The 56,702-nt window shown below is 69.7% G+C and carries 51 protein-coding genes and 2 pseudogenes (1 of these 53 running past the window's edge); 22 read left to right on the top strand and 31 right to left on the bottom strand.

Annotated elements, in window-relative coordinates; translation table 11 throughout:
* Window positions 1–259: 259 nt before the first annotated feature.
* A complete protein-coding gene (locus AB0M95_RS26980) occupies window positions 260–847 on the top strand; it encodes a hypothetical protein (RefSeq protein WP_363770080.1) in 588 nt (195 codons plus the stop codon).
* A 265-nt stretch (window positions 848–1,112) separates the two neighbouring features.
* On the opposite strand, the gene AB0M95_RS26985 is transcribed toward AB0M95_RS26980, so the two are convergent.
* The 12 genes and pseudogenes from AB0M95_RS26985 to AB0M95_RS27040 form a co-directional block, all read right to left on the bottom strand.
* Window positions 1,113–2,429, bottom strand: coding sequence for a transposase (locus tag AB0M95_RS26985; protein WP_363770083.1), 1,317 nt, complete (start codon window positions 2,427–2,429; stop codon window positions 1,113–1,115).
* Window positions 2,430–2,849: 420 nt separating this feature from the next.
* On the bottom strand, window positions 2,850–3,962 hold the full coding sequence (locus tag AB0M95_RS26990; protein WP_363770086.1) for a hypothetical protein: 1,113 nt from the start codon (window positions 3,960–3,962) through the stop codon (window positions 2,850–2,852).
* 133 nt (window positions 3,963–4,095) lie between these two features.
* A complete protein-coding gene (locus AB0M95_RS26995; protein WP_363770089.1) occupies window positions 4,096–4,407 on the bottom strand; it encodes a hypothetical protein in 312 nt (103 codons plus the stop codon).
* Between the two features lie 747 nt (window positions 4,408–5,154).
* Window positions 5,155–6,006 carry a hypothetical protein gene (locus tag AB0M95_RS27000; RefSeq protein WP_363770092.1) on the bottom strand — a complete coding sequence of 284 codons (852 nt, stop codon included), beginning with the start codon at window positions 6,004–6,006 and terminating at the stop codon, window positions 5,155–5,157.
* Between the two features lie 146 nt (window positions 6,007–6,152).
* Window positions 6,153–6,374: a hypothetical protein gene (locus AB0M95_RS27005; protein WP_363770095.1), complete on the bottom strand. Its 222-nt coding sequence runs from the start codon at window positions 6,372–6,374 to the stop codon at window positions 6,153–6,155.
* A gap of 432 nt (window positions 6,375–6,806) precedes the next feature.
* Window positions 6,807–7,136 (bottom strand): phosphotransferase, encoded by a 330-nt coding sequence (locus tag AB0M95_RS27010; RefSeq protein ID WP_363770097.1) that lies wholly within the window; start codon window positions 7,134–7,136, stop codon window positions 6,807–6,809.
* Between the two features lie 45 nt (window positions 7,137–7,181).
* On the bottom strand, window positions 7,182–7,604 hold the full coding sequence (locus AB0M95_RS27015; RefSeq protein ID WP_363770100.1) for a hypothetical protein: 423 nt from the start codon (window positions 7,602–7,604) through the stop codon (window positions 7,182–7,184).
* Between the two features lie 9 nt (window positions 7,605–7,613).
* On the bottom strand, window positions 7,614–8,090 hold the full coding sequence (locus tag AB0M95_RS27020) for a hypothetical protein (RefSeq protein ID WP_363770103.1): 477 nt from the start codon (window positions 8,088–8,090) through the stop codon (window positions 7,614–7,616).
* A gap of 92 nt (window positions 8,091–8,182) precedes the next feature.
* Window positions 8,183–8,515 (bottom strand): hypothetical protein, encoded by a 333-nt coding sequence (locus tag AB0M95_RS27025; protein ID WP_363770106.1) that lies wholly within the window; start codon window positions 8,513–8,515, stop codon window positions 8,183–8,185.
* A 179-nt stretch (window positions 8,516–8,694) separates the two neighbouring features.
* Window positions 8,695–8,907: a hypothetical protein gene (locus tag AB0M95_RS27030; protein WP_363770109.1), complete on the bottom strand. Its 213-nt coding sequence runs from the start codon at window positions 8,905–8,907 to the stop codon at window positions 8,695–8,697.
* Window positions 8,908–9,011: 104 nt separating this feature from the next.
* On the bottom strand, window positions 9,012–9,776 hold the full coding sequence (locus AB0M95_RS27035; RefSeq protein WP_363770286.1) for a hypothetical protein: 765 nt from the start codon (window positions 9,774–9,776) through the stop codon (window positions 9,012–9,014).
* Window positions 9,777–10,065: 289 nt separating this feature from the next.
* Window positions 10,066–10,218: pseudogene (locus AB0M95_RS27040) on the bottom strand (helix-turn-helix domain-containing protein); the annotation flags it as partial.
* Window positions 10,219–10,447: 229 nt separating this feature from the next.
* Here AB0M95_RS27040 and AB0M95_RS27045 point away from each other — a divergent pair.
* Window positions 10,448–10,717 (top strand): hypothetical protein, encoded by a 270-nt coding sequence (locus tag AB0M95_RS27045; RefSeq protein WP_363770112.1) that lies wholly within the window; start codon window positions 10,448–10,450, stop codon window positions 10,715–10,717.
* A gap of 84 nt (window positions 10,718–10,801) precedes the next feature.
* On the opposite strand, the gene AB0M95_RS27050 is transcribed toward AB0M95_RS27045, so the two are convergent.
* The 3 genes from AB0M95_RS27050 to AB0M95_RS27060 form a co-directional block, all read right to left on the bottom strand.
* Entirely contained in the window at window positions 10,802–11,059 is a 258-nt protein-coding gene (locus tag AB0M95_RS27050; RefSeq protein WP_363770114.1) for a hypothetical protein, read from the bottom strand.
* Window positions 11,043–12,818 carry an RHS repeat-associated core domain-containing protein gene (locus AB0M95_RS27055; RefSeq protein ID WP_363770117.1) on the bottom strand — a complete coding sequence of 592 codons (1,776 nt, stop codon included), beginning with the start codon at window positions 12,816–12,818 and terminating at the stop codon, window positions 11,043–11,045. Before AB0M95_RS27055 ends, AB0M95_RS27050 begins: the two co-directional genes overlap by 17 nt.
* Window positions 12,819–12,910: 92 nt before the next feature.
* Entirely contained in the window at window positions 12,911–17,122 is a 4,212-nt protein-coding gene (locus AB0M95_RS27060) for a DUF6531 domain-containing protein (protein WP_363770119.1), read from the bottom strand.
* A gap of 727 nt (window positions 17,123–17,849) precedes the next feature.
* Between AB0M95_RS27060 and AB0M95_RS27065 the strand changes: the two genes are divergently transcribed.
* A complete protein-coding gene (locus AB0M95_RS27065) occupies window positions 17,850–18,317 on the top strand; it encodes a hypothetical protein (RefSeq protein ID WP_363770122.1) in 468 nt (155 codons plus the stop codon).
* 383 nt (window positions 18,318–18,700) lie between these two features.
* Here the strand turns inward: AB0M95_RS27065 and AB0M95_RS27070 are convergent, their stop codons facing one another.
* On the bottom strand, window positions 18,701–20,305 hold the full coding sequence (locus tag AB0M95_RS27070) for an LCP family protein (protein WP_363770125.1): 1,605 nt from the start codon (window positions 20,303–20,305) through the stop codon (window positions 18,701–18,703).
* Between the two features lie 227 nt (window positions 20,306–20,532).
* A complete protein-coding gene (locus AB0M95_RS27075; protein WP_363770128.1) occupies window positions 20,533–21,486 on the bottom strand; it encodes a neutral zinc metallopeptidase in 954 nt (317 codons plus the stop codon).
* A gap of 165 nt (window positions 21,487–21,651) precedes the next feature.
* Here AB0M95_RS27075 and AB0M95_RS27080 point away from each other — a divergent pair, with 165 nt between their 5' ends.
* From AB0M95_RS27080 to folP, 3 genes are all read left to right on the top strand, one after another.
* Window positions 21,652–21,915, top strand: coding sequence for a hypothetical protein (locus AB0M95_RS27080; RefSeq protein ID WP_363770131.1), 264 nt, complete (start codon window positions 21,652–21,654; stop codon window positions 21,913–21,915).
* Window positions 21,916–22,299: 384 nt separating this feature from the next.
* Window positions 22,300–23,169 (top strand): LysR family transcriptional regulator, encoded by an 870-nt coding sequence (locus AB0M95_RS27085; protein ID WP_363770134.1) that lies wholly within the window; start codon window positions 22,300–22,302, stop codon window positions 23,167–23,169.
* 158 nt (window positions 23,170–23,327) lie between these two features.
* Window positions 23,328–24,167: a dihydropteroate synthase gene (gene folP, locus AB0M95_RS27090; protein ID WP_363770137.1), complete on the top strand. Its 840-nt coding sequence runs from the start codon at window positions 23,328–23,330 to the stop codon at window positions 24,165–24,167.
* Between the two features lie 41 nt (window positions 24,168–24,208).
* Here the strand turns inward: folP and AB0M95_RS27095 are convergent.
* The 3 genes and pseudogenes from AB0M95_RS27095 to AB0M95_RS27105 all read right to left on the bottom strand — a co-directional run bounded on the left by AB0M95_RS27095 (window position 24,209) and on the right by AB0M95_RS27105 (window position 27,988).
* A pseudogene (locus AB0M95_RS27095) lies at window positions 24,209–25,653 on the bottom strand (aspartate aminotransferase family protein).
* 225 nt (window positions 25,654–25,878) lie between these two features.
* Window positions 25,879–27,324 (bottom strand): HAMP domain-containing sensor histidine kinase, encoded by a 1,446-nt coding sequence (locus tag AB0M95_RS27100; RefSeq protein ID WP_363770141.1) that lies wholly within the window; start codon window positions 27,322–27,324, stop codon window positions 25,879–25,881.
* Window positions 27,314–27,988: a response regulator transcription factor gene (locus AB0M95_RS27105; RefSeq protein ID WP_363770144.1), complete on the bottom strand. Its 675-nt coding sequence runs from the start codon at window positions 27,986–27,988 to the stop codon at window positions 27,314–27,316. The genes AB0M95_RS27100 and AB0M95_RS27105 overlap by 11 nt, the downstream gene beginning before the upstream one ends.
* Before the next feature lie 213 nt (window positions 27,989–28,201).
* On the opposite strand from AB0M95_RS27105, the gene AB0M95_RS27110 reads away from it, so the two are divergent.
* From AB0M95_RS27110 to AB0M95_RS27120, 3 genes are read left to right on the top strand one after another with little or no spacing between them, the layout of a single operon-like run.
* Entirely contained in the window at window positions 28,202–29,398 is a 1,197-nt protein-coding gene (locus AB0M95_RS27110; protein ID WP_363770147.1) for a DUF2092 domain-containing protein, read from the top strand.
* 44 nt (window positions 29,399–29,442) lie between these two features.
* Complete coding sequence (locus tag AB0M95_RS27115) at window positions 29,443–30,399, top strand: ABC transporter ATP-binding protein (protein WP_363770149.1); 957 nt, start codon at window positions 29,443–29,445, stop codon at window positions 30,397–30,399.
* Window positions 30,386–31,381: an ABC transporter permease gene (locus AB0M95_RS27120; protein ID WP_363770152.1), complete on the top strand. Its 996-nt coding sequence runs from the start codon at window positions 30,386–30,388 to the stop codon at window positions 31,379–31,381. The genes AB0M95_RS27115 and AB0M95_RS27120 overlap by 14 nt, the downstream gene beginning before the upstream one ends.
* Before the next feature lie 139 nt (window positions 31,382–31,520).
* On the opposite strand, the gene AB0M95_RS27125 is transcribed toward AB0M95_RS27120, so the two are convergent.
* Together AB0M95_RS27125 and AB0M95_RS27130 are read right to left on the bottom strand one after the other, a co-directional pair.
* Window positions 31,521–32,300 carry a YcnI family protein gene (locus AB0M95_RS27125; RefSeq protein ID WP_363770155.1) on the bottom strand — a complete coding sequence of 260 codons (780 nt, stop codon included), beginning with the start codon at window positions 32,298–32,300 and terminating at the stop codon, window positions 31,521–31,523.
* Window positions 32,301–32,593: 293 nt separating this feature from the next.
* Window positions 32,594–33,166: an MFS transporter gene (locus AB0M95_RS27130; RefSeq protein ID WP_363770158.1), complete on the bottom strand. Its 573-nt coding sequence runs from the start codon at window positions 33,164–33,166 to the stop codon at window positions 32,594–32,596.
* A gap of 191 nt (window positions 33,167–33,357) precedes the next feature.
* On the opposite strand from AB0M95_RS27130, the gene AB0M95_RS27135 reads away from it, so the two are divergent.
* Window positions 33,358–33,858 carry a hypothetical protein gene (locus AB0M95_RS27135; protein ID WP_358514751.1) on the top strand — a complete coding sequence of 167 codons (501 nt, stop codon included), beginning with the start codon at window positions 33,358–33,360 and terminating at the stop codon, window positions 33,856–33,858.
* Here the strand turns inward: AB0M95_RS27135 and AB0M95_RS27140 are convergent.
* The 3 genes from AB0M95_RS27140 to AB0M95_RS27150 are packed head-to-tail and all read right to left on the bottom strand — an operon-like array spanning window position 33,852 to window position 36,245.
* Complete coding sequence (locus AB0M95_RS27140) at window positions 33,852–34,679, bottom strand: ATP-binding cassette domain-containing protein (protein WP_363770161.1); 828 nt, start codon at window positions 34,677–34,679, stop codon at window positions 33,852–33,854. The two genes, AB0M95_RS27135 and AB0M95_RS27140, sit on opposite strands and share 7 nt — an antisense overlap.
* 5 nt (window positions 34,680–34,684) lie before the next feature.
* Window positions 34,685–35,491, bottom strand: coding sequence for an ABC-2 family transporter protein (locus AB0M95_RS27145; protein ID WP_358514755.1), 807 nt, complete (start codon window positions 35,489–35,491; stop codon window positions 34,685–34,687).
* A complete protein-coding gene (locus AB0M95_RS27150) occupies window positions 35,484–36,245 on the bottom strand; it encodes an ABC-2 family transporter protein (protein WP_363770164.1) in 762 nt (253 codons plus the stop codon). The genes AB0M95_RS27145 and AB0M95_RS27150 overlap by 8 nt, the downstream gene beginning before the upstream one ends.
* Before the next feature lie 506 nt (window positions 36,246–36,751).
* On the opposite strand from AB0M95_RS27150, the gene AB0M95_RS27155 reads away from it, so the two are divergent.
* The 3 genes from AB0M95_RS27155 to AB0M95_RS27165 all read left to right on the top strand — a co-directional run bounded on the left by AB0M95_RS27155 (window position 36,752) and on the right by AB0M95_RS27165 (window position 40,651).
* Entirely contained in the window at window positions 36,752–37,786 is a 1,035-nt protein-coding gene (locus AB0M95_RS27155) for an alpha/beta hydrolase (RefSeq protein WP_363770167.1), read from the top strand.
* A 329-nt stretch (window positions 37,787–38,115) separates the two neighbouring features.
* The gene (locus tag AB0M95_RS27160) at window positions 38,116–39,693 is read left to right on the top strand and encodes a serine/threonine-protein kinase (protein WP_363770170.1); all 1,578 of its coding nucleotides are present in this window, start codon (window positions 38,116–38,118) and stop codon (window positions 39,691–39,693) included.
* Window positions 39,694–39,805: 112 nt separating this feature from the next.
* A complete protein-coding gene (locus AB0M95_RS27165) occupies window positions 39,806–40,651 on the top strand; it encodes an ATP-binding cassette domain-containing protein (protein WP_363770173.1) in 846 nt (281 codons plus the stop codon).
* Between the two features lie 234 nt (window positions 40,652–40,885).
* Here the strand turns inward: AB0M95_RS27165 and AB0M95_RS27170 are convergent, their stop codons facing one another.
* The 3 genes from AB0M95_RS27170 to dnaE form a co-directional block, all read right to left on the bottom strand.
* Window positions 40,886–42,121, bottom strand: a complete 1,236-nt coding sequence (locus AB0M95_RS27170; RefSeq protein ID WP_363770176.1) for a glutamate--cysteine ligase — start codon at window positions 42,119–42,121, stop codon at window positions 40,886–40,888.
* A 172-nt stretch (window positions 42,122–42,293) separates the two neighbouring features.
* Window positions 42,294–42,656 (bottom strand): DUF6300 family protein, encoded by a 363-nt coding sequence (locus AB0M95_RS27175; protein WP_363770179.1) that lies wholly within the window; start codon window positions 42,654–42,656, stop codon window positions 42,294–42,296.
* Window positions 42,653–46,240, bottom strand: coding sequence for a DNA polymerase III subunit alpha (gene dnaE, locus AB0M95_RS27180; protein WP_363770182.1), 3,588 nt, complete (start codon window positions 46,238–46,240; stop codon window positions 42,653–42,655). The genes AB0M95_RS27175 and dnaE overlap by 4 nt, the downstream gene beginning before the upstream one ends.
* A 414-nt stretch (window positions 46,241–46,654) precedes the next feature.
* Between dnaE and AB0M95_RS27185 the strand changes: the two genes are divergently transcribed.
* From AB0M95_RS27185 to AB0M95_RS27200, 4 genes are all read left to right on the top strand, one after another.
* Window positions 46,655–47,290, top strand: a complete 636-nt coding sequence (locus AB0M95_RS27185) for a TetR/AcrR family transcriptional regulator (protein ID WP_363770185.1) — start codon at window positions 46,655–46,657, stop codon at window positions 47,288–47,290.
* Entirely contained in the window at window positions 47,283–48,077 is a 795-nt protein-coding gene (locus tag AB0M95_RS27190) for a maleylpyruvate isomerase family mycothiol-dependent enzyme (protein WP_363770188.1), read from the top strand. The genes AB0M95_RS27185 and AB0M95_RS27190 overlap by 8 nt, the downstream gene beginning before the upstream one ends.
* A 107-nt stretch (window positions 48,078–48,184) precedes the next feature.
* Window positions 48,185–48,871: a hemerythrin domain-containing protein gene (locus AB0M95_RS27195; RefSeq protein WP_363770191.1), complete on the top strand. Its 687-nt coding sequence runs from the start codon at window positions 48,185–48,187 to the stop codon at window positions 48,869–48,871.
* A 296-nt stretch (window positions 48,872–49,167) separates the two neighbouring features.
* Window positions 49,168–49,326, top strand: a complete 159-nt coding sequence (locus AB0M95_RS27200; protein ID WP_363770194.1) for a hypothetical protein — start codon at window positions 49,168–49,170, stop codon at window positions 49,324–49,326.
* A 34-nt stretch (window positions 49,327–49,360) separates the two neighbouring features.
* Here the strand turns inward: AB0M95_RS27200 and AB0M95_RS27205 are convergent, their stop codons facing one another.
* On the bottom strand, window positions 49,361–50,146 hold the full coding sequence (locus AB0M95_RS27205; protein ID WP_363770197.1) for a hypothetical protein: 786 nt from the start codon (window positions 50,144–50,146) through the stop codon (window positions 49,361–49,363).
* A 79-nt stretch (window positions 50,147–50,225) separates the two neighbouring features.
* On the opposite strand from AB0M95_RS27205, the gene AB0M95_RS27210 reads away from it, so the two are divergent.
* The 3 genes from AB0M95_RS27210 (at window position 50,226) to AB0M95_RS27220 (ending at window position 54,177) form a co-directional block, all read left to right on the top strand.
* Window positions 50,226–52,655 (top strand): lantibiotic dehydratase, encoded by a 2,430-nt coding sequence (locus AB0M95_RS27210; protein ID WP_363770199.1) that lies wholly within the window; start codon window positions 50,226–50,228, stop codon window positions 52,653–52,655.
* A gap of 103 nt (window positions 52,656–52,758) precedes the next feature.
* The gene (gene fxlM, locus AB0M95_RS27215; RefSeq protein ID WP_363770202.1) at window positions 52,759–53,988 is read left to right on the top strand and encodes a methyltransferase, FxLD system; all 1,230 of its coding nucleotides are present in this window, start codon (window positions 52,759–52,761) and stop codon (window positions 53,986–53,988) included.
* Between the two features lie 36 nt (window positions 53,989–54,024).
* On the top strand, window positions 54,025–54,177 hold the full coding sequence (locus AB0M95_RS27220; RefSeq protein ID WP_363770205.1) for a hypothetical protein: 153 nt from the start codon (window positions 54,025–54,027) through the stop codon (window positions 54,175–54,177).
* A gap of 253 nt (window positions 54,178–54,430) precedes the next feature.
* Here AB0M95_RS27220 and AB0M95_RS27225 read toward each other — a convergent pair whose 3' ends face one another.
* The gene (locus tag AB0M95_RS27225) at window positions 54,431–54,868 is read right to left on the bottom strand and encodes an ATP-binding protein (protein WP_363770208.1); all 438 of its coding nucleotides are present in this window, start codon (window positions 54,866–54,868) and stop codon (window positions 54,431–54,433) included.
* A gap of 649 nt (window positions 54,869–55,517) precedes the next feature.
* Here AB0M95_RS27225 and AB0M95_RS27230 point away from each other — a divergent pair.
* Together AB0M95_RS27230 and AB0M95_RS27235 are read left to right on the top strand one after the other, a co-directional pair.
* Window positions 55,518–56,402 carry a helix-turn-helix transcriptional regulator gene (locus AB0M95_RS27230; RefSeq protein ID WP_363770211.1) on the top strand — a complete coding sequence of 295 codons (885 nt, stop codon included), beginning with the start codon at window positions 55,518–55,520 and terminating at the stop codon, window positions 56,400–56,402.
* Window positions 56,383–56,604, top strand: coding sequence for a DUF397 domain-containing protein (locus tag AB0M95_RS27235; RefSeq protein ID WP_363770213.1), 222 nt, complete (start codon window positions 56,383–56,385; stop codon window positions 56,602–56,604). Before AB0M95_RS27230 ends, AB0M95_RS27235 begins: the two co-directional genes overlap by 20 nt.
* Window positions 56,605–56,634: 30 nt before the next feature.
* Here the strand turns inward: AB0M95_RS27235 and AB0M95_RS27240 are convergent, their stop codons facing one another.
* Window positions 56,635–56,702, bottom strand: partial view of an alpha/beta hydrolase-fold protein gene (locus AB0M95_RS27240; protein ID WP_363770216.1) — the 3' end only. The gene runs 1,258 nt beyond the window's last position; the window shows 68 of its 1,326 coding nt (coding positions 1,259–1,326); its start codon lies off the right edge, out of view — the gene reads right to left on this strand; its stop codon occupies window positions 56,635–56,637.

A 56,702-nucleotide genomic window follows, 5' to 3' on the forward strand; every position in this document is an offset into this window, starting at 1 on the left:
AAGATCAGCGACGACGAGAAGAAGACTTCTCCCCGTAATTCCCCGATCTGTCGATCATCCCAATAGCCCGATTGCCTTCACCGCTTGGGATCAAGCCCTGCTTCGTCCCACTGATCCAATAGGTAACGACTGGATCGCCCTCCACCGGTACTCCTCGTGGCACCGAGACAACTCAAGCCGTACGCGACTCTCTCCTCGTGAACGCGATCTCTTTCTTCTTCAATTCTCCTGGCTCGTGCCGAAGGGGAGCGGGCAGGCCGTGTACGAATACCTGGTCGAAAATCGGCTTGAGGGACGCTGGATGAACGATTATCATAAGGAGAAGCGTCAATACCTCGGGGAAGACGGATGGGCGCCGATCGTCGCCAAGCCTCGTGATCCAGATACTCCATCTCGACTTAGCGAAGTGGGTTTGGAAACCCGGCCAGCGATCGAGGAATACCTGTGGGAAGGGAACATCCTTGACTGTTCGATCGATGAAGGCCTGAACTTCTACACCCTCACGCATGAACTCGCCGGCCCGGCTCGATGGAAGGGCGATCGAACCGACTGGGTCGACGAAGACCACGTTGTCTGTCGCGCGGTGACCGTTCCGGACGCGGCTGGACGTGACCACAGTGTGCTGATCGCGGACCCGGCATGGCTGGAGCGGCGCCTTGCAGACCTTGACATGGAACTGGTCATCGGCACCCTTGGGGAGAAGAAAGCAGCCGCTGAGGACGACGATGATGACCGTGCGATGTCATGGTCCGACATCACTTATGCAGGACTCCTGGTTCCCGGCCGGCCGCTTCAGGTGACGGGACCCTTCGTCAATGTTCAACGGATTGTTGAAGAGTCTCCATAAGTCGCGGTGGCTCGATCGGACTTGGAATGGCTTAGGAGCTGGTAGTCAAGACTCGAAATTCGATTCGACCTACATTGATCTTCCGCCCATGGGGACCTGTGCGTCATTGACCGAGCTGGTGTTCATGGCGCTGGGCCTGCTGCGCAGGTGGCGGCTTGAGGTGCCCTGATCCTTCCGGACACGGACCAAGTAGGGTTACGGTCGGTCCAGAAGGAAGAGTACGTGGGTAAAAATCTCGCATCTATTCCCCCCTCGAGTTTGGCCGTTATCCCATTGCGTAAGCCCAGGTCAGCGCCTCGTCCTCGATTTTCGTGGGGTCGGCCTGCGAGGGCGGGGTCGCGGAAAATCGGGCGGCGATGATCGTGCGGCGGAGCAGGGCGAGCATGTCGTCGAAGCTGGGCTGGGTCTTGGTGCGGTACCAGGGGGAGCGGCGGCGGTGCTCGGCCACCACGTCGGTGGTGGCGTGGGCGTGACGGGCGTACCAGACGATGACCAGGCTGTAGGCGATCACCCCCAAGGGCAGGGTGCGCTCCACCGCCTTTTCGGTGCGGTTGCGGGCCTGACCCACGCCGAGCAGATGCCGTGCCTCCAAGAACGCCTGCTCGATGCTCCACCGCCATGAGTAGCGGATCATCAGCTGCTCGGCCGGGGTGTGCAGGTCGGTGGTCACCAGCGCCAGATCGAAGGCTTTCTCAGAGTCGATGGCGCGGACCCAGATGACACGAACCGGGCGGGCACCGAAGCTGCCGTACCACAGGCACCGCAGCTCGCTAATGCGCAGAGTGCGCTGCTTGTCGTACAGGCGCAGGGTGTGGATCTTCCACGAGCGGCAGGCGGCGAGCTCGGCGACCTGGCCGAGCCGCTCTCCCTTGGTGCGGGGACGGCCTCGTCGTTTGCCGTCCCGTTCGGGTGCCAGGTTGTACAGGACGGCGTTGCGCGGGATCCGGCAGGTCCACGACACGCCCTCGGGCAGGGTGTGCAGGGGTTTGCCGTGGTAGGCGGCGTCGGCGACCACGTGAATCGGACGGTCACCGGCCGCGGCCGCCTGCAGCGTGGTCAGCTCGGCGGCGATGGCGGCCTTGCCCGGCCCGTCCTTGACGTACAGTCGCGCGAGCACCGGCAGGCACATCGCGCGGGGCAGGAACGGCAGATGGACGACGATCCTGAGCGTAACGAAGCAGTTCCCCCGGCTGGTCTTGGTCGTGCCGGTGGCCGAACCGTTGTATTGCCAGAACGCGCCGTGCACCTTCTTGCCACTGCGGCGGGTGACGTTGTCGTCAATCGCCACGACCACGGGTGCGCCGGTCTCGGCGAGGGCGGCGAGGATTAGGCGGGCGAGCACCATGCCGACGTGGTCGGTGCACCAGACCGCGCGGGAGAAGAAGCGGTGCGCACGTTCGTGCCTCCACGCGAGGTTCATGCCGGCGCCGATCAGCATCCCGGTCACTGTGCGAAACCGGGTGCAGGCCGCCAAACCCGTGGTCAGAGCGCAGAACACCGGGAAAGTGGATGATGAGAAACAGCGTCGGAACTCTGCTGGCAGGACTTGCCAGGTTGCCGGTAGGGCCGGTTCCGGAGACATCGGCGGACGCCCCTCCACGGAGACGGTGTGATCAGAACCGCCGATGTTTCCTCATGTCAGAGCACCCTCAAGAGCGAATGATCAGACTATGGGCCGCTCTTGACCGCTCACTCAGCCCGCCACCTTCACGCCACGACCGACTCATGCGCCCGTCTACGCTCCAAGATCACGAAAATGGCCGAAGTCGAGATAAGAAGCACCCGGCCATCGGGCGGCCTCATACGAGGTCGCCCGGCCGAGGACCGAACTTCTCTACCGTGTGTCCCGTCTGAGCCTGACACAGAGGGGTGACATAGCGAATGAAAAGCTCTGGGATGCTCACGATGGCAGCGAACGAGGCCAGAAACTTGAGCGCTATCTCCTGAACATCAACAATCTGCTCGGGGATCGCTGGTAGCCACTCACTTTGAGCGCTCGCCTTCACGCATACCGCTGGCGGCTGGTCGAGTTGGCCCGCGCTGCGGCGATCGCCTGGCACGTCGCGCACGTGGCGGGCGGCCGCCGACAGGCGATGGTGTGCGCGCGGCACAGCGCGCACGACGGCAGCCCGTCACCGGCCCGGGGGGCGGTGCCGCCCGGATTCCCGTGCGGGCATACCGGGGCTCTGGGCTCCAGCGGCGTGACGTTCGCATGCCCGTCACCGCCGGGCTCCTCGAGATCCGGCTGACGGTCGGGAGTGGCGTCGGAGATCGCCTCGGCAACGGTCCGGTCCCGGCCCTGCCGAGGCGCGGCCACCACTGCGGCGGCCGGGCGCTGCTCGGCCTCGCTGGCGTCCATGACGGCCGCCACGACGTCGGCCAGGTCGCCCTCAGCCATGCCCGCCATGTACGGCACGAGGTTGCCGATCGGCCGGGCCGCGCGGCGCCGCACCTCTCTGATCACGTGCGCGGCCTCGGAGTCCGTCAGTCGAAACCAGGCGTGGAGCCGACGCGCGGCTTCGCGATCTTGCGCTGACTGACTGATCTTCTTCTCCTGTTCTTCTCCCTGATCTTCTAGTTGCGCGCGGGTTTCCCGCGAGTCGGTCTGACCTGCGGTGCTGCTCCGTTCTGCCTGGTCGGCCCGTGTCGCGGATTCCCCGCGAGTCGGCGCGGCCTGCGGCTTCAGGGCGTTTCGGCCGGTCGAACCGACTCGCGGGTTTCCCGCGTCCGGTGACGTCTCGGCCTTGGCGAATCGGCCCTGGTCAGACCGTCTCGCGGTTTTCCCGCGCGTCGGCTCGTCGCCCGAGGGGAGCTCGGGCTGCTGCGGCACGTCGTACAGGACGCTGCGCGTGGTGAGCTTGCCGTCCGGGCCCCGCACGCGCTGGCGCACCAGGTACCCGAATCGGCGCAGCTCGGCGAGCTGGCGGCGCACGGCGTCGCGGCCGTCGGCGCTGTGCTGGGCGAGGAATTCCTCATCGCTACGGAACCCGTCGGCGTGGCTGAGCATCTGCACGGCCAGGCCCCGGGCGCCGTTGCTGAGGCGCGGATCACGGGCCAGGGTGTGCGGGACTTTCGTCCAGCCGCCGGGGTCGCTGTCGCGGATGGTGATGGTCAACGCGCACACACCATGGGGGTGCGCGACTTGCTGGGCATGCTGAAGACCCCCGTGTTCAGGGCAGCTTGAGATGGCGCCGCGGCGTGGTGCGGGCGCCTGTGGGTGTTAGGGATTCGTCAGGAAATCGAAGGGGTCAGCCGGCGTCTTCGGCGTTGCCGGCGGCGTCCTTCTCGTCTCGGGCGACCTTGGCCCAGCGGCCGGTCGCTTCGCCCTGGATGATCTGGCGGATGCGGGAGAAGTGCAGCGGATGCCCCTCGCGCCCGAAGCGCTCGCCGATCTCCTTGTAGGTCTGGCCCTGGGCCCTCAGCTCGCGTGCGGCGGCCTGTCGGATCTGTGCGACCTCGGTGTTCAGCGCCTTGACGTGTTCGAGGGCTTCGGTCGCCATTGCGCCGCGCTCGCCGGGATCTTGGATCGCTTGGAGGTCTTCAATCAGTTTGCGCAGCACAGCGGCGGGCCTCCTCATGTCGGTCAGTCTAGAGGCCACCGCGCAAATCAGCCGTAGTCCATAAGAGGTAACCTCTTGTATTGCATGATAGGTTACCTCTAATGCTTGGTCGTGAGCAACCAGCAAGAAGGAGCGCCGAGATGAACCTCATACGCCGGATCACCCGCCTCGTCCTCCCGCGTGTCAGGCATGGACTCGAGCAGTTCCGCGGGCTCCGTGAGGCCCATCTCGTCGAGACGACCCGGCGCCAGCCCTCGCGCCGACGCCCGAGGCCGACACGGCCTCGATCCCCGAGGTGGCCGACATGCAGGATGCCGCCCGCCTGTATGAGCAGACGCGACGCCGGGTGGGGCCGCTGCTTGGCCGTCGACGAGTTCGGCGTAGGTGGTGGCGGTGTACTCGGTGCCGCGCTCGTAGCAGCGGGCGCCGGCGAAGACACCGTCGTCCAGGACCTCTCGGAGCTCGCTGAAGTCGCAGTGGCTCTGCACCGGCGCTGCCGCCGCCTGCTTGGCGAAACCATACCGGCCCCGCGCCGCCTCGACGGCGTGGCATGCGGCTTCGAGGTCGGCGTCGGCTCCAGACAGCTCCAAGAAGACCTCTGCGTGCCCGGCGGCCGCCCTAGAGTTCGGGCAGACCGTGGATCTTGCTGGTGACCGTGGTGGACGAGTGGTGCGGCTCTCCGCCGGCCAGCGGAGAGCCGCACCACTCTGAAGATTCTGCCGTGTGCGCTGTCACCCGCCGACTAGATCAAGTCTTTCGCATCGACCAGGCGGCCTCAGCCTTGATGACCAACAAGAATGTGTCATTCGGCATCAGTACCTCGCCGTTGTAGCGGCCGATCTCGTTGATCAGCAGTTCCTTGCCGTCATCGCCGTGGTAGGCGTACACTACGAAGTTCGAGGTGCCGGTGTGACGTACACGCATACTGACCAGGCCGCCATAGGGCGGATCGATGTGGACGACGTCGTCGCCATCTCCCTTCAGGGCAACGCCCTTGGAGGTTCGGGCGAGCGCCAGGGGGCGCAGCACGACAGTCCATGCACCGTCGGCTGTGATCTTGAATGCAGAGGTCTGCGTGCCAGCATCTACGTTGTAGACGACCGTGCCCTCGTAGTGGCCAATGGTGTTGACCAAAAGGTCTTGTTGCTCGCCGTCCTGGGTGACGGTGGAGATGACGAAATTAGAGCCGCCGCGGTGCGTGATGGTCGCCAGGCCAGGCTTCTCGGTCGGCTTGATCTTCAGGACTTTGGCGCCAAAACCCCTGTAGGTCTTGGGTTTGGTCAAAGGGCTAGGGCTAGGGCTGGGGGTGGGCGACTCGGTTTCGGCCGTCGGCTCAGCCGCTGCGGCGTCGCTGGAGCCCTGTGCGCCAGGTGAAGAAGCTGCCTGCGCAGTGGTGATGTCCTTGTGGGGGGCTGTCGTGGCGATGTTGGCGACCACTGCCATGCAGCCGACGAGGAGTACCAGGGGGAGTCCGAGGATCAAGAGCCAGAAGGGAGCGCTGCGGCGCTTCTTCGGCGGCGGATATGGCGGGTAAGGGGGATAGGGCGCGTACGACGGATGGGGCGGTTGCGGGGGTGGTCCGCCGTACTGCTGTGACATCGCTGCCTCCTGCGTCGGGACGGGACGGCAGAAAGACGCGCTCGAGAATGGATCGGTTGGCGAGCTATGCCCAACGGGTCGGCTTACATCGCTGAGCCAATGGCGTGATGTGGCGGCGCACGGGGCCCTGCCGTGGGAAGTACTTCTCACGCACCCGTGCGCCCCCCTGACCCGCCCGGCCGCGGCTGCAGCCAGGCGGGAGCTCCTACCGGGTTGCGGCGCACCCTTCGCGCGGCCGCGCGGGTCCTGCGTCGGCTGCGCTCCTTCAGCCACGCCGTCATATGCCCGGACTCGCACCACCAGGCGAGCGTGAGCATCCCCCACACCGCCAGGACGATCGCGATGTCTTTCAGGTTGACTTCGGGCATGCGTGTCTCCGTTCGGACGAGGGATGAAGCGCGGCGGCGCGCCCCGACACCCGGCTAGGGAGAGGTGCACGCCGCCGCGCCATGCCCGCCGCACGGCACCCTGCGAGGTCGGTCCCGCCAGCGGGGGTCTGGCCGAGCTTCACCACGAACTCAGCGAGGCGGAACTGGTTCCCGGGGGCTCCTCGGGAGGTCGTGATCGTCACGCTCACGCCGTACCGGTGAACGGCGACGCTCGCCCCGCCCGGCCGCACATCCACCGGCATGCCGAGCGCATCGGCCCACTGCGCGACGATCTGCACTTGCCTGGCGGGGTTCTGCTGGACCGGGACCGCCCGGACACCGGTCTGCTTGCTGCGGCAGACCGGGGTGCTCGCGTTCGAGGCCGGTCATCACGTCGGTCCAGCCCCGGCCGCGCCGCCGCGCGCGGCGAGGTCAGGGACGGCGCCATTCGGCCCATGCTCGTGTCGCATCCGCCATCCGCCGGGCCCACGGGAAGGGCTTGTCGATGATGAACCGCGCCCAGAACGCGGCGTTGACGTCGGCGAACAGGTTCAGCGCGGCGCCGTCCGCGGACTGCCAGGCAGGGAACCGGCTCAGCCATCCCTCGGCCATGGCAGGACTGTGCCCGGCTTGCAAGAGCCAAGGGAACAGAAGGGCCTGTTCGATCCAGGCGGCTCCCCGGGTGGCGTGCCCCCAGTCGATGACGTACACCTGGCCGGTGTCGGTGAGGAGCAGGTTGCCGGCTTTGAGGTCGGCGTGCACCAGGTGGTCACCGGCCAGCGGGGACAGGTCGGGGTTGAGGCCTTCTCAGCGGCGCTCCACGCGCAACGTCATGTAGGCCGGGGCCGGTGTCGCGTGCAGCTGCTCGACCACCTTCGCCAGGTGCTCCAGGTCCGGGGAACGGGGCGAGTAGTCCGGCTGACGGCCGTCGATGTGCTCCAAGCCGAGCACCAGCCACCCCCCGGCCTCTACCTGCCAGAGAAGCCGGGGGGCCAGGTGCTGCACGTGCGCGCTGATCCGAGCTTCGCGGCGTAGCGACCACACCTCCGGCCGGGCCGGTTCGATCTGGACGCCCTTGATGAACACGGGCCCGGTTTCGGTCCACAGGGTGGCGGTGATGTCGGAGTGCTCGCCCGCGTCGGCGGGTTTGCTCGCCGTCACCTGCCCAGTGTGCCCTTCGATCAGGGCCCGCACCTCGGCCGGTAGGTTGTTCCAGTCGCTACGTCGCATCTGCCGGCCTCAGTTCAGTTCGGCGACGCGGTAGTCGCAGTTGTCGGTGGACCCGCAGGAGGCGTCGGCCTGCCACATCGCCTCGTTCACCGGGTACCCGGCCGCGCGGATGGCCTGGACGGTGTGGGGCACCGACTTCCACCCCAGGGTGGTGCCGGGTAGGACGGGCAGGTGGTGGATGAACTTGCCGCCGGTGAGCTTGGAGCAGAACTGGTGGTACTCGTCGGTGAAAGCCAGGAAGGCGTGCCAGCCGGGGTCGACCGCCTTGGAGGGGCTGAGCTTGGCGGCGTCTTCGTCGTCGGTGTCCTGCGCGGCGATGGTCGCGAGGAAGGCGAGCGCCTGCTCGACCACGAGCTCAGCGTAGAAGGTGGCGACCGGCATGTCCTCCTGGACACGCGCCACGAGCTTGGCGAACAGTTCGGGTGCGACGAGCTCGCGGGGGTCCTCGAGCTTCTCGGTCGTGGGGGTTTCCTGGGCGAGGGTCATGTACGTCCTCCTTGTGGATGGATGGTTCGTGCTGCCCGACCGGTCCCGTGAAGGGACTGCACCCGGCCGGGGGTCTGGGGGATGGCGGGCCGTCAGCGGGCCCGGCCGAGCAAGATCCGTTCCCACAGCCGTCCGGCGTCGGGGTACAGCATCGGCTCGGTCTCGGTTACCTCGGGCTGCGCCAGGACGTGACGGCGACGCTCGCATCGCACCCATGCCCGGCCGCCGCCGACCACGAGGAAGTACATGACGAGCCTGCACGCGCAGGTCCAGCGCAGTTCCCGCGCCCGGTCGACGTGCGCCGTGTAGGGCTGCCACCGGAGCCGCTCGGCCCTCGGGTGGGCATGGGCGGGGACGTGCGGGCCGTGGTCGGCGTACCCCTCGGTGGCGCTGAGCATGGTCTGGTGCATCACTGCGGCCGCCACGTTCGGTGATCCTCGCTCATTCGGATAACCAGGGCGGACAGCTCCAGCGCGTTCCAGTCTTCGCCCTTGGCCTCGCGGCCGCTCCTGGTGCGGGCCGCCCGCAGCATGCCGTCCTCGCCGCGGACGGGCCGCTCGAACTCCGGAAGCTCCCCCCGGCGCGGCCAGTGCGGCCGGCGCGGTCACTGCGCACCGGCCAGGGCCGCGCGTGCTTCCTGCTCGGCGATCGCCCGCGCCAGGGCGATCTCGTCATCGCCGTCAACCGTGCGCTCGACCCCGGTCCCGGCCACCGAGCGCGGCCAGGGCCGTTCACGGGTCGCCCACCAGCGACCGGTGTTGGAGCGGAACGCCCGCCATCCGGGCGGGACTGCCTCATGTGCGGAGCCGTACACCATCGATGTGTCTCCGTGCTCGTCATCACGTTCGGTTACCTGATGAGCACAGTAAGGAGAACTGAGGGCGTCAATGCGCACAACATGTGCGCATCACTGGGCTTGACTCAGCTCAATGCCATGCGATCCTGAAGCACCCTGAGCGGCTCAGGGAGCGTCCGGTAATGGTCGAGCAACCGGGCCGTGGACTCCCTGGCCATCGGGTGGTAACGGGTCATCTGGGGCGCGATCTTGTCGGCGTTCACCAGGCGCCTCAAAGCCTTGTCGAAGGCACCCACAGACACCAGGGCACGACTCATATCGATCTCGTGGTGTGCGTGCCGCTCCGGCGGCAGCCCCGAGGGCGTCTTCTGCCACCGCGTCGTCATCTGTGCGTCTCGCCGGATCGCGTCGTCGAAGTCCTCCAACTCCACCGCGACCGCCGCGCCGTGCACCTCGACGTTGGCCAGGTTGAACTGCAGCGCGTAGAAGTCCTGCGCGCGCTTGGGCAGCCGCTGTGCCACTTCAGCCGCGGCACCGTAGTGCTCCCACGCCGCGCCGGCGTCGCCGTCCCGTGCCGACAGCATCGCAGCGCGCAGTTGCAGCGCGCCGGATACGACCCGCGCCTCGGTCGTGTCAGCGTCCATGCGCTCCCCGGCTCGGCGGACCATGGTCAGGCCCGGCTTCCACGCGCCGGCGGTCATCATGAGCAGCGCGCGGGACAGTTGCACAAGCCGAGGCAAGTTCGGATCGTCGGAGCGGGCCGCTGCCCGCTCGATGCCGAACGCGGCCAGGTCGTTGTAACCGAGACGTCGCGCCAGCGCGGCGGCTACCGCTTGGGTGGCGTTCAGCAGCCGCCACGACCGTGGGGTGTCCCGGTCGTAGGCGTGCACCGACAGTTCGGCCAGTACGGCGGGTAGACGTGCTCCCGACCTGGATGTGTCGCGCGGCAAGCGACAGCTTGCGCAGGGAGGCCACCTCGGCGGCGAGGTCGTCGAGTGGGCGGAGCGGGGTGTCCAGCTCGGGTGGAACGTCGATGTAAGAGAGCGCTCGGCGGACCTCAGGGATGTGAGCGTGTACCCGGTCGGCGTGCGCAGTCTCACCCCGGTAGGGCTGCCCGTACAGCTCGGCGGGATCCAGGTTCAGAGCGGAGGCCACGGCGGCGACGAGCGAAGGGCTGGCCGGTTTGCGGCCCCCCTCTACCTGTTGTATGAGGCTGCGGGAGACGAACGCCAGATCCGCCAGGCCCTGTTGCGTGAGGCCGGCGCGACGGCGCTTGTGACGGATTCGTCGCCCGATGTCTTCTGGGCCGATGCTCGTGCTACGGTCGTCCATAGAGCCCTGACCTTCCCTGAAACCTCGACAGCTTCAGTCAGGCTACGGCGCAGGGCTTTCTTCTTGCCACGATTCCCAGCCCGGGGCTCAAACCGGCCTCCCCCCAGCGCAGAGGCAGTCACGTCATGGTGACCCTTCCTGGGGTGCGTGCGCGCCCTTCGTGTCAGCCCCGGCGGTTCTGGTAGCTCAGCTGCTCGGCCATCGTCCGGGGTGAGGAGTCCTGCGGCGGGTGATAGTTCTCGATGTGTACCGGTGTGGTCTTCCGCATCTCGTCGACCGCCTTGACGACCTGGGCGAGCTGTCCCGCGATGTCACCGAAGCTGCCAGCCGCCTCGCCGACGCCACGGTCGCCTTCGGCGAGAACCTGCTGGGCGCGATCCTCGGCGGCTGCCTGGAGTACCTCAGCCTGATCATCGGCTACGAGGGCCTGCTGGTCGTCGTCGACCTCCTGTACCTCGGCGCCTTCGCCCTCCTACCCCGCACGGCAAGGGCTCTATAGGGTTTTGGTCTCGGTAGCCCTGCGCTGGCTTCCCATCGCAGGGTTGACGGTAGGCGTCCTACCGCGATCCGAGATCAAGCCTCCCTATTCGTACAATGTGGCTGCGGCCAGCATTTCGCCGATGAGCCTCCATGAGGGCTGCTCGGGCTCAGTCAATCCCTGGTTCCTGAAATAGCCGTTCATCCCGCTGAGCCAACCCGCCAGTCCGTCAAGGAATCGTGGAAGAGTATTGTTCTCCCACTCCTCGTCCTCTGTTGAGGACGCGACATCGGCCATCGCCGCCACAAAAGCGGCTAGATCCGCCCTGGTGTTGATTTTATCTGCCTCAGTCGCAAGGTCCATGCCATTCATCACCTCTGATCTGAATACCTCTGCCGTCTGTCTCGGTCGTAAACTTCTTGCGCCATTCCTTTCTTGTCTCTGCTGGCGTGGCCATTCTGTATGGGACGGACTCTATGCCTGCCTTCTGATACGCGACAAGACGCCTATTGTCCAATGTGTAAAGGTTGCCGTTACGCTCGACGAGTCGGATTGGATCAAGGTCGGTGGGGCTTAGTGCGCCACTTGCAAGTGCGCTTGCCGTCTCCTCGATCGAATGGCCGGATTTGAATAGGCGACTTACGCTGTTCTGTGTGAATCGGACACTATTAGGATTAATATTACCAGGCTCATCGCCCGTGGGGTCGGGGGTGCAGTTACCTGCCGGGGGATTGCGCGGTGGATTAGCGCCGGTGCCGCCGGGTTGGGGGTTGGCGGGGGTGGGGTTTTCCACGGTGGGGTTGACGGGGGCGGCCTGGCCGGGGGCCGGTTCTTGCACGCTGCAGGCGGCCATGCTGAACGCGCTGGTGGCACAGCCGCCGCCGGCGGGTAGCGGCTTGGGAAGGCAAGAGGCCACCGTGCCGCCGTCCCCGCATGGCCGGTCGGGTGATGCCTCGCCGTTGCTGCTGAGGGTGAGCGGGTAGACGGGCGGGGGGCTGCCGCCCTCGGGGGTGGTGGAGGTGTTCAGGTTGACGGTCGCGGTCCTGGTGATGGTCCAGGAGTGGGTCCAGGCGATCAGGCGGTCGGCGCTGCGCTCGGTGGCTCCGTCGTGATACGTGGTGATCGTGTACTGGTAGGTCCGCGACCAGTCGTCGACCCGGTCGTATATGTAGTTCGCGTCGTAGTAATGGGTGCTACTGGTCTCGTACGTCGTGTACTGGTAGCTGGTGACGACGGGAGGGGGCGGTGGTTTCGGGGTCTCCACGGTGGGGCCGCCGGAAACAGGTGTGGAACTTCCTGTGGGCTGTGCCTGCTTTCCGCCGTTTTGCCCCTTGCTGCCGGCGCCATTCGTGCCTTGCTTCGGGCCGGACCCTGTCCCGCCTGTCGGTGTTTTGTCGCCTTTCGGTGTTTTGTCGCCTGTCGGCGTTGATCCCTTGGGGGTCTTGCTCCCGCCTTGTGGGGTGGCTTGCTCGGTGACTTGAGGTTTTGTCTGAGGCTGTGCTGGGGCGGCCACAGGGGCGAGCGAGCCGTCTGGTTGACGGCTGAAGTAATAGACGAGCGCTCCTGCCGAGACCACCAGAACGGCGCCGACAACGACGAGTCCGCACACCACGGAGGCGAAGCAGGCCTCGACGGCGATGCCGGCGGCCGTTCGGGCGATGGCCGCGCCGACCTGCCGGGCGGCGCTCAGGAGGAAGGTCCGGACGGCCTGGGACGCGGCGATGGCCCAGAGCCGGGTGCCGAGCCACCAGGTATAGCGTGCCGTCGCGGCGATCGTTTCTTGCGCCGCGCTGATGGCGGCGCCGGCGGCTCTGAGCGCCGCAGCCGCGCTTCTGAGGTGATTCGCCACCGTGCCGAACAGCGACTCGAGGAGATGGCCGGTGGGGTCCGTCATGGAGAGTGGGTTCGCCCCGCCGTAACCGTAGGTGTTGGCGCCGGCGGCAGGTGCGACGGGGACGGAGGCGCTGTCGCGGGAAGCGAAGGTGCCGGTCTCCGGTGTGTACCAGCGGGCATGCATGTCGACGCGGCCCGTGGCCGGATCGGTCCATTCCCCCTGGTAGCCCAGGGCCTGGCCATTGGCGGGACGGGTGGTCGTGGGCGCGCCGTAAGGGTCGTAGCCCATGAGGGTGGGCTGGCCGGAGCCCGAGCCGGCGGGGTAGGTGGCGACGACGTCGCCGTGGTTGTCGGTGACGTACGCCGAGGCGGTGCCGCCGCTCAGCGGCGCGGTCGCGAGCGGCTCGCCGGAGAGCCCGCGCAGGTAGCGGTTCCCGGCTGGGTCTCGGTGAGCAGACGGCCCAGCGTGTCGTAGGTCCGGAGCAGTTCCAGGCCCCCGGGTGACAGCGCGCGCGTCATGTTGCCAAGGTCGTCGTAGAAGTACTTGGTCGAGTACCGCAGCACGTCGGAACCGGCCTGGCGGTCTACGTCGGTCGAGACCGACTGCCGGTCGAGGTCGTCCCACTGCCATTCCTGGGACGCGCCCGACTGGTCGGTCGCCCCGACCATGTTCCCCAGGTCGTCGTAGCGCATCCGGGTGGAGCGCCGAGTGCTCTCTCCGGGAAGCAGCGGGTCGATCTTCTGGTAAAGGCGGCCGAGCTTGTCGTACCGGTAGCTGACGGTGGTGCCGCGCAGGTCCGTCTCTTCCAGGACGTTACCGAGCTTGTCATAGGCCCAGGTGCCGGTCGGCCGCACCGTGCCCCCATCCGGAGCCGGTTGTGGGGGCCCGAGGTACCGGACGCGGCGTCCTTCGATGTCGAAGGTCGATTCCGCGACGTTGCCGCGCGGGTCCTTGGAGTGGGTGACCTCGCCGAACGTGTTGTACCCGGTCACCGCCTGCGGCCGGGCGTTGGCGGTTGCCTTCCCGAACTCGTCGATGGGGACCGTCGGCGCGATGGCGGTGACCTGACGCCCGAGCGCGTCATAGGTGTATTCCGTCCTGTTGCCCCGTGCGTCCGACGATGAGTTGACCAGCCCCCAGTCGTCGTAGGAGACACGCGTGGTCAGGTCGGTGTCCCCGTTCTCGACGGTCTCGAAAATCGGCAGGCCGCGGGCGTCGTACCCGTAGCGGGTCTCCTCCGTCCTGCCGCCGCCGTCCGACACTCGCCGGGTCGTGAGGTTGCCGAGGCCGTCGTAGACGAGATCGGTTGTCCGCCGGAGGCCGCCGGGATCCTCGACGATCTTCAGTGGCCGGGACAGGCCATCGAAGGTCGTGGTGGTGACGCGGGTGCCGAACTCCGTGGTCTTCACCACGTTGCCGGCCCGGTCGTAGTCGTAGTCGACGATCGGCAGGTCCCTGCGTGAGCCGTTCGGATTGTGGAAGCCGAGCAGCGTCACCTTGTCCAGGCGGTCGCTGGGCAGGTAGTGGTAGCGGCGGGTCCTGCCGAGCGCGTCGGTGTTCTCGACCATTCGGCCGCCGAGGTCGTAGGCGTACTGGCCGATGTACACGTCCCGAGGCGTGCTGCCCGCGACGGGATCATCGACGAGGTTCTTCAGTACCACGGAAGTGACCTGGTCGGCCGCGTTGTAGGCCATCTGGGTGACGGTGCCCGACTGGTCGGTCGCCTTGGTCAGGTTCCCGGCGTCGTCGTACTCGTAGGTGGCCGTTCCGCCGCCCGGGTAGGTGATGGTGCGCATCCGGCTGGAGGCGTCGTAGGTGTACGTCGTGATCCGGTCGGGATCGTCCCCGGCGACGTCGGAGATCTTGGTCGAGGTCAGCCGGTACATCTGGTCGTAGGTGTAGTCGGTCTGAAGCTGGTGGTCGACGCCCGTGACCTGGTTGCGGACGCGGGGCTGTGTCTCCCGGACCAGATTGCCCACCACGTCGTAGCCGTAGGTGGTGGTCACGGGACCCGTCACCGCGTCCCCGTATTCGGTCCTGCCGCTCAGCCGGCCAGAGTCGTCGTAGTCGTACACCGTGCGCCGGCCGAATCCGGAGGTGGTGTCGGACCGGCGCTCCTGGGTCTGGCGCAACTGCCCGCGGGAGTCGTAGCTATATTCGAGGTCGGTCCTCCCCGGGGCGATCACCCGGCGCACCAGTCCGTGAGGCACCACCCCGCCGCCGTAGGCAGACTCGTCGCCGACGGTGTAGTAGTACTGGGTCCAGGCCCTCTGGCCGCCGGTATCGGGGGGAGCCCACCGGGCGGTGAGCTGGCCGAAGGCGTCGTACTCGAAAGTTGTCCGGTACGCGGGCGAGGATCCGCCGCCGCGTGGATCCGTCATCGAGGTCAGCTGGTCGAACCGTGGGTCCTCGGGATTGGAACTGCCGTACTCGTAGGCCGTGTACTCCAGCGACTCCGATCCGTCCCCCGCGTAGACCGACCTGCCGACCAGCCTGCCGAAGGCGTCATAAGCGGTGTGCAGGACGTTGCCGTTCTCGTCGGCGGCGCCGCTGAGATTGCCGGTGGGCCCGTCGGCGCCCGGCCAGTACAGCCAGTACCGCGATCCCCCGTTCTCGCCGTCTCGCTGGACGAGGTGATAGACGCTGTCGAAGTGCCACGTCGCCCGACCCCCGCGTGGGTTGGTGACCAGCACCTGCCTCGGCAGGGGACTGCCGCCGACACTCGTGTAGGTGAACTGCCAGCGTCCCTCGTGGCCGTCGCTGACGAGCGAGACCCGCCCGGAGGAGTTGTAGCCGATCACTCTGGTGGGAGTGGAATCGGGCGGCGTCACCCAGCTCAGAAGCGGGCGGGCCCCGGTGGTCGAGTACTCGTACCTGATCCCCGTGGACGTCGGCGGGACCACGGTGTTCAGGTACTGACGTCCCGCGCCGCCCGGGGTGGTGTAGGTGTACTTCCACGCCTGCAGGACGCGTAGGTCCTGTCCAGGAGGCTGGAAGGTCACGTCGACGCGGATCACGTTGCCCGCCGACCAGACGATCCGCAGGCCACGCCCGGTGATCGGGTGCACAATGCGCGTGGGGAGCCCCTGAGACCCGTCGTAGCCGAATGCCCAGACGTCGGTCTCGTTGGATCGGCTGGTGATGGACTGCAGCCGGCCTTCCAGGTCGAATTTGTAGATCACCGGCCCCACGTAGACGAACAGCCAGCCCCCGCAATGGGTTCCGGTCGCGAACACCCGGGTGGCCGTCCCGCTGCCCACCGAGGGCACGAACCGCCCGTTGGGGTCGCATCCGAAGCGTTCCTGCCGGCCGTCGGGGTGGGTGAACAGCACGCCTCCGGCGGGGTCGGGGCTGCGGTCCACCCGCGCGTCCAGCAGCGAACTCCAGCCCACGCCGAACGAGCCGTCGCGATCGTCGAGGCTGTTGTACGTGGGGACTAGCGACATGCCGATCCCGTAGGTGGGCAGCGAGATCTGCGGGGCGGAGGTCACGTAGTTGCCGATGGGCAGGTTCACGTCGGCGACCGACGCCGACCCCGTACCCATGCCGTACCGTTCGGCCTGGTCGGGGTTGGGCACGACGGTGGTGAAGTAGTTCGACACCGACGGCGTGGTGGTGTCCAGCCCATCGGTGATCGTGACGGACCATTCGTATGTGGTGTTCCAGTACAGGCTGTTCAGGGGCGGCACATAGCTGTCGCCGGTCGTCCACGCCGAGGTCTGGCACTGCCCGTTCGTGGGGCCGGTACGAGCGCAGATCTTGTACTGGTACCTGAGCGATCCCGGGTAGGCGTCCGGGTCGTTGCCCGACACCGACAGCGTGGGCCTCGTGGTCTCCACGGAAGCCTCGTTGGCCGGGGCCTTGACGGTGACGTTGGGGAACTGGTTGAAGACGGTGTAAGTCACCACCGGCGAGGCGACACCGTGTTCGGAGAACCAGGTCGCGTCGCCTTCCACTAGATTCCAGGCGATCTTGTATGACTTGCTCTTAGTGGATCCGTCGCCGGGACTCAGCGGTCCCAGATCGGCTGTGAAGTCCAGGGCCGTGTTCGGTGGCACGTCGAGTGGCAGCGGGGTGCGCGCGCCGTCCTTCGTGATCAGGTTGTTCGCGGTGTCGTAGACCCAGTAGCTCAGCTTCACCGGGCCGTCCTGCCAGGTGAAGTCGCTGCGATTCACGACGCGGAAGGCCAGCTTCCCGGCTGCGTTGTTCGTCACCGGCCGATCGGCGAGGAAGGCCCCGGGGTAGTACTCGGCCCCGTAGGTCGCCGCCGACGTCGTCGCGAGGGCGACCTGCGAGGCGGTGGTGATCCGCGGTCCGCCCGCACGGGCGGAGGCCGGGGCGACGCGCGGTGTGGCCGCGCCGGCCTGCGGCTGTGGCGCCGCGCCGTTGATCTCCGGCATCCGGGGCCGTGCCGCCGGGGCCTGATTCGGCGGGGTCGACGAGGACTCCGGCTCGGTGACCGCCTTCGCCACCTCCGCTTTGATGCGCGCGAGTTCCTTACCACGGGCGCTGTCGGCGGGTGGTGACGCGGCCGGGATCGTGCTGGTGGCCCTGGGGTTGGCACGTTCCGGATCGGTATGGCCGACCGACACCACGGGGGGTGCGGCGCCCTCGGTGAACGCGGGCTCGTCGGCCTATGCACGCCTCGCCTGCGGCGGCGCGCCGGAGAGGATGACGGATACCAGGACGACCAGAATCACGCCAAAACGCGTCCGAGCCAACGGACACCCCCAAGGAAACGGCGATGAGCCTAGTGATCGTCGATCTTGGGGTGGCGTGTCTTCAATAGCTGGTGCCGGAATTCACCAGATTTGCGGTGCTTGTCATCTTGTCGTCCGCGGAAATTCGCCGCCGCGGGTCTTGACCCGCAGCCGGACACATCCGCACACGGTGGGGTGGCTCAGAAGCCGCAGGCGTTGGCGAGGGTTTGGCGGTCTGGTCGTTCGGGGTGGGGGTCTTCGAGGGGGTGGGACGGGCCGCCGGGCGAGAACGCGTGGGGGTCGGTGCGGCCGCGGGGGTGCCGGCGGACGGGCTCGCGGTGGCGCCCTGCGCGAGGCCGGACGGCGTGCCGCCGCCTCAGCACGCCCAGTACGCCGGGGCGTTCCGTCGATGAAGCGCACGCAACTGAGAATCTAGAGATCAACAAGTGGGGACTTATAGTTTCTCACCATGAGAAAGCGATCTTCTGTCCTTATCGTCCCAGCCGCGCTCGCCGTACTCGCCGCTCCCGGCGCGGCCTCGGCCGCATCGGGACTTCCGACGGCAGGGGTTTCCTCGGCCTCGTCGGCTTCGCGTACCGCGATCTTCTCCTTCCGGGGCATGAACCTGAAGCTCCCCGTCGGCTGGAAGGTGCACCGCGACGGAGACGAGGTCGTGGTGGCGACCGGAAAGTGCAAGAAGCCGGAACCCTTCGCTCCGAGCTGCCAGGCCTTCTGGGTGTTCGGTCCGACGGCGTACACCAATCTCCCGGTCGGGGGCGGTTCCATCACCTACACGGGCAAGTACCAGTTCCACCCCTTCAGCGGCGTGATTCCCTGCCCGTTCAATGCCAAGAACAGCTGGTACCCCGCCGAGAAGGCCACCTCGACAGGTCTGCGTCAGGTCGGACGGGGCCACAAGGCGAAGTACACCGCCTGGCCCAACCAGTGCGTGACGAACAACGGTGGCCGGCGGACGGCGAGCTTCACCCAGCAGGAGTGGTTCCTGCCCAAGTCGCAGATCCTGGTGGTGGACGTCTGGAACACCCCAGGGCTGTCGAAGGTACTCAAGCGCGCCACCTGGAGCTGACCGTGAGTCGTGTGCCGGACCCCGGCGTCCGGCACACCCCATGCGCCGGGCCGTTCCCAGGTGAACGCCCTGTCGTGACGGCCCAGTGGTCCGGATGCCGGTGGCCGCAGTGAGCAGGCCGGTCTCGTACCCTGCCGCGACCGCGGCCGCCCGGTCGTTCACCTCGGGTTTGGCGAAGATGTGCAGCAGGCGCGTCTTCACCGTCGTCTCGGTGATGAACAGTTTCACGGCGACCTCTCGATTGGTCGCCACAGGCGATGAGCCCGAGCACCTCGAGTTCCCGGCGGCTCAGCATCCGCTGTTCCGGCGTGCGCACCTTCTGCGTCAGCACGCGGGCCACGGAGGGGGACAGCGATCACCGGACCGGCGATGCGATGTCGCGGTCAGAAGCCGCAGGCGTCGGCGAGGGTTTTGGCGGTCTGGTCGTTCGGGGTGGGGGTCTTCGAGGGGGTGGGACGGGCCGCCAGGTGGGAACGCGTCGGGGTCGGTGTGGCCGCGGGGGTGCCGGCGGACGGGCTCGCGGTGGCGCCCTGCGCGACGCCGGACGGCGTGCCGCCGGGAGAGGCCGAGGCGGTGGGGGAGGCAGTGGCGCCGACGGCCACGGTGCGGGCGGCCGCGTTCTCCGACTGCTTGATCGCACGGGCGGTCAGGCGGCGGATCTTCACCCAGTCGGCCGCGCCCGGCCAGATCGTGGGTGGGACGAACTGCAGGCTGGTGGTCCTGGCGTCCTTGACCTTCAGCGCCAGCGGCACCAGGTGCTCCAGCAGGTCGCGCGGGATGTCGGTGCGGAACATGTGCCGCGTCGCGCTGGCGATCTTCCCGAAGTTGGCCAGGACGACACTGGGCGTGGCCTGGTCCAGCAGGGCGCCCATGACGCAGCGCTGGCGTGACATGCGCGAGAAGTCGTCGCTGTCGACGCGCGAGCGGCCGTACCAGAGCACGTGCTCGCCGTCGAGTCTCTGGACGCCGGCCTTGATCGTGCCCGCCGTCCCGAAGTGGCCGCCCCACTTGATGTCCTGCTCGACGCGGATCCTCAGCCCGCCGATCGCGTCGATCAGCGCGGCGAACCCGTACATGTCGACGATCGCGTAGTAGTCGATCTTGAGCCCAAGGGTGTGGCCGATGGCGCTCTTGAGCTCCTGGTGGCCCCTGCCCTTGCCGATGTGGTCCTCGGCGTACTGCCAGACCTCGTTCAGCAGGCCCTGCCCGGAGTCGCCGGTGAAGCCGTTCGGGAACCGCGCGGCCAGCGGGTCGCCCTTGGGGAAGCGGATGTACTGCAGGTTGCGCGGCAGGCTGAACATGACCGCGTTGCCCGTTCTGACGTCGACGCTGGCGACGGTCATGCTGTCGGTCCGTACGCCCGTCCTGTTGCCGGCGGCGTCGCCGCCCACGAGCAGGAAGTTGACGCGGCGGCGGCCGTTCCAGGGGTCCTGCTGTTTGACCGGCGCGACCGTGGTCGAGGGGTCGGGGTCGGAGGGGAAGACGGCGTTGACGGTGTCCCGCGCGGTGACCACGCTGCTCGCCGTCAGGGCGAAGGGCGCCATCACGGTCACGCACAGCACGCCGACCACGATGCCCGAGACCACCTGGCCGCTCTGGGGCAGCCGCTGGGGGCCGAGCGCGACGTAGGAGGTGGCGACCAGCGCGAACCACGCCAGCGCGCCGACGCCGGCGACGACGGTCACCGCGACCAGCGTGCTGTCCTTCACGGCCAGGCCGACGTTCTCCCGCAGGACGAGGGCCAGGACGGCCGCGGTCACCAGGATCAGGCCGAACGCCCCGAGCAGGATGAACCCGGCCCGGCGGCGTCCCGCGCGCAGGTGGGCCGCGCCCGGGACGATCGCCGACAGGCCCGTCCAGCCGATGACGGACGCGGTGCTCGGCGGCTTGGCGAAACGGGGAGGAGCCGTGGCCGCCCGCTTGGGAGCCGGTTCCTCGGGGCCGTCGGCGTCCGCCTCCTCCGAATTGTCGCCAAGCGGCGTCGTCACAAGCGCTCCCCTGACTGGTTCGAATCCGGCCGCCAACCAGGCGAAATGCCATGCTGGCCCGCGCGTACCTGGATTCCAGGATTGTAGCCCCATACCTGGACATCACAGACGCAAGACCAATACTAGGGAATCGCCCGGTAACAAGTGCCTTAAGTGGTGATGTCGCCCGACGGCGGCGGAGCGCCGTAGGGTCGCAACCAGGTCGCTGATGGGCCGCTACCGGGCTGTTACGAGGTCGTGGAGGCGGGGGCCAGCCACGTGTTGCACTGGTACGTCTTGAGGCGCTCGTAGCCTTGCCGGAACCAGCGGCCGCTGTTGGGCGGCGAGCCGTGGTCGCGCGGGTACCCTGGCCAGTCGCCGACATTGGAGAAGAAGTAGTACAGGTTGCTGCGGCGCGCGGGCGTGATCGGGTAGCTCGCGGCGACCGACCGCATCCACAGGCCGCTGAAGCAGTTGGCCTGAAGCTCGTACCTGCGGCTGAGCGCCAGCCTGCCGCTCGTCGTGCGCGAGTCGAGCGTCTTGCGCCACCAGGAGTCCTCCAGCCCGGTCAGGTGCTGGACGTGGTGGCCGTACTCATGGGCGAACATGCCGGTGAAGGCCCCGTGCCAGCTCGACAGCGAGCCGTACCCCCGCTGGTTCCCCTGTCCCCGCGCGATCGCGGACGTGGAGCCGTAGATCGTGCTGTTGCGGGGGCAGTAGTACGGCACGATGCCGCCCTTGTGCGGGAAGTCCCCGCACGCGCCGCGCCCGCCCCGGGCCGTGATCGCGTAGTTCGGCGGCGAGAACGGGATGCCGACCCTGCCCAGCGCGGCGGCCCACGTCCTGTTCATGCACTTCGACGTCGCCAGGATCAGCGCCTTCAGCTGGGCGTTGTCGAAGACGTCGGTGGCCCTCGCGCGGCAGCTCGACTTCGGCAGCGAGCCCACGTTGTAGACCGTGTTGGCGGTCAGCGTGGTGTTGAGGACGGGCCTGGCCGGCGGCGGCGTCCTGTCCGGCCGGGAGCCGGTGCTGCGCGTCGGCAGCGGCTCCACGGGGGCGTTCGTGAAGCGCGGGTCCGGCGTGTACGGCTCGTACGTCGGGATCGCCACGGGGGAGGTCGTGGTGCCGCCGTTCTTGGAGCCCGCGAGCAGCGCCGCGCCGATCACCAGCAGGACGAACACGGTCGCGATCGCGCCCAGCACGCCGCCGACGATCGCCGCGCCGCTCGATCTGCGCTTCGGCGGGCGCCATCCGGGCGTTCCCCAGCCCGGCGGGCCGTACGGCCCCCGCACCGGACCGGGCGGGACCTGCCGTCCGGGCGGCGGGGGCTGCGGGAACGCCCGGCCGCCCTGGGGCGGGGGAGCCTGGTGCCCTCCGTGGCCGGGCTGCGGCGGGTACGGCTGCCGGTACGGCCGCGCCGGGCCCTGCGGGGGAGGCGGCTGCGCGGGGCCCGGGTACGGCGGACGCCCGGGCGCCTGGCCCGGGTACGGCTGCCGCCCCGGGATCGGCGCACCCGGTCCCTGCCCGGGATATTGCCCGGGATACTGGCCCGGGAGCGGCGCGGCGGGACCCTGGCCGGGGTGGCGCCCCGGCGGGTTCTGGCCCGGCTGCGCGGGGCCCGGGTACGGTGAGCGGCCGGGCGGGGCCTGAGGTGGGTAGCCGGGCGGGGGCCGCATCGGCCCCTGCCGCGCGTACGGCTGCCCGGGCGGGGGCGCCGGCGGTGCGCCGCCCTGGGGTGGTCCGTAGGGGTGACGCCCCCCGTGCGACGGTGGTAATGGCTGCCGTCCGTCGCCGCCCCCGTTGGTGGCCATTCCGTGCGCCCCCTTCCCGGTCCTTGATGGACCGAGCCGTTCTCCCCTGTCACCAGTTCCGCAATTCACACCATTTAGGGCAGAACTCTACTCATTTCTCAGCAGTCACGGATGTAGCCGTATATGGTTACATTCTGAAATCATCCAAGGTGATCTCTGCGATGTTCCGGAATCGCCGCGCCCCTCTGCCCTAGCTTCGATTCCATGAATCTGCAGCAGCTCCGTTATGTGGTCGCCACTGCGGAGCACCGCACCATGACCGACGCGGCCAGGTCGTTGTACATCGCCCAGCCCGCCCTTTCCCGCGCCATTCGCGACTTGGAACGCGAACTGGGCATGACCCTTTTCGCGCGTTCGGGCCGGGGAGTGGTGGTGACCGCGCAGGGCCGTCGCGTCGTGAAACTCGCCAAGGAAGCGCTCGAGGCCGTGTCCGAAATCGAGGCGCTGGCCACGCACACGCATTCGGGGGGTGGCGAGCTGCGCATAGCCTCGCCGCCGACCCTGGAGCCCGGCCTCGCGGGACGCCTCCTGCCCGCCTACGTCGCCGACCATCCGGGCGTGCGCGTGCAAATCGTTCGCTCGGACGGCCGGGACGGCGTCGTGCACGCCATCCGCGAGCAGCGCGCCGACCTCGGGCTGACCGACCTGCCGGTTCCGGCCGACCTGGTCAGCCATCCGCTGGAGCGCCAGGAGATCGTGCTGATATCCCCGCCTGGGCTCGACCTGCCGGACACGGTGCCGATGATCCGCCTCAACGGCATGCGCCTCATCCTGCCCCCGCCGGGCAGCGCGCGGCGCCGGGAGTTCGACCAGCTGTTCGCCACCTACGGCGTACGGCCGGTCGTCGCCGCCGAGACCGACGAGCGCGGCGCCTGGCCCTCGCTGGTGCGCACCGCCTCGGCGTCCTTGCTGTGGTACCGGGGGACCGCCGAGCAGGCCGTCAAGGCGGGGCTGGTGGTCCGCTCCCTCGACCCGCCGCTGCGCAGGATCGTCGCGCTCGTGCACGCGCGCAGGCGCCTGCCCGCCGTGGCCCAGGATTTCCTCACGCTGGCCGAGAAGGGGCGTGCGATCTGAGTGGTTTTGGAGCGTTCCCGGCGGGTGGGAGCGCTTTCCGGTGGAGCCGTTCTTCCCCACGGCGATCCCGGCACACAGACCCGCACACAGAGCCTCACACGGACCCGGCACACAGGCCCGGCACACGCGTCCGGCACGGCGGGCGTACGCTGGCGCCGATGCATACTTTGCGCCTGCGTGACCGCGAGTTCCGCCCAGGCGACTTCGCCGTCATGGCCGTCGTCAACCGCACCCCCGACTCCTTCTACGACCGGGGCAGGACGTACGGCTTCGACGCCGCACTCGCCGCCGTGGACGCCGCCGTCCGCGCCGGAGCCGACATCGTCGACATCGGCGGCGTGAAGGCGGGTCCCGGCGACGCGGTGGACGCCGCCGAGGAGATCCGCAGGGTCGCCGACCTGGTGGCCGCCGTGCGCGAGGCCCACCCGCGTCTGGTGATCAGCGTGGACACCTTCCGCGCCGAGGTCGCCGAAATCGTGGCTCAGGCGGGAGCCGACCTGCTGAACGACACCTGGGGCGGGCCCGACCCCGGCCTCGCCGGCGTCGCCGCCAAGCACGGCATCGGCCTGGTGTGCGCGCACGCCGGGGGCGTCACCCCGAGGACGCGACCGCACCGCATCGCCTACGACGACGTGGTGGCCGGCGTCCTCTCCCACACCGTCGGGCTGGCCGAGCGAGCCGTGCGCGCCGGGGTGCGCGAGGACGCGATCCTCATCGACCCGGCCCACGACTTCGGCAAGAACACCCGCCAGTCCCTGGAGGTCGGCCGCAGGCTCGGCGAACTGGTCGCCACAGGATGGCCCGTGCTGGTCGCCGTCTCCAACAAGGACTTCGTAGGGGAGACGCTCGGCGGCCTACCCGTCGAGGAGCGCCACGCCGGCACGCTGGCCACGCTCGCCGTCCACGCGTGGCAGGGGGCGCGGGTCTTCCGCGTCCACGACCCCGCCGCGGCCGTGACGGCCCTCGCCGAGGTCGAACGCCTCCGGGCCGGTCGTTAGCCGCGCCCTGTTAGTCACGATGGGCGCGGCCCCGCCGGGGCTCAGCCGTACAGGACCGACAGGAACCTGATCAGGATCGCCTCGCGGGTCGCGGCGGGCAGCGCGTCGAGCACCGTGTTGACCACCGCCATGTCCGGCCCGCCCGATCCGCCGAGGTCCACGCCGACCGACGCTGCCAGCTCGGCGAACGTCGCGTCGTCCAGCGCGTCCAGGTCCAGCGAGGCAAGGATCTCCGCCAGCCCGTCCGGCACCTTCGCCGGCCCTCTGCGCCGGGCGGCGGCGGCCGATTCGGCGATCACTTCCAGCATCGCCTCCACGCCCTTGAGCGTGACCCGGTGACCGTGACGTGCAGGTTCGCCGGAATGCCCGCGTAGGAGAGCTGCGGCTGCAGGAACCAGCCCCGCGCGCGGGCCTCGTCCGACAGCACGAAGACGTCGACGCCGTCGGTGCCGGTCGCACCGGTCGAGCCGGTGAACGCCACCAGCGACGCCTCCGGCTCGCCCAGCACGCGCAGGCCTGGGATCTCGCCGATGCCCTCGGCCAGCCTGCGCGTCGCCGCCAGCGTGTCGCGGGCGAGGCCGAGGTAGCCGTCCCGGCCGAGCGCGTTCAGCGTGGCCCAGGCGCCCGCGAGCGGGCCCGCCGACTTCGAGCTCTGCACGGTGGTGTTGATCACCGTGTACCCGGGCCAGGCGGCCGAGGCGAAGTACGCGGCGCGGCGCAGCGCCGGGTCGGCGAAGAGCACCACCGAGGCGCCCTTGGGGGCGTACCCGAACTTGTGCAGGTCGCAGGAGATGGACGTCACGCCCGGCACCGACAGGTCGAACGGCGGGACGGCGGCGCCCGCCCGGGCCAGCCATGGCAGCAGCCAGCCGCCCACGCAGGCGTCGACGTGGCACAGCACCCCGCGCTCCGCGGCCAGCGCGGCGATCTCGGCCACCGGGTCGACGACCCCCTGCGGGTACGACGGGGCCGAGACCACCACCAGCACCGTCTCGGGCGTGATCGCGGCGGCGACGGCGGCCGGGTCGGCGCGGAAGGTGACCGGGTCCACCTCCACCGGCGCGACCTCGGCGCCGAGGTAGTGGGCCGCCTTGTGGAAGGCCGGGTGGGCGGTGACCGGGACCACGATCCTGGGTCTGCCGGCGACCGGGCGCGCGTCCCGGGCCGCCTTCACCGCCAGCATGATCGACTCGGTGTCGCCGCTGGTGAAGATGCCCGGAGTGTGCGGCCCGCCGCCCAGGAGCTCCGCGACGGCCCCGACGACCTGCTTCTCCATGGCGACGACGCTCGGGAACGCCGTGGGGTCGAGGGTGTTGACCTCCAGCATCTCGAAGTACGCCCGGGCGGCCGCGTCGTGCACCTCCGGCCGGCCGGTGTCGTAGACGTAGGCGGTGACCTTGCCCCCGCGCACCTGCAGGTCGTCCCGCTTCAGCAGGGCGAGCTCGGCGAGGATGTCCTCGGCGGAACGGCCGTTCTCGGGAAGCACGTGGTTCTCCCTCGCTGCGTGAATGGCGCCGCCGGCACGCGGCTCCTCGCCGGACGGCCCCCAGAGCACGGGTGCGCCGCGTGGGTCGGCGAGGGACATTATCCCGCCCATCACCGTATGTGGGGCATGTGAGACATGGGCGGTGAGCGCGTCCCGGTCTACGAGGCGGCCGGGCACGCGGGGGTGCCGGACGGGCGAGCCGTTGGCGGCCGACCCGCCGGGGGGCTACGAGGGGTTCGGGCTGAGGGGCAGGCGGACCACGGCGCGCAGGCCGGGAGAGGCGTCCTCCAGGTGCACGGAGCCGCGATGGGCGCGGACGGTCTCGCGGACGATCGCCAGCCCCAGGCCCGCGCCGCCCTCGTCGCGGCTGCGCGCCCCGTCGAGCCGGGTGAACCTGTTGAACACGCGTTCCCGGTCGGCCTCCGGGATGCCCGGCCCGTCGTCGGCCACCGTGATCACGGCCTGCGCCCGCGTCGCCCGCAGCTCGACGGAGACCTTGGCGCTCGCGTGCCGCACGGCATTGTCGATCAGGTTGACCAGCACCCGGCCGAGGTCCAAGGCGTCGCCGTCCACGACCGCGGGCTCGGCCGCCGTCACGGTGACCACCTCGTCGTCGTAGCGGGCCGCCGTCACCCCCACCAGCTCGCCCAGGTCCACCGGCTGCCACCGGGCCGGACGGCGGCGCTCGTCCAGGCGGGCCAGCGTCAGCAGCCCCTCGGCCAGGCGGCTGAGGCGCAGCGTGTCCTCCAGGACGCCCTCGGCGGTCTCGCGCCAGTCCTGGCCGTCCGGATGGCCGAGCGCGACCTCCAGCTGCAGGCGGATGCTGGCGAGCGGGCTGCGCAGCTCGTGGGCGGCGTCGGAGATCAGCGCGCGCTGGGACGCGTCGGCGGCCTCCAGCCGGGCCAGCATGTCGTTCAGCGTCGTGGCCAGCTCGTGCACCTCGTCGCGCGCCTCCGGCACCGGCAGACGGCGTGCGCGCGCGGCCGCGCTGACCTCGGCCGCGCCCCGGCGCAGCGCCGTGATAGGCCGGAGTGTCCTGCCGATGATCAGCCAGCTCGCGGCGCCGAGCAGCACGAGCAGTATCGGCGTGCCGATGACGAGCATGTGGATGGTCGTGGTGAGGCTGTCGGCGACGTCCCTGAACGGCCGGGCGGCGATCACCGTGCGGCCGTGGTCGGCGCGCAGGACCACCACGCGCAGCGGGCCGGGGATGCCGTACGCGTCGCCGTCGACCGTGCGGCCCTGGTCGCCGGACGACTCGCGGCGGGGCGCGCGAGGGTCGGCGAGCGGCACCAGCCGGTCGGCGCCCGGGGTGACGTGGGTGATGCGGCCCTGGGCGTCCACGACCTGGACGATCGTGCCGTCGGCACCCGCGATCGGGTCCGACAGCCGCTCGTCGTCGGCCAGCGCGACGACCTCCCTGGCCCGCTGGTAGGCGACCGCGTCCGTGGACTGCATGAGCGCCCGCCCGAGCACGCCCACCAGCAGCGTGGCCGCCAGCGCGAGCGCCGCCGCCAGCGCGGCCGAGGCCGTCACGGTCAGCCTGAACCGCAGGCTCTTCCGCCGCCACCACGTCAGAGGCGACCGTGCGGCGCCCGGCGGCATCCGCCCCGCCTGGGCCGCCGCGCCATCGTCCCCATCATTGAGGGACGGAGACGGGTCAGCCGCCATCGCCCACCAGCCTGTAGCCGGCGCCGCGCACCGTCTGCAGGGCGTTGCGCCCGAACGGGGCGTCGATCTTTCTGCGCAGGTAGCCGACGTAGACCTCCACCACGTTGGGGTCGGTGTCGTAGGTGTCCCAGACGTGTTCGAGGATCTCGGTCTTGGACACGACCTCGCCGGGCCGGCGCAGGAGGAACTCCAGCAGCCCGAACTCGCGCGGCGTCAGCTCGATCGGGGTGTCGCCCCGCGCCACCGTGCGGCCCGCCGGGTCGAGGGTGAGATCGCCCGACCGCAGCACCGCCGGGCGACGGCGGGCGCCGCGCCGCATGAGCGCGCGCAGCCGCGCGACCAGGACCACGTAGGAGAACGGCTTGGTGAGGTAGTCGTCGGCGCCGAGGTCGAGGCCGTCGGCCAGGTCGTACTCGCCGTCCTTGGCCGAGAGCATCAGGATGGGCACCCAGTTCTCTTCGGCCCGCAGCCGCTTGCACACGTTGTAGCCCGACAGCCTGGGCAGCATGATGTCGAGCACGACGACGTCGTAGTCGCCCTCTCTGGCCAGGTGAAGTCCTTCCTCGCCGTCGTGGGCGAGGTCGACGGCGAAACCCTCGGCCGTCAGCCCGCGCCTGAGCGCTGCGGCCATCCGCCTCTCGTCCTCTACGACGAGCACGCGCATTCATACCCCCCTGTGTGGTGTCCCCCCATCTTGGCCTGTCCTCCCTGAGACCCGCCTGAGAGCCCCGGCAGCAGCCTCGTCCCCCGCCACCAGCGCGAACGGTCCCGGCGGGCCGAAGTCTGAGAGCCTTCTCAGCCTGTCTCAGCTTCGGCTCAGGACCCGGGCGGCAGTCTGCGTGGTGTCGGATCGAAGGACTTACCGTTGAGGAGTGACATGCAGTCCACGTGGAGAAAGGCGCGCGCCGTGAGGTGGGCCGTCCCCGTCGCGGCGTTCGTCATCGTGGGGGCCGCCGTCGGCGCCGGCCCCGTCATCGCCGCCGTCCAGGGCGACCCCACCCTTCCCGACCGCACCGCCGAGCAGTTGCTGGCCGAGGTCGTGAAGACCGCGCAGCACGAGCGGCCGCCCGCCATGTCGGGCACCGTCGTCGAGACCGCGTCGCTCGGCCTGCCCTCGCTGCCGCTGCCGTCGGGGACGAGCAGCTCGCCGCTGTCCCTGCTGTCCGGCTCGCACACGCTGAAGGTCTGGTACGGCGGCGACGGGCGGCTGCGGCTGGCCCTGCCGGGCCAGATGAGCGAGACCGACGTCATCTCCGACGGCAAGGGCTCGACCTGGCTGTGGGAGAGCGACACCAACACGGCCACCCGCTTCAGCCTCCCCGAGGACGTCAAGGGCGGCAAGGGCGAGGCCGCCGAGCCCCGGCACACGCCGCTGCCCACGGCCACCACCCCGCAGGATCTCGCGAACCAGCTCCTGAAGGCCGCGGACCAGAACACCGCCATCACCGTCGAGAACGGCCAGCACATCGCGGGCCGCGCCGCCTACCAGCTGGTGCTCACCCCCAAGGACTCCACGTCCCTGGTCGACCACGTCACCCTGGCGCTCGACGGCGAGACCTACATCCCGCTGCGCGTCCAGATCTTCGCCAAGGGCGCGCCCGAGCCCGCGTTCGAGATCGGCTTCACCCAGGTGTCGTTCTCGACGCCCGCGCCGGAGAACTTCGCGTTCACCCCGCCCGCCGGGGCCAAGGTCAAGGAGCAGAAGCCCGAGGCCGGGAAGCCCGGCGAGTCCTTGTCCGAGGGTGCCGAGCTCGGCCACGACCTCGCCGGTGGCGAGGCCGCCCGCGCGGGCGCGCGCAGCCACGGCAGCGGCTGGGGAACCGTCGCCGAGGTGCCGTTCTCGCTCGCCGACCTGTCCAAGCAGCAGAACGGCCGCGACGGCAACGGCCGCGGCGGCGACCCGGCTCAGTTGATCGAGTCGGTGCTCAAGTCCGCCCAGCGGGTCAGCGGGCCGTGGGGCAGCGGCAGGGTCATCAAGACCAAGCTGGTCTCCGTCCTGCTGACCGACGACGGCAGGCTGTTCGCGGGCGCGGTCACGCCCGAGGCTCTGGTCCAGGCGGCCGGCCGCAAGTGACGGTGATCACGGGGGAGGGGGCGCACGAGGCGGCGCCCCCTCGGGTGACCCACACCGAAGCCTCTCCCGGCGACTGCTCGATCGTCGCGCGCGGGCTCACCAAGCGCTTCCGCGGCGGCCAGGTCGCCGTGGACGATCTGCATCTGTCCGTGCCGCGCGGCTCGGTGTTCGGGTTCCTCGGCCCCAACGGGTCGGGCAAGACCACGACCATCCGCATGCTGCTCGGCCTCATCAGCCCCACCAGCGGCGCCTGCGAGGTGCTCGGCCGGCCGATGCCCGCCGGGCTGGCCTCCGCCCTGCCCAAGGTCGGCGCCGTCGTCGAGGGGCCGGCCTTCTACCCCTACCTTTCGGGCGAGGCCAACCTACTGCGGTACGACGCGGCCGACCCCAAGGCCGACCCGCGGACGGCCAGGCGGCGGGTGGGCGCCGCGCTGGACCGCGTCGGCCTCGGCGCGGCCGCCGGCAAGCGGTACCGCGCCTATTCGCTGGGCATGCGGCAGCGCCTGGCCATCGCCGGTGCGCTGCTCGGGCCGCGCGAGCTGCTGGTGCTGGACGAGCCGACCAACGGCCTCGACCCGCAGGGCACCCGCGAGGTCCGCTCGCTGATCAAAGAGATCGCCGCTGACGGCACCACCGTCTTCGTCTCCTCCCACCTGCTGGCCGAGGTCGAGCAGATGTGCACGGACATCGGCGTGATGCGGACCGGCCGCCTGGTGGCACAGGGGACGATCGCCGATCTGCGGGCCGGGCACGCGCCCCGCGTCCGCGTCGAGACCCCGCACCCGGCGCAGGCCGCGTCCGTGCTGCACCGGCTCGGGCTCGCGCGGGTGCACACCGGCGAGGACGCGGTCGAGGCAGAGCTCGGCGACCACGCGCCGGAGGTCGTGAACGCCGAGCTGGTCGGGGACGGCGTCGCCGTGCGCGGCTTCACGGTGGTCCGGCCCAGTCTTGAAGAGCTGTTCGTCGGCCTGACGGGAGAAGGTTTCGATGTCGACGGTTGAGACCGAGAACACCGCCTCGTCCACACCGGGGCCCGCGAACGCGGCCCCCGAGCGGGCAGGCGCGCCGGCGCCGGGCGCCGCATTCCCATCCCCGCCCGCTCCCGCACAGACCACCTCCTCCCCCGCCGGGGGAGGGAGCCGGGATCGGCTCGTCGCGTCACCGGGTGCGGTGCGGGCGGTGCTGCGGTTGATCAGGTCCGAGCTGGGGCTCACCTTCCGCCGGCCGCGCAACATCGCGATGTTGATCATGCTCGCCTGCGTGCCCGTGGTGATCGGCATCGCGCTGAAGGCGTTCGGCTCCGACGACGAGACGCCCACGCTCGTCACGCAGGTCGCGGGCAACGGGCTGATGCTGACCTTCCTGGCGATGTCGCTGCTGGTCCAGCTTCTGCTGCCGCTGGCCGTCGGCGTGGTCGCGGGCGACTCGATCGCCGGTGAGGCGAATGCCGGCACTCTGCGCTACCTGCTCACCGCCCCCGCGGGGCGCACCCGCCTGCTGGCGGTCAAGGCCGTCAACATCGCGGTCTTCGGGCTGGCCGCCTGCGCGGTGGTCGCCGCCTCCGCCCTGATCGCCGGCCTGGTCATGTTCCCCGTGGGCCCGGTCACCCTGCTCTCGGGCACGACGGTGCCGATCATGGACGCGATGCTGCGCGTCCTGATCGTCACGGCGTACAGCGCCGTGGGCATGGCGGCGCTCGGCTTCGTGGGCCTGGCGGTGTCGACGCTCACCGAGGTGCCGATCGGCGCGGTCGCGGCGACGGTCGTCACCGTGGTGTTCTCGCAGGTCATCGGGGCGATCCCGCAGCTCGCGCCCGTGCGTCCCTATCTGCTGACCACCTGGTGGTCGTCCTTCGACGGGGCCCTGCGCGACCCGATCGCGACCGACGTGATGGGCCAAGGGTTACTCGTCTTCGCCGCGTACGCGCTGGTCTTCGGCGCGATCGCCTGGGGCCGCTTCTCCGGCCGCGACATCACGAGCTGACCACCACACCCGGCACTCGGCCCCCAGCCGTCGGCGGAGAACTCGGCCCCGGCGGCGGGTGCCTGGTCCGGTGCGCCGTAACACGCCGGACCATGGCACCTCTCGCCTGCCTGCTCGGCTCTCCGGCGGCGGAGTGGGGTCAGCCTTGGGAGGTGGAGCGGCCGCGGCGGAATCCGGCGACGCCGATCGCCGCGCCGACCACGCCGACCACGATGCCGATGCCGGCCAGCAGGCGGGCGGTCCCGTCCGAGGCCGCGTCCTCGGTGCCGGAGGCCGCGTGGGCCTGCATGGTGACGGCGGGGTCGGCCGAGGACGACGCGGAGGCCGCGGCGGAGGCGCCGGGGGCGGCCATGCCGCCGTGCTCGTCGGTGGCGCCGGGGGCCGGGTCGACCAGCTTCAGGGTGGGAACGGGGTGCTCGGCCTCGGAGCCGTCGGCCTTCGGCTCGTCCGCCCACTTCACGACCTCGCCGCTGGAGTAGGTCTGGGCGGTCGGGAACAGAAGCTGGTCGGTGTCCGTGGGCAGGCCGCCCAGCGACACCTCGAACTCCTGGAACTGGCCCGGCTCGATCTTCCCACCGGTCCAGGTGATCTTGGTCACGGCTTCGGTGATGTCGCCGTACTTGGACGGGACCGGCTTGGGCAGCTTGCTCTGGGTGACGTCGGCCTTCCAGCCGGGAACCGGCCGCACCGAGACGAACGGCAGCGGGTGGTCGGTGGGGAACTCGATCTCCAGCTTGGTGGTCGAGGCGTCGTCCCGCTCGTTCGGCACGCGGAAGGCGACCTTGGAGAAGCTTCCCTTCTCGACGGATCCAGGCTGGATGGTGACGTGGGCCAGCGCGGGCAGGGCCAGGCCCAGGGTGAGGGCGAGCGCGCCGGCGGTGACGGCGACTGCGCGGCGTGCGACGGTGGTGAATGACATGGGGATCTCCACTTTGTTATGAGAAAAGCCGGAACGAGCGCGAGCGCCGCCGGACCATCCGTCACCATGGCCGGGATCGGCCCACGATCCCTCGAAGGGACGCGAGGACGGATCCCCTGCCGGATGTGCGTACCTCCGGGCTGCGGGACGGGCCGTCCGCCATGGTCCGCGGCCATGTGCGGCCACGCCCTCTCGCACGCGTCCGTGGCGTGTACGGCGGGGGAGGACGTGCGTGCGCGCCGGCGTGGGCGTGCGAGGACTGCCGCCGGTGGACGTGGGGGACGACGGACGGGTCAGGAGGCGGCGGGAAGTGGAGGGCCGCGCCTTCGGACACTGTGACGCAGCTCCCGCCGGACAGGGGCGGGCGTGAGGTGACCGGCGGCTCCCCGACGGGACCACCGGCGGACGGGCGTGGCCCGCAGTACGGTCAGCAGGCGGCGCGCCCGGCGCACGGCGAGCGTGCCGAGGCGGCGCAGCATCGACCAGAGCGCGGCCTCCCCCCGGGCCAGCCACCAGCCGGTGATCAGCGTGGCGGTCAGGTGGGCGATCACCATGCCGAGGTCGGCGCCGAGGCTCTGCCGGTGCCCGAGGTGGACCTGCAGCTCCGACCCGTCGCCGCTGGCGGCGCCGAACAGCAGGTGCAGGAACACCTGGGTGCCGACCAGGAAGCCGATGACCGTCTGCGGAGAGCGCTCGCGCCCGGCGATGATCGTCGCCAGGGCGGTGACGGCGGCCGCTCCACCCGCCACCGCCCACGACGCGGGACCCGACCCGCCGGCGGCACGGTGGCCGAGCACGGCGAGCGAGACGCAGACGACCGTGAAGGCGGCCGACCGCGCGAGGCGCAGGGGCAGGCGGGCACGCATGACGCCCACATCGTGCCATGGCCCGGGGCCGCCTGTCCCGTCGGACCTCGTCCTATATTCCAGGCTATGGCGGGATCTGGTCTGTCTTGTGGGGATATTTTAGTGGACCTGAACCAACGCCTGCCGTTATAGGAGTTTTGTCGATACTGTTGCCCGCGTTCGCAGATTGAGTGAAGCGCGAGGTGGAGACCATGCGGCACTTTCTCGGACTGCTGCTCGGTGTCGTCGTCACGGCGGTCATCCTCGCGGGCGCCGGGTGGGCCTCGCAGGACGCGGTCCGCGGCATGCTGAGCGTGACGGGTGGTGCCGTGGTCGACCCGGTGCGCGACACCAAGGCGCTCGTCGGCATCGGCGCCATGCTCGTGGTCGGTCTCCTGTTCGGCCTGGTCGTCGCGGGCCGGGTCTCGCCCCTGGCGACCTTCGTGCCGTCCATGGCGCTGCTGGCGTGGACCGTCATCTACGCGCTGGACGTGAACCGGGCGCTGGGCCTGGCCCCCACCGACCCCTCGCTGGACCCGATGATCGTCCAGGCGGGCAAGGGCATGCAGGACCTGCTGTCCCGGGGCGTCTTCGCGCTGCTCGGCATCGCGTTGTTCGTCCCGGTGCTCATGCCCACCCGGTGGACGGGCCGGCGCGACGACGCGGACGACGACTACGAGGAGGGCACCGAGACCTCCGAGGCGTACTACTGACCCCGGACCCCGTCGGCCTCGGTGAGGTCCGGGGGCGCAGTCAACGCCGTGCCCGCGGTGCGGGTGTAAAGCCGGGTGACCACGTCCTCGATCGACGTCTCCTCCGGGACGAGGGCCCGGAGGTCGTCCAGGGTGCCGTCGAAGGCGAGCCGGCCGTGGTCGATCAGCATCACCCGGCGGCAGAGCCGTTCGATGTCGCCGAGGTCGTGGGTCGTGAGCAGGACGGTCGTGCCGCGCTCGGCGTTGAGCCCGCGCAGGAACTCGCGCACCGCCGCCTTGCTGACCACGTCGAGCCCGATGGTCGGTTCGTCCAGGATCAGCACCGGGGGATCGTGCAGCAGCGCCGCCGCGATGTCGCCGCGCATCCGCTGCCCCAGGCTGAGCTGCCGGACGGGTTTGTCCAGGAACGACCCCAGCTCCAGGACGTCGGCCAGCTCGGCGAGCCGTTCCCGGTGCTGTACCTGATCTACTTTGTAAAGGTGCCGGATCAGGGTGAAGCTGTCCTTGAGCGGCAGATCCCACCACAGCGTCGTCCGCTGCCCGAACACCACCCCCACGCGCCGCGCCAGCGCCGTACGGCGCCGCGAGGGGTCCAGGCCCGCCACCCGGACGCGCCCCGCGCTCGGCGCGAGGATGCCGGTCAGCATCTTGATCGTCGTGGACTTGCCCGCGCCGTTCGGCCCGAGGTAGCCGACGAACTCCCCGGCGGCCACCTGGAAGGACAGGTCGCTGACGGCGTGCACGACCTGCCGTTCCCTGCGGAGCAGGCCCTTCCTGCGGGTCACCGTGAAGGTGCGGGCGGCCCCGTCTACTTCGATCATGTGGTTCAACTCCCCGTGGAGCGGTAGCGGCGCAGGCCGGCCCGCCATGCCCATGCCGCGGCGCACGCGAGCGTGAGCGCGGCGACCGGGCCGGCGAAGCGCAGCCAGTACGGCAGGCCGAGCGGATCGGGCCGGTCCAGGACGTACAGGCCCGGCTGCCAGTTGACGAAGGCCAGCGGCACGATGAATGTCACGGCCCGCACCAGTTCGCCCCCGTACACGCTGAGCGGGTACTGCGTGAGCTGGCCGCCGCCGTAGGTGAAGGCGTTGGCGATCTCGGGCGCCTCCGTGAGCAGGAACTGCAACGCGCCGCCGAACGTCCAGAGCGCCGTGAACAGGACGATGCCGCACAGCACCATGAGCGGGATCATCCACGCGCGCTGCCACGGCACGTGCAGCTGTGCCAGGGCGATGGCGAGGACGGTCGCCGCCTGGAGCACGCGCCCGACGCGCTGGAAGGCGAACCGGTCGACGGCCATCTGGACGAACGGGCTGACCGGCCGGATCAGCATCGTGTCGAAGGTGCCGGCCCTGACGTGCTGGCCCAGCTTGTCGACGTTGCCGAACAGCATGTCGGCGAGCGCGAACGAGACCCCGGCCGTCCCGTACAGGAACATCACCTCGGGCAGGGTGAACCCGCCGAGGGAGCCGGTGTGCACGAAGATCACCGCGATGGCGGCCAGGTCGAGCCCGGTGACCACGAACGAGCCGGCCGTTATCATGATCATCGACGCGGGGTACTGCGCGGCGGCGCGGATCCAGGTGGCGGCCAGCAGGACATAACTCCTGGCCATGCCGAGCACCTCACCCACCCTGGATCACCACCTTGCGGCGCGCGGAGCGGGTGACCAGGGCTCCCGCGGCGAGTAGGACGGCGGCCCACATCGCCTGGAACGCCAGGGCGCCGGCGACGTCCGTTTTGCCGAGGTAGACGTCCGCGGGCACCTGGACCATCGCGGACCAGGGGAGCGCCCGTGTGAACGTGCCGAACCAGCCGGGCATCAGGTTCAGCGGCAGCACCATGCCGCTGAAGAAGGTCGTCATGACCAGGGACAGTTGCAGCAGGCCCCGGTCGTCGACGATCCAGCACGTGGCCATGGCCAGCAGGTAGCGCAGGCCGAAGCTGACGACGACGCCGAGGATCATCGAGACGAGGAACCAGGCCCAGCCGGACGCGTGGGCGGGGAACGTGACGCCGAACAGCGCCGCGCCGATCAGCACGGGCGGGACGCTCCTGACGATGAACAGATAGGCGGCGCGGCCGAGGTCGTCGGCGAGGGTCCAGAGCTGGAGCGAGGCGGGGCGCAGCAGGTCGAGGGCGACGTCGCCGGTGCGCACCCGCCCGGCGAGGTCGAGGGCGCCGCCGAACACCTGCATGGGCCCGATGAACGCCTGGGTCAGGAAGCAGAAGGTGACCGCGTCGGCGACGTCGTACCCGGCGAGGCCGGGCCTGGCGTGCCACAGGGCGATCAGCACGTAGGCGCGCAGAACTCCGAAGATCGTGTTGGTCAACGCTCCGGCGAAGGCGGCGGCCCGGTAGACGGCGTGCCGGCGGAAGCCGAACATGAAGATCGTCGCATAGAGGGGGAAGGTCGGGCACCTCCTGGTAGCGGGCCGGCAGCGGGTCGCAACGGATTCTAGAGGCGCCCCCACCGGGTCGGCCTTCCATTTGTGGCCAGGTGTTTCCTCCCGGCGGCCCGGTGCGTTCGGCCCAGGCCTCACCCTGGAGCGGACGGCTGGGACGGCGGGGCGCTCTCAGGCGCCGCCGGTCTGGGCCAGGACGGGCTCGATGAGCTTTACGGCGGGACCGGCTGGGGGAACGGTGTGCGCAGGTCGAGGGCGATGTGGGTGACGCCGACGCCGATCAGTTCGAGCCGGTCCCAGAGCCGCGCGTGTTCGATCAGGGTTCGGGGGGAGGTGGGTCGGTGGTCAAGGGCGAGTGTCGGGGTGGTGGTTCACGTAACGGCAGGTAGATCTCTTGGGAAACGCTCGACAAAGGAAGTAACGTCCATGTAAACCGGGTTATATCGCCTGGTAGATAGGCTGCCGCGCGGATCGGGCAGGAGGTACACGTGCAGCAGGAGATCGACGTGGACGTCCACCCCGTATACCCCCTCAGTTGGCGCGCCAGCGCGTTCAACGGCCTGCTACGCGGCACGACCAAGCCTATGTCGGCCATCCTGCTGCGGCACACCGTCGGCATGACCGTCCTCGCGCGTATCGCCGCGCTGGGGGAGCGGCTGCCGCGGCTCGCGCCGTCCGAGGTCGAGATCGTCAGGGACGGAGACGACGCCTGCGGCTCGGAGTGGATCCGAGCCGGGCAGGGGCTGGACGAGCGCAAGGTGCTGCTCTACTTCCACGGCGGCGCCTACTTCTTCTGCTCCCCGGCCACGCACCGGCCGATCACCTGGCGCCTGTCCACCGTGGCCCGGCGCCCGGTGTTCGCCTATGACTACCGTCAGGGCCCCGCGCACACGCTCCGGGAGTCGCTCTCCGACGCCCTCGGCGCGTACCAGGGCCTGCTTGACCAGGGGTACGACGCCCAGGACATCGTGATCGCGGGCGACTCGGCGGGCGGGCACCTGACCCTCGCCACCCTGCTGGCCCTGCGCGACCAGGGGACGCCGCTGCCCGCGGCCGCGATCTGCCTGTCGCCGTGGGCCGATCTGTCGGAGTCGCGGCGCAACTCCAACCGCTGGGTGGACCCGATCGTGCCGGCCGGCCGCGTGGACTGGCTCGCCCGCCGGTGGACGGCCGGCCTCGACCGCCGCGACCCGCTGGTATCGCCGGTGTTCGGCGACTACACGGGGCTGCCGCCGCTCATGGTGGTCACCGGCTCCACCGAGGTCCTGCGGGACGAGGGCCGCCGCGTGGCCCTCCAGGCGCGCAGGGCCGGGGTGAAGGTGACCTACGAGGAGTGGCACCGGATGCCGCACGCGTTCCCGATCCTCGCCGACGTGGTCCCCGAGGCCCGGCTGGTCTTCCGCCACATCGAGCGCTTCCTCCACGCCGTGACCGGCACCTCCGGCGCGACCCACGCCGCACTGGATCCAGCCGCACTGGATCCCGCCGCGCCGGATCCGTCCTCGGGCTCGGCCGCCGCGTGAGGCGTTCCCCGGCGGACTGAGCCGTTCCCCGGCGTACGCCTGCGAACGGTCAGGACCGCCGCCGGGGCGCGTACCGGGCACCTCAGCAGTCACACCGATCTCAGCGGGCACTGGAATTCCTTACCTTCAGGGAGCATTCGCCTTACCTCCCATGCCGCTTCGAACTAGTTGACGCCGAACGCGCTTCGGGAGAGCCACAGTGGCCTGTGCCGTACTGCTCGACTGCTCGGAACGTTTCGTAGAGAGGTCTCCTGCGGATGGCACGTGGCGAAGCGGGGGTCCCGGGCGGGATGCCTCCAGGGGTTCGGCCGCTGACGGTGGGCGATCCGGTGATCATCGGACGCTACCTTCTGCTCGGCCGTCTCGGTGCGGGCGGTATGGGGGTGGTGTACCTCGCCGAGCGGCCGGAGGGCGGCCTGGTCGCGCTCAAGACCCCGCACGGCGTCCATCTCGGCGACCCGGTGCTGCGGGCCCGGTTCACCGAGGAGGTCGAGTTCTCGCGGCGTGTCGTGCCCTTCTGCACCGCCGCGGTGCTGGAGCACGGCGTCGACCGCGATCGCCCCTACCTCGTCACCGAGTACATCCCGGGGCCGTCCCTGTCGCAGGTCGTCGCGGCGCGTGGCCCGCTGACCCCCGACCTGGCCTACGGCGTGGCGCTGGGCGCGGCGGCGGCGCTGGCGGCCATCCACGAGGCCGGTTTCGTCCACCGCGACCTGAAGCCGGGCAATGTCCTGCTCTCGCCCAAGGGCCCGCGCGTCATCGACTTCGGCATCGCCAGGGACGTGGACGCCGCGGTCGCGCACACGCAGGCGGGCCAGATCATGGGCAGCCCCGGCTGGGTGGCCCCCGAGCGGCTGACGGGCGGCCCCGCGATCCCCGCCTCCGACGTCTTCGCCTGGGGCTGCCTGGTGGCCTACGCCGCCACGGGTCACCACCCGTTCGGCGCCGGAGAGGCGGACGTGCTGACGCGGCGCATCCTGGTGGAGCGGCCGCGGCTGGCCTCGGTGCCCAAGCTGCTGTGGGATCCGGTCTCGGCCGCGCTGGCCAAGGAGCCGGGGGCGCGTCCCGGCGCGGCGGCGCTGCTGGCGTGGCTGCTGGAGGCCGGGGGAGTGGACCGGTCGTGGGACCGCCGGGACGCGGTGGACGCGGTCATGGAGGAGATCTGGGCGCCCGTGGCCCATCCTCCGGCCCGCCCCGAGGGCCCGCCGGGCGAGCCGCGCGGTGACGCGGCGGCCACCACGGGCGCGCGGGCGGCACGCCGGGCGGCCGCGCGGCGCGGCCACGCCTCGCACGCGGGCTTCGCCGCCCTCGCCACCGTGTCGATCGCGGCGGTGACCGTCGTCGCGGCGGGGACGGGCGGCACGACGGTGGAGCGTCAGGCGGGCGATCCCGGCACCGTCCCGGTGGTCGTGCCGATCCAGGGCACCCGCGTGCCCGTGGAGGTGCTGGACACCTCCACCCCCGTGGCCGGCCGCGGGACGGCGCGGACGCAGGGCACGGAGGGCTCCGGGAGGCTGCCGCCGGGCGCCGGCGGCGTGCGGACCCCGGTCGTGACGGGCCCGGCCGGCCCCACCGGCGGCCCTGTGGGCGGCGACGAGTGGGAGACACCGGTGCGATCTCCCGTGCCCGAGCGCACCACGCCGCCCCCGCCTCCTCCTCCCCCGCAGAAGGACGACGACCCGTCGTGCACGCGCGGTGGGGAACGGCCCTGCGAGCCCACGAAGGACCCCGACCCGACCAGGTCGCCGACGAGGCGGCCCACGCCCACCAATACACCCACCAAGACGCCCACGAAGCCGCCCAGGCCGACGGGCGGCATCAGCCAGATCCCGGAGTGGGGCGACGGCGAGTCCGGGGAGCCGACCCCCCTCCCGAGCCCGACGGTCAGCGAGTCCTCCTCCGCCTGACTCCCAGACGAGCGAGCCTGCCCGACGGCCCGTGCCGTCCTGGCGCGTGGACCATGTGGCTCAGGCGGTCGCGCGGGCTCCCCTATTCTGCTTCGGAGGGAAAGGGGGGCCGATGGGTCCGGAGATCAGCCATGACCATGCCGCGCCGGCCGCGGTGGAGCTCGCGGGGGTGACCGTCAAGGTCGTGGGCCGTACGCTTCTCGCCGACGTCGACTGGCGGGTGGAGTTCGGCGAGCACTGGGTGATCCTCGGGCCGAACGGCGCGGGAAAGACCACGATGCTGTCGGTCGCGGCGGCCGTGCGGCACCCGAGCTCGGGCACGGCGTCCGTCCTCGGCCACCGGCTGGGGCGGGTGGACCTGCGCGAGCTGCGCCGGCACATCGGCCTGGTCGCGGCGAGTCAGCGCCTCGTGGACGAGGCGCTGATGGAGGAGGAAGGCCTCACCGCGCACACGGTCGTGCTCACCGGCTACACCGGCAGCAGCGCCCCGCTGTGGGACCGCTACGGGCCGGCGGAGCACGAGAAGGCGCACGCCCTGCTCGCCGACCTCGGCTGCAAGGACCTGGCCGACCGGCCGTTCGCGGTGTGCTCGCAGGGCGAGCGGGGGCGGGTGCGCGTCGCCCGCGCGCTCATGGCGGACCCGGCGGTCCTGATGCTGGACGAGCCGTTCGCCGGTCTGGACCTGCCCGCCCGCGAGGATCTGATCACGGCCATCGAGGATCTCGCCCACGGCCGCCCGGCCCTGACGACGGTCCTGGTCACCCATCACCTCGAAGAGGTGCCCGCGACCACGACGCACGCGCTGCTGGTGGGGGACGCCCGCGTCCTTGCGGCAGGGCCGGTGCACGACGTCCTGACGAGCGAGAACCTCTCGCGCTGCTTCGGCCGCCCGCTCAGCCTGGACCACGTGGACGGCCGCTGGTACGTCCGGGCGGCGCGCCGGGCCGCCGGCATGTAGGACATCGGCCGCCCGTGTTCGCGCGGGCGGACCGGGCTTGCCCGGCGGGGGCCGGGTGCCGTACGCCGGGCCACCGCCGGGGGTGGCCGCCTTTCGCCGGGATGGCGCGGTGTTTCCGGACAAATTCTCCGCCGCGGCGTCGATCACATCGGCGCGGACGCGGGCGGGCGGGCCCTGGTAGAAGCCCCGGTGGGACAGGACGTGGAACGCGGCGCCCGAAGGACGCCCCTCGTGTCAGACGGCCCCCGACTCCAGGGCGAAGGCGTCGGCCACCCGAGCCGCCCCCGCGGCGACGTCGCCGGTCCCGATCAGGGCCCGCTGGCGCTCGGCGCCGGTGCCCGTGCGGTCCAGGCCCGCGAGCAGCCGGTCCACCTCGGGCTCGTCGCCCAGTTCGCACAGGGCCGGGCGGACGCGGGCCAGCATCTCGTCCAGGATCGCGCGGGCGGGCACCTGCTCGCCCGTCCTCGGATGCACGCCGGGGCCGTTCAGGCCGTAGCGGGCGGCGGACCACAGGGCGGCCCGGAGGATCTGGTCCTCGTCCTCGGCGGGCGGCGCGTCGCCGCCCGCGGCGATCTCGGCGCAGGCGGTGCGGACCAGCGCGCGGCTCAGCGCCGCCTGCAGGACCGCCTCGTCCACGGTCGCCGCGACGTCCGCCGCGCGGACCTCGACGGTGGGGAAGCGGGCGGAGGGCCGGGCCAGCCAGTACGGGTGCGCGGTGCCGACCAGCGCGCCGCTGCGGTGCAGCATGCCGGTGACCTGGTCGTAGTGCGCGGCGGAGGAGAAACGCGGGGGGATGTCGGTGGCGGGCCAGCGCGAGAGGGCGACGGTGCGCCAACTCGCGTACCCGGTGTCGGCGCCCTCGCAGAAGGGGGAGTTGGCCGACAGCGCCAGCAGCGTGGGCAGCCAGGGCCGCAGGCGGTTGACGACTTCCACGGCGACCTCGCGGTCGGCCACCCCGACGTGGACGTGACAGCCGCACGTCTCCTGCTGGGTGACCAGCAGGCCGTAGAGATCGCGCATCTCGCGGTAGCGCTTCTTGTCCGACACGTCGCGGGGCGCGCGCGGGCGGCCCACCGGCGTGCCCGTCGCGACCACCCGCACCCCGGCCCGCGCCGCCGCGCGCGCCAGCCGGGCCCTGGCCGATGTCAGCAGCGCGCGCAGCTCGGCGAGGGTGGTGCAGACGGGGGAGACGGACTCCATCATGGAGGCCAGCAGCTCGATCTTGAAATCGGCCCCGGGAGCCCGCGGGTCGTCCGGGCCGGCGAGGTTGCCCATCACCCGCGCGTTCGCGAGGACCGGGCAGCCGTCCCCCGGCTCGGCGAGCAGGAATTCCTCCTCGACACCGAGCGTCCACCCGTCGCGCCCGGTGGGCCGGGCAGATTCCCCGGGTTCCGCCCGGACAGGGGGAGCAGGGCCCATCGAGGCGGCGGGAAAGCACTGGACTGGCGGGTCTTCCGACTCTTCATCCATCGAACGTCAGTCTAGACCGGCGTCGCCCGGCCGCTGATGGCCATTCCAGGCCGCCGGCAGGGTCTTTCCCGAGCTTCCGGGGCCCGGACGTGCCGTGGGGGCTCGTCCGGGCACCCGGGCATGCCACGCGGGCCCATGAGTGCCCGCTACGTCGATCAAGGACTGACAGACGTCAAAGGCCACCTTCTCGCCATGCTTTGAACTCGGCTTCGAGAGCGGCTTCGTTGAGGACAGGGACGCTGACGGCCGACGCCCAGGCATGAATGAGTTCAGCGGCCTCCATCAGGTTCTCGTCGGTGATCTTCGCGTTCACGGTGAACCAAGTGATCGGGGCACCCGCTTCGGGTCGGCCGATATCGCAGCGCGGACAGAGGACTACGGTGGTGTCGCCCTTGACGGTTTCGTTGCGCGCATTGACGAGGTTGTGCGGGACGCGGGCGGACAGGATGGCTTCCCGGCCGCATCGTCCGCATTCGGGCGGGTCACTTGACTGGACCACCTCGACGGAGCGGAGGGGAATCGGATCTCCTGTCACGGTGCGACCAGCGCGTTCGCACCCAGCAGGACCTTGATGTCCCCAGCGAAGGCTCCATTGTTGATGTTCACCGTGTAGTCGGGTAGCGCGACGAGGCTGATCTTGCGGTTGAGGCGTTCCACGCGGAGGCGGACCGGCGTGTCGCCGGGGTGTGACGTCAGGATTCGTTTGAGTTCGTTGACCAGGTCCAGGTTCACGCGTTCTTCGCGGAGCGAGATCACGATGGGTTCGGGCCCGTCATCCTGGACTCCGGAGATGTCAAGGAACGTGATGTCGGTGGCGTTGAACGAGATGGTGGCGTCTTCGCCGTCGCCGCGTGCGCGGATCCGGCCTGTGACGGAGACGACCAGGTCGGGTGCGAGGTTGCTCCCGTACAACTGGTAGGTCTGGGGGAAGCAGGGGACCTCGATGGACGCGTCGTGGTCCTCGATTTTGAGGATGGCCCACACGTCGCCTTTTTTGGTGACCTTCTTGTCGACACCGGAGATGATTCCGGCGATGGAAACGTTGCCGAACCCTGCCTGGCCGTCGAGTACTTGGGCGATGGTCAGGTCGCGATTGCGCTCCAGGATGCGTTCCGCACCGTTCAGCGGGTGGTCGGAGACGTAGAGCCCGAGCATCTCTCGCTCGAAGGACAGTTTAGTCTTTTTGTCCCACTCGCCCTCGGGAACCGCGACGTGAAAGACACTTCCCATTTCGCTGTCATCATCGTCGTCGAACGCGCCGAACAGCGAGTCTTGGCCCAAGGCCTCTTTGCGCTTGACGTCGATGACCGCGTCGATGGCCTGCTCGTGGATATGGACCAGGGCCCGGCGGGGGTGGCCGAGCCCGTCGAACGCGCCGGCTTTGATGAGCGATTCGATGGTGCGCTTGTTGCAGACGACCTGTGGCACCTTCGTGAGGAAATCATTGAAGTCGGTGTAGGCGCTCTTTGATCTGCGGGTGGTGATGACGCCGTTGATGGCGTTTTCCCCGACGTTCTGAATCGCGCCGAGGCCGAACCTGACGTCATCGCCGACGGCGCTGAAACGCAGCCCGGACTCGTTGACGTCGGGCGGCAGGACCTTCACCTTCATGCGGCGGCATTCAGCGAGGTAGAGCGCCATCCGGTCCTTGTTGGTGCCGACCGAGGTGAGCAGCGCCGCCATGTACTCGGCCGGGTAGTTGGCCTTGAGGTAGGCGGTCCAGTAGGAGACGAGCCCGTAACCGGCGGTGTGGGACTTGTTGAACCCGTAGGAGCTGAACGGCTCCAGGACGTCCCATACCGCCTTGGCGGCTTCCTCGGTGTAGTCCTTGGCGATCATCCCGGAGGAGAAGGTGGCCCATTGCTTGTCCATCTCCTCCTTCTTCTTCTTGCCCATGGCGCGGCGCAGGATGTCGGCGCCGCCGAGGGTGTATCCGGCCAGTTGCTGTGCGATGGCCATGACCTGCTCCTGGTAGACGACCAGGTGGTAGGTGGTGCCCAGGATCGGCTCAAGGGCTTCCTTGAGCGAGGGATGGATCGGTGTGATCTCCTGCTGGCCGGCCTTGCGCAGCGCGTAGTTGGTGTGGGCGTTGGCGCCCATCGGACCGGGACGGCCCAGTGCCAGGACCGACGAGATGTCTTCGAATCGGGCCGGGGCGATGAGTTTGGTGAGGTCGCGCATCATCGAACTGTCGAGCTGGAACACCCCCAGGGTGTCACCGCGCGCGAGCAGCTCGTATGTCTTTTTGTCGTCCAGCGACAGGGAGAGCATGTCCAGGTCGATGCCGCGGTTTTCCTTGACGTTCTGGACGGCGTCACCGATGACGGTCAGGTTGCGCAGGCCGAGGAAGTCCATCTTCAGCGCGCCCATGTTCTCGCTGCTGGGCCCGTCGAAGCCGGTGATGCGGGCGCCGTCGTCGGGCCGCATGAAGATCGGCATCACATCGATCAGGGGCTGGGAGGACAAGATGACCCCGGCGGCGTGCACGCCGGTGCCTCGGGTCAGTCCTTCCAGGCCGAGCGCGGTATCGATGACCCGCTTGACATCCTGGTCTTCCTCGTACAGCTTGCGAAGCTCGGTCGCCTCGGGGTATCGGGGGTGCTTTTCGTCGAAGATTCCAGTGAGCGGGATCTCCTTGCCCATGACCGCGGGCGGGAACGCCTTGGTGATCTTCTCGCCGACCATGAAGGGGTACCCGAGGACGCGAGCCGCGTCCTTGACCGCCGCCTTCGATTTGATCGTCATGTAGGTGATGATCAGCGAGACGTTGTCCTCACCGTATTTCTCGGTGACGTAGCGGATCATGTCACCGCGCCTACGCTCGTCGAAGTCCAGGTCGACGTCGGGCATGGAGATACGTTCGGGGTTCAGGAACCGCTCGAACAGCAAGGAATGCTCGATGGGGTCGAGCTCGGTGATACCCGTGACATAGGCCACCATGGACCCGGTGGCGGATCCTCGGCCTGGGCCGATCCAGATACCGTTGTCGCGCGCGTACTGACAGATGTCGGCGACGACGAGGAAGTAGCCGGGGAACCCCATCCCCTCGATGACGCCGAGCTCGTAGTCGATCCGTTCCATGACATCAGCGGGTACGGGGTCGCCATACCGGCGTACCGCGCCACGGTAGGCCTCCTTGCGGAGCCAGCTCATCTCGGTCTCACCCTCGGGAACCGGGAACTTGGCGGCAAGGTCACGGTGAGCGAACACCTCGTCATAGGGTTCGACACGCTCGGCGATCAGCAGCGTGTTCTTGCAGCCCTGAGCCCATAGCTCCGAGCTGTCGAGCGCCCACATCTCCTCGGCGGAGCGCACGTAGTAGCCGTTTCCGGAGAAGCGGAAGCGGCTCGGGTCGCTGATCTGAGAGTTGGTGCCGACGCAGAGCAATGCGTCGTGCGCGGTGGACTGGTCCTCGGTGACGTAGTGGGAGTCGTTGGTGACAAGCGGAGGGATTCCGAGGGCCTCGCCGATCCGCAGCAGATCCTTGCGGACCCCCGTCTCGATCGGAATCCCGCCATGATCCATGATCTCCAGGAAGTAGTTGTCCCGTCCGAAGATTTCCTGGTACTTGGCGGCGTGTTCCAGCGCCTTGTCGTACTGGCCGAGCCGGAGCCGGGTCTGTACCGCGCCGGACGGGCAGCCTGTGGTGGCGACGATCCCTTCGTGGTACTCCGCGAACAGCTCATCGTCCATGCGCGGGTACTTCTTCATGTGGCCATGAAGGGAGGCCAGCGAAGAGATCCGGAACAGGTTGCGCAGGCCTTGGGCGTTGACCGCCCACATCGTCTTGTGAAGATAGGTGCCGCTGGCGGACACGTCGCCGCCTAGCCCGGTCCGCTCGTCGGACTTGCGTTGGTGGGGCTCACCCCAGAACACCGGCTGCTTGAAGAAGCGCGACTCGGGACTGACATAGCCCTCGATCCCGATGATCGGCTTCACACCGGCGGCCTTCATCTTCGCCTGGAACTCGTAGGCACCGAACATGTTGCCGTGATCACTCATCGCGATCGCGGGCATCCCCAGCTCAGCCGCTCTCGACGCCAATTTGCCGATCTTCGCCGCCCCGTCCAGCATCGAGTATTCCGTGTGAACATGCAGGTGAACGAACGAATCAGCCACGGGAGATTTGACCTTTCCGAGTGGGACCGATGGGGCGCCTGAGGCAAGGTAACTCTATCGACCGCACCGCCTGCGACCGGCCGCACTCGCGCGGAAAGGAAGGTCGATGACCCAGCCGAACCCGGCGGAGGACGGCCCGGGACGCGGGTGTCGGTCAGGTGGCGGAGCACGCCAGGGTCACAGTGGGTGGCGGCACGCAGGGCGAAGTCGTCCTGCATTCCCCCGCATGGTCGGCCGCTGTCGGACACCCGCCTGCCCGTCAACGTCCTCTCAATCTCTGGGAGGAGTCACCGACGATCCGACGGCCGTGGACGGTCGCCGGGTCGTCGGCCAAGAGGTGCTCCCCTGGCCGGAGGGACATACGCGGCCTAATCGCCGTTGCATTGCCTAATGGGATTAGGTTAACTTAATAGCGTGAGGGAAGATCGAAGGCTCCGGCGGCGCAGCGAGACCGTTCAGGAGATCCTCGACACCGCGATCGAGGTCATGGCGGAGGAGGGCGCGGCGGCGCTCAGCCTCGCGGAGGTCGCGCGGCGGGTCGGCATGCGCCCGCCCTCGCTGTATCAGTACTTCCCGTCGAAGATGGCCATCTACGACGCGCTGTTCGAGCGCGGGATGCGCCAAGCGGTCGAAGTCCTGGACCCGTACGTGACGAGGCTCGCCGAGGATCCGTGGGGCGCCATCGTCGCAGGTCAGGAGGCCACCCTCGCCTGGATGACGGACAACCCGGTGCTCGCCCAGCTCCTGTACTGGCGGCCGGTGCCCGGTTTCGAGCCGTCCCCGCAGGCGTTCGAGCCCGCAGTGCGGCAGTTGGAGATCCTGCGCCGCGCACTACAGGCGGCCGTGGACGCCGGACAGCTGGCACCCGCCGCCGCGAGCGAGGACGGCTTCGCCCTCTACACGGTGCTGGTTTCCGGCGTGATCAGCCAGCACCTCTCCAACGAACCGTCCGCGCCGGTCGGAAAGGGACGCTTCACCCGGCTCGCGCGGACGGCGCTGGACATGTTCTTCCGCTATTACGCTCCCGAGAAGGGCGAGAGAGATGGTTGATTCCTTCGTACCCGCCGCACGCCTGCCGCACAATGATCGCGGCCAGGTGGCGGCGATCGCCGAAGCCGAGGGCCACGCGGCCATCGCCCTGCTCGGGGAGCTTCACGACGATGACTGGCAGCGCCCCACCGACTGCGTCGAATGGGACGTTCGCACCCTGGTCTCCCACCTGGTCGCCCAGTGCGAGGACAACATCCACCTCCGCACGATGCTGCGGCGGCAGTTCCTGGGACGGCGACGCCACCAGGGCAAGATCGCCCTGGACGGCCACATGGCGGTGCAGGGCGAGGACCACGCCGGGGAGACCGGACCGGCGCTGGTCGAGAGCTTCGCGCTGCTGTGGCCCCGCGCCGTACGCGCCCGCCTGCGGACACCGAACCCGATGCGCCGCTTCACGATCGACACCGGAATGCCCGGCGCGCCACGGCTGCTCATCGGCCACCTGCTCGACGTGATCTACACCCGTGACCTGTGGATGCATCGCGTCGACCTGGCCCGGGCGATGGGGCGGCCGATCACCATCGGGGACCACGATCGGCGGATCGTCGAACAGGTCATCCGTGACATGGCCCTGGCCTCGACGGCCGCTCCCATCGCGCTGGAGCTCACCGGCCCGGCGGGAGGCTCGTGGGTGATCGGCTCCGGCGCCCCGACGGCGGTGATCCGCACGGACGCCGTCGCGTACATGCGCGCCTTGGCGGGCCGGGACGACGACGTGACGCTGGAACTCGTCTCCGGCCCGGAGGTCGCCCTCACATTCGCCCGCCAGGCCAGAGTCATCTTCTAGCGACCGAGGCCCTTCGCCGCCGCCTGGTGGTCCGCACAGGGAGCGGCCCGGTGTGACGTCATGGGCGTCATCTACCCGCGATGACCCTCAGGAAAAGGTGTACAACGATGAAGCGTCAGACGGTGGCGCCCGCCGACACGCGCATGATGGGAATCATCCACGACGCGCTGCGCCGGGACCTGGAACGCACGCGCCGCGCGCTGGCCGAGCGGCCGTGTCCGGAGGACGGCCGGCGGGTGGCGATCGCCGGCCACGTCCGGTGGATGATGCGTTTCCTGCACGACCACCACAGCGGCGAAGACGACGGCCTGTGGCCCCTGCTGCGGCGGAAGGCGCCGGACGCCGCGCCACTGCTCGACAGCATGGAGGAAGACCACGCGGGTATCGCCGGCGTCATGGCCGTCGTCGAGGCGGCGGCCCAGCGGTACGCCGGCAGCGGGTCCGACGAGGTGAGGACCGATCTCCTTGAGGCGCTGACCGCCCTCGACGACGTATTGCTCCCGCATCTGCGACGGGAGGAGCAGGAGGCGATGCCGGTCGCCGCGGCCGCCCTGACCACCGCCGAGTGGCGCAGGTGGGAGCAGGAGTACAACGTCAAGCGGAAGTCGTTCACCGAGCTGGGCGACGTGGGCCACTGGCTGCTCGACGGGCTCGACGACGCTCGCTACCAGATCGTCGTCCAGCAGGTGCCGGCGATCCCGCGGTTCATCCTGGTTCATGGCTTCGCCAGGCGTTACCGGCGCCGGTCCGCGCAGCGCTGGAGCCCGCCGGCCCCACAGGCGGTTCAGGGCTGATCGGCCCCATCGCTCGGACACGGGCCGCGCACGCGCACCGCAGGCAAGGGCGACTCCCGCGAGCCGCCAGGATCCAGGGCCGCCGGTCCGCCGGGCCGTGGGCACACCACGCGGGCCCGTCCGGAGGGGGCCGCCGCCCAAAGCGGATCTTTACCGGACGGGCCCGCGGTTTCGGGTGTCGGTAAGACTCGTGAGGTACACGTGATTGAGTTCGCCCAGCTCAGCGATGTGTTAATGGTCGGTGGGGAGGTGCCCGACAGCGTCTTCGAGGTGGATCGTGGTCAGGGTGTGGGTCGATGACGATCTTGAGTGCGGCCGACGATGATCGCGTGAACCGGTACGCCCGCCCCCTGGGCTACATCCCGATCCACGAGGTGAAGGCTGCGAGGGAGTCGCTGCCGCGACGCTCCATGCGCGCCAGCATGCGCAGTGTCTCCCGGACCTGCGGATGGTAACGGGCCTGCTGCGGTGCCAGCTTCCTGGCAGTGATCAGCGAGGCCAACGCAGCGTCGCGGTCGCCCACGTAGAGGTAGTCGCGGGCGAGGTCAATGTAATGATGCGATACCCGGTTCGGTGTGACGCCAGTGAAACCTCGAATGGTGCCTGCGCGTCGGACTGCCTGCGCCCCGTTGCCGAGTTCAACGGCAAGGCCGACCGACCAGATGGCGACGTTGGCCGGTTCAACGTCATCCGGTAGTGGTCGGCGTTGGCGGGAAGGTGATCTGCGGCACGGACCGCCTCCGATAGGTGGAAGTCCGCAGCGGCGGCGTTGCCCGCGTTGCGGGCCGCTGAGAGCGCGGACTGTAGGTGCGACCAGCCCCACGCTGCCCACGCCTGCGGTGGATCCGAGCCGGAGGGCTCTCCGGTGGCCTGCCGCGCGGTGTCCAGCAACCTGGCCGCCGCGTGGCCCCGGTCGACCTGGATCAGTTCGGCCGCCCGCAGACTGGTCCCTATGGTGATCGCGTAAGGGTCACCGGAGCGCTCAGCCGACTGGGCATAGCGCTCGGTCATCGACTGGGCCAGGTCCGGGTAGCCCAGGATGCGGGCGATCATGCGTGCGTTTACCCACGTCTCGGCGAGCATCGCCTGGATCTCGGGTGCCAGGGTGTCATCCGCGTGGGCTGCGGCGGTACGGAGATCTGCGAGCAGGCCGGGAAGGTCGTCGCCGAGCCGGAGGAGCCGGACCTGGTGGGCGAGCCGGCTGATGGCGGCCACGCGGGCTCGCAGTTCCTCGGCAGGCCGTGGCGCGATCTCATCATCCGGGATCTGGGGCATGACGACCTCCGCGCGCAGCGGCCCGGGCCGGGATTGCGCGACACCCGGCCCGGGGAACGGCCCGAGTTAGGAGAAGACGATGACCCGTCGCCTGTTCGATGTCCGGTCGGTGGCGCTGGCGCGGATCCCCTTGCTGCCGGTGCCCGCTGGGGAGCCTGAGCCTGGTACTGGCCCACTGCTGCGGGAAGCCGTGTTCCTCGCGTCCAGGCAGGCATGGACAGATGCGGAGGGATCAGCCGCTGAGGGCAGTCGTGCCTCGGCGACCCTGCGGAGCTATGAGCTGCGCGCACGCTGGCGACCGGTACCGAACGGAGCGTTCGCGGCTGCCACTCCCGCTCGCGTCGGCAGCGAGAAGACCGTGCTGCGTCTCGGCGGTGATGGGCACTGCGCCCGCACCGTGCCGAGCGGGACTTGGCTTTCCTGCGTGGCGGGCCAATTGGCCGAGGATCCTCACGTGCTTGCCTGCGTTCAGCTCACCACGGCTGATCTCGCTGTCCGGCGCGGCCGTCGCTTCGAGATTGAGCGACCTGCTGCTCCCGATGAGGCCGGGCCCCGGCGAACCTCCGTCAACGCCACTGCGGCAACAGAGCTGATCTTGCTAATGTGCGCGGGGGGAAGCGATGCCACGTCTCTTGTCGCGCTCGCGCGGGAGAAATGGCCAGATGTGCCTGAGGCGACGATCCGCGCCGCCATCACCGGTCTGGTCCAGCACGGCCTGCTCCTGACGGACCTGCTGCCTGCGGATTTGTGGAACGACCCGCTCGGCCACCTACTTGGATGCCTCCCTCCACGCCATCCCCGGCGGGAGGACCTGGAGCGCCTGCGGTCCCTGCTCACTGAGGCAGACCGGCACCGCCCCGGGGACCCGTCCCGGCTGGCCGCCTTGCTCGCGGCCCGGCAGAAGGCCGACCAGATATGCGGTCAGCAACGGCCGCTGAGCGTCAACATCGTCGCCGACACGTGCCTGGAACTGCCGCAGTCCGTGGCGGATGCGGCCGCTGACGCTGCGACCATGCTGTGGCGGATCGGGGACCGCGAAGATCCGCTGGACGGCTACCATCGCCGGTTCGTCGAGCGGTACGGCCGACGGCGGCTCGTGCCGTTCACCGAGCTGTGCGATCCCGGCCTCGGCCTCGGGCTGGACCCGCGTGAGGAGGAAGGCTCGCGTCGTCCTAGCCGCGAGCAGGCCCTGGCGCGGCTGATCGCCAGGGCCGCGACGACGGGCGCCGTCGCTGTGACCCTGGACGACGGCGACGTCACCGCCCTCGCCCATGACCGGGGCCTGCCCCCGCCGCGGACCGCTGAGATCTGGGTGCGGATCTTGGCTGGCACACAGGCCGACCGGGATGAGGGGCGCTTCTTCCTGGCCGTGTCGGGTGGCTCGCAGGATGCCGGCTCCACCGCAGGCCGCTTCGCCGACCTGCGCCGGTTCTTGCCCGGAGACTCCGACGAGGAGGGTGCGCTGGTCACGGAGCTGGTCGTTAACGCTCGCACCCCGCAGGCGGCGGCGCTCGCTCCTCCGGTGTCGCGTGAAGGACAGCGAGAGCGAGCCGACCCGGCCATCACGCAGGCGCTCGCTGCCCGGGCCGCGTCGTGGCTTTCACGGCAGGCGCGGTGCATCACCGACGACCTCGACCGGCGCCGCCGCGACGGCGACCCCTACATGCGGCGGGCCGTCTACGACACGATCAGCGGCCTGGCCGGCATCGGCCGTGTCCTGCTCGCCGCCGTTACCGACGACCAGCCCGCGGCCGAGCCCGGACTCATCCGCGCGCTGGAAACCCTCACCAGGATGATCATGACCCAGCACGGCTGTCGGCCAGGATGGTGGCTGCCCGCCGAACTGCACCCCCCGGCGGTGAAGGCCGACCCTTCAGGATCGGCGGCCACGGGGATGGCGCATGGAATCGCGGGCCCGCTGGCCTTCCTGTCGGTGGCCTGCGCCCGCGGATGGGCTGTCCCCGGCCAGTACGACGCGATCCGCCACGTGTCCCAGTGGCTGCTCGGCTGCAGGGCCGATGGAGCCTGGCAGTGGCCCACGTCCGTCACAGGCAGCGAACTGGACACCAGCGCCGCCCGCTTAACCGGCCGTCAGGACGCATGGTGCTACGGCGCCCCGGGTATCAGCGCAGCCCTCGGCCTTGCCGCCCAGGCGCTTGGCGACGTCACGCTCGCCGAGGCCAGCGAAGCGGCCATGAACGCTCTCGCCGCCCGAGCCGCCCGCACGTGGGACGCCGACGGCCCGACCCTGTGCCACGGGCACGCCGGCGTCCTGCAGTGCGCGGCCAACCGGCATCCGCACGTCGCGTCGGCGGCCGCCGACGCCATCACCGCGGCCTTCGACGCGGGCCGCCCGTTCGCCGTCCCCCATACCGGCAACGGCGCGATCGAAGACCACCCGGGATTCCTGATCGGCGCGGCGGGCACCGCTCTCGCCCTAGCCGAACTCGGCCGCCTGCCCGCCCGCAGCGTCCCCGACCGGTGGGACTGTGTCCTGCTCTTGTCATGACAGCCGGCCGGAGCGCGAGCCCAGCGATCGTCAAAGGGATGACCCGCCCTCATCTCCGTGAGGTGCCCTGCCCGGTGCGGGATGGACAGGTAGGCTCAGCCGGATGGAAGCCGACCCCATGACCGCGAATCACCTAAGAACCTCGATGGTCACCCGGCTGCGCGACTGGGACGGCGGAGCGCTTCCCCCGTCCGTCGACGCGGCGATGCGGGCGGTCCCACGCGAAGCGTTCCTTCCCGGCACACCCCTCGCCGACGCCTACGGCAGCAGCCCCGTCGTGACACACCGCGACGACAACGGGATCGCCACGAGCTCCGCCTCCGCGCCCGGCATCGTCGCCGCCATGCTCGCCCAGCTCGACGTCCGCCCCGGCCACCGCATCCTGGAGATCGGCGCGGGCACCGGCTACAACGCCGCCCTCTTGGCCCACCTCACCGGACCAGGAGGACAGGTCACCACCGTCGAGTTGGACCACGGCGTCGCCGCAGAAGCAGAGCAGGCGCTCGCCACGACCGGGTACGGGCATGTGACCGTCATCCCGGGCGACGGTGAGTACGGTCATCGGCCGAACGCACCCTACGACCGGATCATCGTCACCGTCGGCGCCTGGGAACTGCCGGCCGCCTGGGCAGATCAACTCGCCCCCGCCGGGCTTCTCGTCGTGCCGTTCAGGATGCGGGGCCTCACTCGCTCGGTCACCTTTGAGCACACGGCCGGCACCTGGCGCAGCCGATCCATGCACGAATGCGGGTTCATGCCGATCCGCGGGGCAGGTGCCGTCGCCGAACGCAACATCCCCCTCGCAGACACCGGCCTCACCATCCGCATCGACGACGGCCAACCGGCCGACGCCGACGCCTTGCGGCGCGCGCTGTCCAGCGGCCCCGCGCAGTCATGGACCGGGATCGAAGTCACCGTCACCGGCGAGCTCGACTTCTGGCTCGCCGGACTGGACGGGTTCTTCCGGCTTCTGGCGGGAAACGACGCGGTCCAGCGCTCCGGCATCGTCCCGCCCGCGTTCAACTGGGGAGCCATGGGCCTGCTCACCGGCGATAGCTTCGCCTACCTCACCCGTCGGCCCGGACGACCAGGTCACAGTGAGCTCGGCGCCTGCGGTTACGGCCCGGAACGCGAGCAGCTCATCAGCACGTACACCGATCGCATCCGCGCATTCAACCGCTCCCAGGCAGGCCGACTCCAGGTCGAAGTCCACCCGCTGACGGGAGCGCCGCTCCCCGGCACCCTCATGCAGATCGACAAACGCAACTCCCGTGTCATCGTCCTGACCGAAGGGGAGGTAGGCCGGGAAGCCCTTGGCGCCATGGCCGTCTAGCCACGAAGGTGTTGATCACCGCCACAGTCCACGGCGTTGCGGACCGGGCACTTCAACTCGTGGGACGCTGAAGAGGACGGCCTGGTCCAGGGCGGCCCGCGTGATGTCGGCGGCCAGCTTCAGCGCAGCCTCGAACTCGGGGCCGCCTTGACGCGGGTGGAGATCTTCTCGGAGAAGATCTGGCGGTAGCCACGGCCGTCAGTGTGTCGATCTTGGGAGGAGAGGTCGAGCAGCGCAGATCCCTCAACAACCCCACACGCACTAGCGCTGAACTGGGCCAACTCAATTGCGTGTACCTGGTTGCGCGAGTCTTACTGACACCCCGTTTTCGGGGGCGGCGGCGAGTCGGTGTGCCTTGACGAAACTCTCGACCTCTGTGAGGCCGCCTATCAACTCCCAGCCAGGGGCATGAGGGCCGAGATCGGCTGGGAGAACCGAGAACCTACGGCCGCTGGTCGGGGGAGGGCTGGGCGAGTTCGAACCAGACCAGTGTGCCGGAGGGCCGCCGTTCGAAGCCCCATCGGGACGAGAGGTCGTCGACGATCGCGAGGCCCCGGCCGTCGGTCTCGTCGTCAGTGGGCCTGCGCACGTGGGGGATCTTGGACGAGCCACCGTCCTCGACCGCGACCATCACGCCGGTGTCCGGGAAGGCCACCGACACCAGGAAGTCACGCTGGGCGGCGTGCCGCACGACGTTGGCCGCGAGTTCGCTGGTCAGGAGCATTGCGTCGTCCCGGCAGGGGTGCTCGTCCCCGAGCAGGCCGGCGACGAAGGCGCGGGCGGGCCTGACCTGCGACGCGGACGGAGTGAACCGGTGGGAGATCACCGGGAGGCTCGTGAACGCGTCAGGACCGGTGGGGCGCGGCCGGGCACTTGTCACGGCGGAGTCCTTCGGTTGCGAGGCCGGGCGGAAGAACGCGGTGATGCCGCCCAAGGCCGAAGCCAGAGCGCGAGGACGCATCGCGATCATCGGGATACTTCCCTTCCTGTGTTGAGAACGTTCCATGACGGTGAGGAGGAGGTCAGCGCCGTACGCCCCTGCCTGGGGGCGGGCTACGGCGACCAGCGCGCTCGGGCGGTACGGCGGGTTCATGACAGGCGGCGAGCGAGCAGGTCAGCTCGATCTGGTTCATTCGCAGAACGAGTTCCTCGGGAGTCCCCGCCTCGACCAGACCCACCAGGTCACGCCCCCATCGCGGCGCGAGTGCCCACCACCGCCCAGTCGCCCTTCCATACCAGACGCTCCACCCGACGAATTGGCGACTAAGCACCTGGACATGTCCGCCGACGGCGCTCTCTGAACTCAAACCGGTAGGGAGCTCGCCCGCCGTCGATCGATCGATCTGCATGGTGTGACCTCCGGTCCGGCCGAGTCATCGGCGAAACCCTCGTCTAGACACGCTGTGTGTGCGAGTCGTCACACACGATGACAGACATCATGCATGCATGCACGGCAATCACGGAAACGTCATCTCGTGGACACGCGAAGTAGTAGCCTTCCCTCCGTCCCGACGTGACGAGGTGATCGAGTGAGTGCGAAGCGTGGCATGACCTTGCGGGCTCAGTGGCTTGGTCGGCAACTTCGTGAGCTTCGCGAAGCCGCAGGTCTGAAGCTCCCTGAGGCAGGTGACTACATTCAGCGCGACGGTGCCACCGTCAGCCGTCTGGAGACCGGCCTGTATCCGGCGCGCACACCGGATGTCCAAGCACTGCTCGATCTCTACGGAGTCGCGGACCCGCATAAGCGCGGGGATCTAATGAAACTCGCTACCGAGGTCTGGCATGAGGGCTGGTGGGACGGCTACTCCGGCAATCTCTCGAAGCTCATCGTCGACTACGCCTGGGTGGAATCAAGGGCACGAGTGATCCGGTCCTTCGACGCCTTGGCGATTCCAGGGTTGCTTCAGACAGGGAACTACATGGAGGCCGTCATCCGACAGACCGACACCGACCCGTCGCTGGCTCCATCGGGCGCACGATTCCGGCTTGAGCGCCAGCAGATTCTCGCCGCCGCAGAGCCACCTCGGATCGAGGCCATTCTGGATGAAGGCCTCTTGCGGCGGCCGGTAGGTGGGCCTGCCGGTATGAAGGAACAGCTTGAACGCCTGCTCGACCTGGGGCGTCGTCCGGCCATCGACATCAGGGTCTTGCCGTTCGCGTCAGGTGCTCACGCCGGTCACGATGGCTCGTTCAGGATCTTTGAGATGCCGGAGCCTTACCCCCAGATCGGCTATGTCGACAGTCCCGCTGGTGGGATCTACATTGAAGCCGAGGGAGTGGATAGGCTTATGCTGAAATTTGACCGCATGCGGTCAGACTCACCAGATCCCTCCGAATCCATGAAGCTGATCCGAACAGCCATTAACGAATTCGAGAGCTCAGCGGAAGGTGATCATGTCAATCCCCGAGCATGAGCAAGCCGTAGCGTGGCACATAAGCACTTTCAGCCCTGACGCCGGCTCCAACTGCGTCGAGGCCGGTCCGTTGCTCGACGGGAGTGGGCGGATCGCGGTGCGGCATAGTCATCACCCCGACGGTCCGACGATCATCTACACCAGGGCCGAGTGGGATGCCTTCCTGGCCGGTGTCCGCGCGAATGAGTTCGACTTCCACTAGCGCTGGTGCTGCCGGGACGCGGACGGCCCGTCAGGCTCCTTCCTGGTCCTTGCCCAGCAGGTGCCGCATTCCCCGCGCGAACGTACGCCGCCAGCCCG

Origin of the sequence: Sphaerisporangium sp. NPDC051017 (assembly GCF_040683095.1) — a bacterium.
Lineage (GTDB): Bacteria > Actinomycetota > Actinomycetes > Streptosporangiales > Streptosporangiaceae > Sphaerisporangium.

Bases quoted from the DNA above. Each gene is read 5' to 3' on its own strand.
- AB0M95_RS26985 (WP_363770083.1), bottom strand. From the start codon at position 2,429: ATGTCTCCGGAACCGGCCCTACCGGCAACCTGGCAAGTCCTGCCAGCA.
- AB0M95_RS27000 (WP_363770092.1), bottom strand. From the start codon at position 6,006: ATGTCACAGCAGTACGGCGGACCACCCCCGCAACCGCCCCATCCGTCG.
- AB0M95_RS27005 (WP_363770095.1), bottom strand. From the start codon at position 6,374: ATGCCCGAAGTCAACCTGAAAGACATCGCGATCGTCCTGGCGGTGTGG.
- AB0M95_RS27015 (WP_363770100.1), bottom strand. From the start codon at position 7,604: ATGCGACGTAGCGACTGGAACAACCTACCGGCCGAGGTGCGGGCCCTG.
- AB0M95_RS27020 (WP_363770103.1), bottom strand. From the start codon at position 8,090: ATGACCCTCGCCCAGGAAACCCCCACGACCGAGAAGCTCGAGGACCCC.
- AB0M95_RS27030 (WP_363770109.1), bottom strand. From the start codon at position 8,907: ATGGTGTACGGCTCCGCACATGAGGCAGTCCCGCCCGGATGGCGGGCG.
- AB0M95_RS27050 (WP_363770114.1), bottom strand. From the start codon at position 11,059: ATGGACCTTGCGACTGAGGCAGATAAAATCAACACCAGGGCGGATCTA.
- AB0M95_RS27055 (WP_363770117.1), bottom strand. From the start codon at position 12,818: ATGGGCTACGACCCTTACGGCGCGCCCACGACCACCCGTCCCGCCAAT.
- AB0M95_RS27065 (WP_363770122.1), top strand. From the start codon at position 17,850: ATGAACCTGAAGCTCCCCGTCGGCTGGAAGGTGCACCGCGACGGAGAC.
- AB0M95_RS27085 (WP_363770134.1), top strand. From the start codon at position 22,300: ATGAATCTGCAGCAGCTCCGTTATGTGGTCGCCACTGCGGAGCACCGC.
- folP (WP_363770137.1), top strand. From the start codon at position 23,328: ATGCATACTTTGCGCCTGCGTGACCGCGAGTTCCGCCCAGGCGACTTC.
- AB0M95_RS27100 (WP_363770141.1), bottom strand. From the start codon at position 27,324: ATGGCGGCTGACCCGTCTCCGTCCCTCAATGATGGGGACGATGGCGCG.
- AB0M95_RS27105 (WP_363770144.1), bottom strand. From the start codon at position 27,988: ATGCGCGTGCTCGTCGTAGAGGACGAGAGGCGGATGGCCGCAGCGCTC.
- AB0M95_RS27110 (WP_363770147.1), top strand. From the start codon at position 28,202: ATGCAGTCCACGTGGAGAAAGGCGCGCGCCGTGAGGTGGGCCGTCCCC.
- AB0M95_RS27120 (WP_363770152.1), top strand. From the start codon at position 30,386: ATGTCGACGGTTGAGACCGAGAACACCGCCTCGTCCACACCGGGGCCC.
- AB0M95_RS27125 (WP_363770155.1), bottom strand. From the start codon at position 32,300: ATGTCATTCACCACCGTCGCACGCCGCGCAGTCGCCGTCACCGCCGGC.
- AB0M95_RS27130 (WP_363770158.1), bottom strand. From the start codon at position 33,166: ATGCGTGCCCGCCTGCCCCTGCGCCTCGCGCGGTCGGCCGCCTTCACG.
- AB0M95_RS27135 (WP_358514751.1), top strand. From the start codon at position 33,358: ATGCGGCACTTTCTCGGACTGCTGCTCGGTGTCGTCGTCACGGCGGTC.
- AB0M95_RS27140 (WP_363770161.1), bottom strand. From the start codon at position 34,679: ATGATCGAAGTAGACGGGGCCGCCCGCACCTTCACGGTGACCCGCAGG.
- AB0M95_RS27150 (WP_363770164.1), bottom strand. From the start codon at position 36,245: ATGTTCGGCTTCCGCCGGCACGCCGTCTACCGGGCCGCCGCCTTCGCC.
- AB0M95_RS27165 (WP_363770173.1), top strand. From the start codon at position 39,806: ATGGGTCCGGAGATCAGCCATGACCATGCCGCGCCGGCCGCGGTGGAG.
- AB0M95_RS27170 (WP_363770176.1), bottom strand. From the start codon at position 42,121: ATGGATGAAGAGTCGGAAGACCCGCCAGTCCAGTGCTTTCCCGCCGCC.
- AB0M95_RS27190 (WP_363770188.1), top strand. From the start codon at position 47,283: ATGGTTGATTCCTTCGTACCCGCCGCACGCCTGCCGCACAATGATCGC.
- AB0M95_RS27195 (WP_363770191.1), top strand. From the start codon at position 48,185: ATGAAGCGTCAGACGGTGGCGCCCGCCGACACGCGCATGATGGGAATC.
- AB0M95_RS27200 (WP_363770194.1), top strand. From the start codon at position 49,168: ATGACGATCTTGAGTGCGGCCGACGATGATCGCGTGAACCGGTACGCC.
- AB0M95_RS27205 (WP_363770197.1), bottom strand. From the start codon at position 50,146: ATGCCCCAGATCCCGGATGATGAGATCGCGCCACGGCCTGCCGAGGAA.
- AB0M95_RS27210 (WP_363770199.1), top strand. From the start codon at position 50,226: ATGACCCGTCGCCTGTTCGATGTCCGGTCGGTGGCGCTGGCGCGGATC.
- fxlM (WP_363770202.1), top strand. From the start codon at position 52,759: ATGGAAGCCGACCCCATGACCGCGAATCACCTAAGAACCTCGATGGTC.
- AB0M95_RS27235 (WP_363770213.1), top strand. From the start codon at position 56,383: ATGTCAATCCCCGAGCATGAGCAAGCCGTAGCGTGGCACATAAGCACT.